This window comes from Bacillus sp. T3, assembly GCF_033449965.1.
In the GTDB taxonomy this organism is placed as follows: domain Bacteria; phylum Bacillota; class Bacilli; order Bacillales; family Cytobacillaceae; genus Bacillus_BU.
Map to the genome: position 1 here is coordinate 173,015 of NZ_CP137761.1, position 57,671 is coordinate 230,685.

Here is a 57,671-nt window from a genome sequence, read left to right on the forward strand (position 1 = left end):
CTTCTACCTTAATCTCTTAACAAGATTTTAAATAAAAGTTCTATTCTCGCTTCCTTTTCATGTTAAAATAGAATACATGATTGCAAGTTTATCCTTGAATTTGGAAACAATTGTTTCTATTTTTCAGTTTATTGTTTGATATTAGAGAGAAATTCCTCGCTAATTGCTAGATTTTTAGGAAATGAAGGTAGGTGATGTCGTGAGCAAAACTATTGCCATCGCGAACCAAAAAGGAGGAGTCGGGAAAACGACCACCTCTGTTAACCTAGGCGCCTGCTTAGCATACATAGGGAAAAAAGTCTTGTTAGTAGACATTGACCCGCAAGGAAATGCTACAAGCGGTATCGGAATTGAAAAAGCAGATGTAGACCAATGCATTTATGATGTTTTAGTCGATGATCTTGAAGCAAGTAAAGTGATTAAACCAACTGCATTAGATAACCTATTTGCCTTGCCGGCGACAATTCAATTAGCTGGTGCAGAAATAGAGCTTGTCCCGACGATTTCAAGGGAAGTTCGGTTAAAACGTGCTTTAGAAGAGGTTAAAGATCAATTTGATTATATTATTATCGATTGTCCTCCTTCACTCGGTTTATTAACATTAAATGCGCTAACTGCTGCAGATTCCGTGCTAATCCCTGTCCAATGTGAGTATTACGCCCTAGAAGGTTTAAGTCAGTTATTAAATACGGTTCGTCTAGTTCAAAAACATCTTAACCATGAATTGACCATTGAAGGTGTACTCTTAACGATGCTGGATGCTAGGACAAATTTGGGATTACAGGTTATTGAAGAAATAAAAAAATACTTTCAAGACAAAGTTTATAAAACGATTATCCCAAGAAATGTACGTCTTAGTGAGGCTCCGAGCCATGGAGAACCAATTATTAAATACGATTCAAAATCCCGTGGAGCTGAGGTTTATTTAGATCTAGCAAAGGAAGTGGTTGTGAATGGCTAAAGGCTTAGGAAAGGGTCTGAATGCATTCTTTCCGAAGATTGAAGCAGATTCCGAAGAAGCAGTACAAGAAGTTAAGATCAAAGAACTTCGCCCTAATCCTTATCAACCGCGGAAAATATTCCAGCAAGAGGCGATTGATGAGCTAAAACAATCGATCCTAGAACACGGAATCCTTCAGCCAATCATTGTTCGTAAGAGTATAAAAGGCTATGAAATTGTTGTTGGAGAGCGACGTTATCGTGCTGCTCAAGCAGCTAAGCTAGAAACAGTTCCAGTTGTGATTCGTGAATTGAATGAACAACAAATGATGGAGTTATCTGTCTTAGAGAACTTACAGCGGGAAGATTTAACGCCAATCGAGGAAGCTTCCGCTTATCAAATGCTGATGCAAAAGCTAGAATTAACGCAAGAGCAATTAGCGAAGCGACTTGGGAAAAGCAGACCCCATATTGCAAATTTAGTTCGTCTTCTCTCATTACCGCCAAAGATTCAAGATTTAATTTCATCTGGTGAAATTTCAATGGGTCATGGTAGAGCGTTGTTGGGATTACGAAAAAAGAAAAAATCCCTGCAGTAGTCGAAAAAATAATGAAAGAAAACTTAAACGTTCGTCAGCTTGAGTTATTTATTCAACAGCTAAATGAATATGTTTCACGTGAAACAAAACCGGATAAGCCTAAAAAGGATGTCTTTTTACTTGAACGGGAATCGTTTTTGCGTGAACGTTTTGGTACAACTGTTAATATTAAGCAAACTAAAAAGAAGGGGAAAATCGAAATCGAATTTCATTCAAAAGAAGATCTAGAACGGATTCTCGAATTGCTCGATTCTACTGATTTCTCCTAGCCAACAAATGTTGGCTATTTTTTTTGCAGTAAACCCTCTACCTTTTAAACTACGGCCACGTTAATTTAGAAAGTTGATTTCCACTCCAGGCACTCGCTTTCCGCGGGGTGGTCCGGGAGCCTCCTCGGCGCATAGCGCCTGTGGGGTCTCCCGTGACACGCTACTCCCGCAGGAGTCTCGCGCCTTCCGTTCCAATCAACTTTGACAACAAGTCAACAATAAACTGCAACATAGCCATAAATAAAAAAAGGATGAAATTTTTTTACAATAGTGGTAGTTTGATTCTATTAACTTTTTTAAAATTCAAAAAGATAGGATTGGAGAGCATTCATGTTTTTATTAGGGACAATCGTCAATAGTGTACTAATTATACTGGGAACATTTATAGGTAAGTTACTTCACCGGATTTCTGAAGATATGAAACATGCCGTTATGAACGTCATTGGGCTTGCTGTAATCGTATTAGGCTTGCAGATGGGGTTTAAAAGTGACAATTTCCTTATTGTTATCTTTAGCCTTGTGATAGGCACTGTAATTGGTGAATACTTTGAACTTGAAAACAAGCTCAATTCCGTTGGACATTGGCTTGAAAATAAAATTGGTTCGAACAGCCAAGGTAGTATTTCGGAAGGTTTTGTCACAGCCTCCCTCATTTTCGTAATAGGGGCTATGGCGGTAATTGGAGCGCTAGACAGTGGAATTCGTGGGGATCATGATGTACTTTATACAAAAGCGATTATTGATGGATTCACGGCAATTATTTTAACTTCAACACTAGGAATTGGTGTATTGTTTTCGGCTATTCCAGTCTTTTTATATCAAGGCATCATAGCGATGTTCGCCACTCAGATTGATCGGTTTGTGCCGCAGGTGTTAATGGACTCCTTTATCGTCGAAATGACGGCAACTGGTGGTGTGATGATTTTTGCGATTGGCTTAAATTTAGTTGGAATTACAAAAATCCGAGTAGCTAATTTATTACCCGGAATCTTAGTAACTGGTGTGATTGTTAGTATAATTTACCTATTCAATATCTAAATGGTAAAAAAAGGGAGGTTTTCCTACCCTTTTTTTACGTTGTACTCTCTTTACTTAACTGTTCCCAATTCCGTTCCGACCAATGCTCGTGGCGATGAAAGGCGATACTTGCCTCATGGATGCCATTTGCGATGGTTTTGGCCATTTTTAAAACTAAGTTTAATCGTGTATTTTGTAACACGAAGAATTCCATAAATCCACTTACATTAACAATTCCAGTGATATGGATATCACCGACTTCTGGAAGTTCCTTGTTGACCCCAGCTCCAGGTTTCACAGGCCCTTCAGCAATTTGAATAACCCCGACACTTTTTAGTCGACCTAAACAAGCATCAATTCCGATAATAAATGGATCCGTATGTTTTTCAAAGATTTCACTAAGCTGTTCCTTTAAATTTACGGCATGGATAGGATTTTCCAATGTTCCATATACAAAAAATGGAGAAATCATTTTTTCTTCAAGAAGAGTTCCAACAAGGGGTCCTAATGAATCTCCTGTAGAGCGGTCAGTTCCAATACATACAAAGACGATTGGTCGGTTCTCCTTCATGTTTGCCATCTTAAGTTTTAATTCTAATGATAGTTTTTGTGCCGCTGCTATTTCATCATGAAGAATTCTTGAGCTCCCGCCTTTCTTTTCGAAGAAATTTGGTATAAAATTCATTAGTTTCCACCTCTTCTCATTGTACTAACAGTATACGGATAATCATGTCAATCTATACGTACGTTATTAATAAAAAGAATGTTTTAGGAAAAATTTATTGTTCTCCGACAGAAGACTCCCACCTCAAGGAATGTGAAGGGCGGAGCCCGATGAGTAGGTGGGAGATGAATGTCGGTTGGCGTTAGCCAAAATGTTCCTCAACACGATATAATGAGAACAAATGTTTCTATATTGTGGGGTGAGATTCATGCTGGTTCACAAAGCCTTTAGATTTCGTCTCTATCCAAATAAAAAACAGATTGAATTAATTAATAAAACCATCGGATGTTCAAGATTTGTATTCAATTTTTTTCTAAGCAAACAAAAAGAAAAAGATGCTTATTGGTATATTGTCGAAGAAATGGTTCAAAACGGTCAACTTCCAATAAATAAATGGAGGGACCAATTCCTAAACAAATATGAAACAGTAAAGTCACTGCCTGAACTTAAGAAGCATTATTCTTTTTTGAAGAATGTCGACAGTATTGCTTTGCAAAAATCGGTTGAGAACTTAGCGGATTCCTATGAACGATTTTACAAAAAGCAGAATAAACAACCCCGTTTTAAATCAAAAAAGAATAGAGTTCAATCTTATACCACTAAACAGACGAATGAGAATATAGCTGTCATGAACAACTATATAAAATTACCAAAGCTAGGCCTTGTCCGTTTTGCTAAAAGTCGTGAAGTAGAAGGAAGAATTTTGAATGCAACCATTAGATGCAATCCTTCTGGTAAATACTTTGTTTCCCTGGGAACAGAAATAGAAGTAGCCGAATTATCTAAATCAAACTCAGTAATTGGAGTGGATCTAGGCATTAAAGACTTTGCCATTCTTTCTGATGGAACGATCTACTCCAATCCAAAGTTTTTCCGTACTCTAGAAGAGAAGTTAGCCAAAGCACAACAAACTATGAGCAGACGAACGATAGGCGGTGCGAACTGGTACAAAGCCAAAAGAAAAGTCGCTTGTATTCATGAGAGAATAGCAAACGCAAGAAAAGACTATTTAGACAAAATCTCCACACAAATTGTCAAAAACCACGACATTATTGGGATGGAAGATTTGTCAGTTTCAAACATGTTAAAGAATCATCATCTTGCCAAAGCCATTAGTGAAGTATCTTGGTCGCAATTCAAAAGTATGATTGAATATAAGGCTAAATGGTATGGAAGACAAGTCATAACCGTATCCAAGAACTTCGCCAGTAGTCAGCTCTGTTCTTGTTACGGCTTTCAAAACAAAGACGTTAAAAATCTTGGATTACGTGAATGGGAATGCCCAAAATGCCAAACCTATCATGAAAACAGAGATATTAACGCAAGTATCAATCTTAAAAAAGAAGCCCTAAGACTTCTAACCGCAGGAACTGCGGGGCTAGCCTATTAAGATAACTGAAGGATACTTCGGTGTTCATAGGAATCCCCTTCTTCAATTAGATAGTAGATTTGATAAGGAGGGGTAGTTCAATAAAGCATTTTAATTTTAGATAAAAGAAAATATCTGTTAAGATAATAAAATAGATAATCTTCATAAGTAGGTGTGAGCAGTTGAATTTATCAGAAAAGGCAATCCTGTCTCTTTCGGAAAAATTGATGGACCAAGATACTTGGATTAATCTTGGAATGGTCGTATTAAAGGCTATTGCCATCTTTATTTTAGCAGGTTTAGTTATTAGGATTGGAAAACTAGCGATTGTAAATATTTTTAAAATGCGTTCCCGTGCTCCTATTCGGACCTCTGATCGTCGAGAAGCAACGCTTGCAAAGCTTCTCCAAAATATATTAACTTATGTTATTTATTTTATTGCTTTAATTATGGTATTGTCCACGATTGGAATTAATGTAGGTCCAATTCTAGCTGGAGCAGGAGTTGTAGGGCTTGCAGTTGGTTTTGGAGCACAAAACTTAGTGCGTGATATCATTACTGGGTTTTTCATTATTTTTGAGGATCAATTTTCTGTAGGTGACCATGTTATTATCGGTCCATTTCAAGGCGATGTAGAGGAAATTGGTTTACGAACAACAAAAATTAAAGGTGCATCCAGGTGAAAGATTTATCATCCCTAACGGCAGTATTACAGATGTAACGAATTTCTCGATTCACAATAGTAAGGCTATTGTCGATATTTCAATCTCGATTGATGAGGATATAGACAGAGCAGAATATGTAATCCGTGAATTATTGGAAACAATGCCTGAAAAATATGAGGATTTAATAACTCCACCACAGCTTTTAGGTGTTCAAAGCTTTGGGCCTTCTGATGTCGTATTACGAATAATCGCAGAAACTTTGCCTATGCAGCATTTTTTTGTTTCGCGTATGATTAGAAAAGAAATAAAGCACGCGTTTGATTTACACGGAATTGAAATACCAGTTCCACGGATGGTGATGTATTCCAAGCCAGAAAATCAAAATAAAGAAAATATTTTAGTGGGAAAAAGGAGGGGGTTTAAACGATGGAAGAAAATCATTATAACTTAAACGATATTGTGGAAATGAAAAAACCTCATCCTTGTGGGACCAACCGTTGGAGAATTATTCGAATGGGGATGGATATCCGGATCAAATGCGAAGGCTGTAGTCATAGCGTCTTAATCCCTCGTCGGGAGTTTTCACGAAAAATGAAAAAGTTACTTGTAGAGCATGAAGAGTAAATATCATGCTTCTTTTTTTTGCCTGCTAAGTTTAATGAAAGGCAAATTCGCTTGTCTTTTTATAAGCTTGTCTCTATAATTGTGAAGGACTATAAGGTTTGACGTGAACTCAAAATATACTATTTTTAAATAGATGAATTAAAGGGAGTGAATCTGGATGGCGTTAACAGCCGGAATTGTTGGTTTGCCGAATGTTGGTAAATCTACATTATTTAATGCAATTACTCAAGCAGGTGCAGAATCTGCCAATTATCCATTTTGTACGATTGACCCAAATGTAGGAATTGTAGAAGTACCAGACCACCGTTTAACAAAATTAACGGAATTAGTACAACCAAAGAAAACTGTTCCAACTGCATTTGAATTTACTGATATCGCAGGGATTGTAAAAGGTGCTAGTAAAGGTGAAGGATTAGGAAACAAATTCTTGTCTCATATTCGTGAAGTTGATGCAATTTGCCAAGTTGTTCGTTGTTTTGCTGATGATAACATCACTCATGTATCAGGGAAAGTTGACCCAATTGATGATATCGAAACCATTAATTTAGAACTTATTTTAGCTGACATGGAGTCTGTTGAAAAACGGATTGGCCGTGTTGAAAAATTGGCTAAGCAAAAAGACAAGGATGCGACAGCTGAATTTGAAGTTCTAGCCATGCTAAGAGATGCATTTGAAGCTGAAAAACCTGCACGTACGGTTGAATTTACGGAAGAACAATTAAAGCTTGTCAAAGGGTTACATCTGTTAACGATTAAACCGATGTTGTATGTTGCCAATGTATCAGAGGATGATATTGTCGATCCATCTGATAATGAATACGTACAAAAGGTACGAGCATTTGCTGAAAAGGATAATGCTCAGGTTATCGTGATCTGTGCAAAAATTGAATCAGAAATTGCTGAACTTGAAGGTGAAGAGAAAACAATGTTCCTTCAAGAGCTAGGCATTGAAGAGTCTGGTCTGGACCAATTAATTCGCGCCGCATACAGCTTATTAGGTTTAGCTACGTATTTCACTGCAGGCGTCCAAGAGGTTCGTGCTTGGACTTTCCGTAAAGGTATGAAAGCACCACAATGTGCTGGTGTCATTCATTCTGATTTTGAAAGAGGCTTCATTCGGGCTGAAACAGTAGCTTATGAGGATTTACTAGCGGCTGGAAATATGACAGCGGCAAAAGAAGCAGGAAAAGTCCGCTTAGAAGGAAAAGAATACGAAGTAAAAGACGGAGACGTCATCCACTTCCGATTTAATGTATAGACTAAATCAATTGATAATTGTACACAGACACTAATGCAAATCGATTTTTTGCACAATGATGGATGAAAAAAATTTTGATTGAGTCGAACGTTAATTTTCTGCACATTGTTGATTGGAGCGTAAGGTGCGAGACTCCTGCGGGAGAAGGTGTCACGGGAGACCCCACAGGCGCAGATGCGCCGAGGAGGCTCCCGGACTCCCCGCGGAAAGGGAGCAACTGGAGCGGAGATCAACAAAACCATTTGACAAGGGAACTTGAGAAACGTTAATTTCGAGTTATCAAATGATTTATTAAACGTAGGTTGATATCAAAGAGAAGGCAATTCTAGTGAATTGTCTTCTTTTCCGTTCTCTAGACATTGCAAGTCAAGAAAAGATATGGTATACTTTTACCTTGTGAGTAATGAATAGTTGCTCCTTGCCCGAATGGGCCGTGTAGACCAAAAGGAGGTGAAAGTGATGAGAAAGTACGAAGTAATGTACATCATCCGTCCAAACATTGAAGATGAGGCGAAAAAGGCTTTAGTTGAACGTTTCAATACGATCCTAGCTGATAACGGCGCGGTAGTAAATGAAGCAAAAGATTGGGGTAAGCGTCGTCTTGCTTATGAAATCAACGATTTCCGTGACGGATACTATCAATTAGTAAATGTTAATGCTACTCCAGCTGCGGTTGAAGAATTCTCCCGTTTAGCTAAAATTAGCGAAGACATCATTCGTCATATCGTGATTAAACAAGAAGAAAAATAATTCGTAGCTAGATATATTCTTCCAATTAGAAATGTTTCACGTGAAACATTGTTAATGAGGGAGAAAGGAGTTGGTTCTGATGATGAATCGTGTAGTACTTGTAGGCCGTTTAACAAAAGATCCTGATCTTCGCTATACACCGAATGGCGTACCAGTGGCAACCTTTACTCTTGCTGTAAATCGGACTTTTTCGAATCAACAAGGTGAAAAGGAAGCAGATTTTATTAACTGTGTTATTTGGAGACGTCCTGCAGAGAATGTAGCCAATTTCTTGAAAAAGGGAAGCCTCGCTGGGGTGGACGGACGAATTCAAACACGTAGTTATGAAGGACAAGATGGGAAACGCGTTTATGTAACAGAAGTAGTAGCAGATAGTGTTCAATTTCTTGAACCAAGAGGCAGTGCTTCTGGTGACAGAGGCGGAAGTGGAACCGGTTATAACGAACCACGGGAGCAAGGCTTTCCGTTTGGAAATAATCAAAATCAGAATCAACGACCTAACAATAACAACAATAAAGGCTATCAACGTGTGGATGAAGATCCATTTGCAGGCGATGGACAAATTGACATCTCTGATGATGATCTTCCATTCTAAACCGTTAATAGACCCACGATAAAAATTACAAATAAAGGAGGTTACTCAAAATGGCAGGAGGACGTAAAGGCGGACGTGCGAAGCGTCGTAAAGTGTGTTACTTCACAGCGAACGGAATTACACACATCGACTACAAAGAAGTGGATTTATTAAAAAAATTCATCTCTGAGCGTGGTAAAATTTTACCTCGTCGTGTAACTGGCACAAGCGCAAAATACCAACGTAAATTGACTGTTGCAATCAAACGTGCACGTCAAATGGCTTTATTACCATACGTATCAGGTGAATAATAATGAGAAAAGACAGTGGGCTCGCTCACTGTCTTTTTTTGTATTTAACTGTGTTAGATTAACGGACAATGTTTTTCTTAAGACTATATACATGTAAAGTTGAATCAACGAATAATACTAGCTACAATAGAGATATGTCGTTTTTTATTATATGGTTGTGTTAAAGCCTTTTTCGATTTTTACGTGGATAGTTGATCTGATCACCTGGAGCGGAAATCAACTAGTAAATAGAACACAGCAAATAATATAAGGCTGGGAATTTGATAATTGCATGCTCAACAATGGGGGCGTGTGTTTTTGGAGGAAAAGAATTGAAAAATGTTAATCAGTTAACAAAAGGGGCAATGTTTTTAGCAATCTTCTCTGTTTTATTGTTCATTACACTCTATATACCGCTACTTGGAGGAATTATTAATTTCTTTCTACCTCTCCCTTTTATTTTGTTTGCAGCCCAAAACAATCTTAAAAGCTCGGCTTTATTATTAGTGGGAGCAATCTTTCTTTCCTTAATACTTGGAACCATGCTCGCCATTCCAATGACAATTGTTTGTGGAATGACAGGGATAAGTATTGGCTACTTAATTCATAAGAATAAAAGTAGATGGATTGTATTTTTTGCGTCCTCAATGGTTTTTTTGTCTAATTTAATTGTATTTTACATAGTTTCGGTTGTTTTCTTTCAGGTTAATATCATAAAGGAATTCAATCAAATGATGAAGGAATCCACCGATATCAGCATTGATATGATGGAAAAGATCGGGCAAGCACCAAACGAGCAAGTGATTCAGCAGTTTCAGAATAACTTGTCAATGTTAGAAACGTTAATGCCGAGCGTATTTGTATTAGGTGCTTTTATGAGTGTATTGCTTATTATGATCGTGTCAATTCCAATCATAAAGCGATTTGGTGTACAGCTTTCACAGTGGACACCTTTAAGGGAGTTAACACTGCCAAAAAGTTTGCTGTGGTATTATCTAATCTGTATGGCATTAAGTATGTTCATCAATCCTGAACAAGGGACATATTTGTATATTGCAGTTTCAAATTTGTTATTTATCTTACAAATGTGCATGATTCTTCAGGGGGTTTCCTTTATCTTTTATTATTGCCATGTAAAAGGATTTGGAAAGTCTGTTCCAGTCACCGTGATTGTTTTTTCAATGTTACTGCCGTTTCTACTTTATATTGTGAGGATATTCGGTATAATTGACCTAGGATTTGATTTAAGAAGACGGTTGGAAAAGAAACAATAAGGAACTCCAGTATTTATTGTTTATCAAGATTACATCAATACAGTCTGGGAGCTGAAAATATGCCTTCTTTTTTGGAGAAAAAGTCCATGCGATATTGGTTTTTTGGGTTAATGGGCTTAACCATTGTGCTTCTTAGTCTGTTAGCGTATTATAATTGGTTGTTTGGGTTGTTAGCCATCATTCTTACAGCAATCCCCTATTATTTTGTCTTTTCATTTTCTAGACAACAGCGGAAAGAAGCTGAGGAATACATCTCCACTCTTTCTTATCGAGTAAAAAAAGTCGGTGAGGAAGCATTAATGGAGATGCCAATTGGGATTATGCTATTTAATGACGATTATCAAATCGAATGGACCAATCCCTTTCTATCATCATTTTTACAAGAGGATAAATTAGTCGGTCGATCTCTTTACGATGTAGCAGACATTTTGATTCCCTTAATCAAACAAGAAGTTGATAAAGAGGTCATTTCGTTACATGATCGAAAGCTCCGTGTCATTCATAAGCGTGAAGAACGACTATTATACTTTTTTGATGTTACAGAGCAAACTGAAATTGAGAAGCTTTATCATGATGAGCGAACAGTAATTGGAATCATCTTTTTAGATAATTACGATGAACTTACTCAAGGAATGGATGATCAGCATCGTAGCAGCATTAATAATTTAGTGACTTCATTATTAAATAATTGGGCTAGAGAAAATGGTGTTTTTCTCAAACGGGTATCATCAGAACGCTTTATTGCTGTGTTTAATGAGCATATTTTACAGTTTTTAGAGAAGGGGAAGTTTAGTGTCCTGGATGAGGTCCGGGAACAAACCTCGAAGCAAAATGTGCCACTAACATTAAGTATTGGTGTAGGCACTGGTGTTTCCTCCCTACCTGGAGCTAGGAACCTTGGCACAATCGAGCCTCGATTTAGCGTTAGGGCGTGGTGGCGATCAGGCCGCCATTAAGAAGGTTAATGGGAAGGTTAAGTTTTTTGGTGGAAAAACCAATCCGGTTGAAAAACGGACCAGAGTCCGCGCTCGCGTTATTTCTCATGCCTTAAAGGAATTAGTTACAGCCAGTGATAAAGTTATTATTATGGGACATAAAAATCCGGATATGGATGCAATTGGGGCCTCAATTGGGATTTTGAAGGTAGCAGAAATGAATGAACGCGAAGGCTTTATTGTTTTGGACAGTAACCAAGTTGAAGCCAGTGTGAGCAGGCTGATGCAGGAAATAAGGCAAAAGGAAACGATGTACTCAAGGATGATCAGTCCGGATTTGGCTTTAGAAATTGCGACAGATCGTACCTTACTCGTCATTGTGGATACACATAAACCATCCCTTGTCATCGAAGAAAAGCTATTAGCTAAAATCGATAATGTAGTCGTCATAGACCATCATCGTCGTGGTGAAGAATTTATCGAAAACCCTTTACTTGTTTATATGGAGCCTTATGCATCTTCAACAGCTGAATTAGTGACCGAATTGCTTGAGTATCAGCCGATGCGTGGTAAAATTGATATGCTAGAAGCCACTGCTCTGCTTGCGGGAATTATCGTCGATACAAAAAGTTTTACATTGCGGACCGGCTTCAGAACATTTGAAGCAGCTTCTTATTTAAGGGCTCAAGGAGCTGATACGATATTAGTACAGAAATTCTTAAAAGAAGATGTGCAAACCTTTATCAAACGATCAAAGTTAATTGAATCGGTTTACTTTTATCAGGATGGGATTGCAATCGCCAAAGGTAGCGAGGATAGCTTATATGACCAGGTTGTAATCGCTCAGGCAGCAGATACTCTGCTCACTATGAACGGTGTAATCGCCTCATTTGTTATATCAAAACGAGCAGAAAATGCCGTTGGGATTAGCGCCCGTTCCTTAGGAGATATAAATGTTCAAGTTATTATGGAGCTATTAAATGGTGGTGGTCATCTGACCAATGCTGCTACACAATTAGTAGATATAACGGTAGCAGAAGCTGAACAGCTACTCCAACATGCCATCAATGAATACTTAGAGGGAGGGAAAAAAGAATGAAAGTCATTTTTTTAAAGGATGTTAAAGGAAAAGGAAAAAAAGGGGAAGTAAAAAATGTAGCAGATGGATATGCTCAAAACTTCTTACTAAAGCAAGGGTTAGCTGTTGAAGCATCAAACACAAATGTAAGCACATTAGAAAATCAAAAGAAAAAAGAACAAAAGCTTGCTGCTGTGGAGCTTGAAGAAGCAAAGAAGCTAGGTGCTGAACTAGAAAAAATTACGGTAGAACTTTCAGCAAAATCTGGTGAAGGTGGCCGTCTTTTCGGTTCCATTACAAGCAAACAGATTGCTGAGGAATTATTAAAAAGGTATAAAATTAAAATTGATAAACGTAAAATTGAATTGGCGGATGCGATTCGCTCGCTAGGATATACAAAGGTGCCAGTAAAGCTGCATACAGAAGTGACTTCGACATTAAATGTTCATGTTAAAGAAGGAAACTAAATTTGGCAGTTCACTTTCGGAAAAAATATTGATAAAATATAAGAGTTGAACAAAATGGTGATCAGGTTTAAGCTGATCACTTTTTTCATTCAAAGCATCGGATTATTCGGAGTCATTCCTCGCAAATAAGGAGGTTTTTATAGATGAATGATGTATTCATAGATCGTCTTCCTCCCCAAAATATTGAAGCGGAGCAGGCAGTATTAGGGGCAATATTTCTTGAACCTGCAGCCTTAATAATGGCTTCTGAGATTCTAATCCCTGAAGATTTTTATCGTTCTTCGCATCAGAAAATCTATGGTGTTATGCTAAAGCTGAATGATCAAGGAAAAGCGGTAGATTTAATAACCGTAACGGAAGAGCTTGCAGCGGCAAAAATTCTTGAGGATACTGGTGGAGTACGTTACTTAAGTGAGCTAGCTGGATCTGTTCCTACTGCAGCTAATATTGAATATTACGCAAAAATCGTTGAGGAAAAATCTATCTTACGTAGATTAATCCGTACTGCAACCGATATTGCCCAAGATGGATACACTCGTGAAGATGAAGTAACTGCCCTTTTAGGTGAAGCTGAAAAAAGTATTCTTGAAGTGGCTCAAAGAAAAAATGCAGGTGCGTTTCATAATATCAAGGATGTATTAGTGCGTACCTATGATAATATTGAACTACTAAATAATCGCAAAGGCGATATTACGGGGATTGCAACTGGATTTTCGGAGCTTGATCGAATGACAGCGGGCTTCCAACGGAACGATCTGATTATCGTTGGAGCACGTCCTTCTGTTGGTAAAACAGCCTTTGCTTTAAATATTGCCCAAAATGTCGCTACCAAAACAGGTGAAAATGTAGCGATATTCAGTCTTGAAATGGGTGCTGAACAGCTTGTTATGCGTATGCTTTGTGCTGAAGGAAACATTAATGCACAAAACCTAAGAACTGGTGCTCTAACTGATGAGGACTGGGGTAAATTAACGATGGCAATGGGTAGCTTGTCGAATGCAGGTATCTTCATTGATGATACCCCTGGTGTTAGAATCGGAGAAATTCGGTCTAAATGTCGTCGTTTGAAGCAAGAACAGGGCTTAGGGATGATTTTAATAGATTATTTACAGCTCATTCAAGGTGATGGACGATCTGGTGAAAATCGTCAGCAAGAGGTATCGGAAATTTCCCGCTCGTTAAAGCAACTAGCTCGTGAATTGCAAGTTCCGGTAATTGCCCTATCACAGCTATCCCGTGGTGTTGAACAACGCCAGGATAAGCGTCCAATGATGTCTGATATCCGTGAATCAGGAAGTATTGAGCAGGATGCTGACATTGTTGCCTTCCTTTATCGTGACGATTATTATGATAAGGAATCCGAAAACAAAAATATTATCGAAATTATTATCGCAAAACAACGTAATGGTCCTGTCGGAACCGTTCAGCTTGCTTTTGTTAAAGAGTATAATAAATTCGTAAACTTAGAGACGCGTTATGGAGATTCAGCAATGCCTCCAGGCGCCTAAATAACATATCCCAAAAGGTGAGCCTATTAACAGGTTGACCTTTTTTTATTGGAAATATACATCTGTATAATATTTTTTTATCAAAATAATATTATATTTCTATTATTCTTTTTTTATCATTACGATTTTGGATTTCCGAACGTACTATAAAAGTTTTATAAAAATGTTCGTGTTTTATTGACTTTTACCGACAATAATTGATAAAATTAGTATGTTTCAATCGTGAATGTATATATTAAGTAAATACATATAACCTAGGAGGTTCTTTAGATGACATCTGTTGTAGTTGTTGGGTCACAATGGGGCGACGAAGGGAAAGGGAAAATTACTGATTTCTTATCAGAAAATGCTGAGGTAATTGCTCGATACCAAGGAGGAAATAACGCAGGTCACACGATTAAATTCAATGATGTGACGTATAAATTGCATTTAATTCCATCTGGTATTTTCTATAAAGAAAAAACAAGCGTAATTGGTAACGGAATGGTAGTAGATCCAAAAGCACTTGTAACAGAACTTGCTTATCTACACGAACGTGGAATCGCAACTGATAATCTTCGAATTAGTAATCGTGCTCATGTCATCCTTCCTTATCATCTAAAATTAGATGAGGTTGAAGAAGATCGAAAAGGCGCTAACAAAATTGGAACAACAAAAAAGGGAATTGGCCCTGCTTATATGGACAAAGCGGCTCGTATTGGTATTCGTATGGCGGATCTGCTTGACCGTGAAGTATTTGAAGAAAAATTAACACGTAATCTTGAAGAAAAAAATCGATTGTTCGAACGTATTTATGAAACAGAAGGCTTTAAGATTGAAGATATTTTAGATGAGTATTATGAGTATGGTCAACAAGTGAAGAAATATGTATGTGACACTTCTGTTGTCCTTAACGATGCATTAGACGAAGGCCGTCGTGTTCTTTTTGAAGGTGCACAAGGCGTTATGCTTGATATCGACCAAGGTACTTATCCATTTGTTACCTCTTCTAACCCAGTGGCTGGTGGCGTAACAATTGGATCTGGTGTAGGTCCTACAAAAATCAATCACGTTGTCGGTGTTTGTAAAGCTTACACAACACGTGTTGGTGATGGTCCATTCCCAACTGAATTAAATAATGAAATTGGTCATCAAATCCGTGAAGTAGGCCGTGAATATGGAACAACAACTGGTAGACCACGTCGTGTTGGCTGGTTTGATAGTGTAGTGGTTCGTCACGCTCGTCGTGTAAGCGGAATTACGGATCTTTCTTTAAACTCAATTGACGTATTAACGGGTCTTGAAACAGTAAAGATTTGTGTTGCGTACAATTATAAAGGCGAAACGATTACAGAATATCCAGCTAACTTAAACATCCTTGCAGATTGTGAACCAGTTTACGAAGAGCTTCCAGGCTGGACAGAAGATATTACTGGATGCAAATCTCTTGATGAGCTTCCAGCTAATGCAAGACATTATTTAGAGCGTGTTTCTCAGCTTACACAGATTCCATTATCTATCTTCTCTGTAGGCCCAGACCGTAACCAAACAAACGTAGTATTTAGCCCTTGGCGATAGAATAGCGAAGCGCCACTAGGCGCTGGAGCTGGACAGAACGAAAAGCGGAGCCGACTGTCCAGCCCCGACAAGCATAAGACGAGCTCAGAAAGAAGGTGTATTTCCTTCTTACTGGGATTGGCTTATGACCTCGAGGGGCTAGGAGGCGCAGCTAGACAGATCAAAAAGCGACTATTATTAGAATGACGTACAGATGGATCACTTGCATTGTACGTCATTCCTTCTTTTATTAAATCTTTTTTTAAAAAAACTATTGCTTATTATTTAAAACCTATGATATTATAAAAAACGTCGTCACAGAAATGTATTTTTAGGACGAGCCATTAGCTCAGTTGGTAGAGCATCTGACTTTTAATCAGAGGGTCGAAGGTTCGAGTCCTTCATGGCTCACCATTTAATTTATTGATTGGCCCCTTGGTCAAGCGGTTAAGACACCGCCCTTTCACGGCGGTAACACGGGTTCGAATCCCGTAGGGGTCATCGGCACATAGTCGGTCAGTGGAGAACTGGCAAGGACGGTTTAAAGTTGATCGACTATTTTATATATGGTCCGGTAGTTCAGTTGGTTAGAATGCCTGCCTGTCACGCAGGAGGTCGCGGGTTCGAGTCCCGTCCGGACCGCCATATTTTACATAAAAAAGAATACGGCTCAGTAGCTCAGTCGGTAGAGCAAAGGACTGAAAATCCTTGTGTCGGCGGTTCGATTCCGTCCTGAGCCATCTTATTACAAAAGAGCATACGATGTATGCTCTTTTGTAATATATCTGTAATTTTACTTTATTTGCAGTGTTAAAGTTACGTTCATACATAACCTTTCTTAGACCCCAAAAAACCTGATAATATCAAGAACTTACTATACATCAAATTACATCCAAAATGAAAACCCTTCCAATCAAATTCCAATAATCGACATAAAATGACAGTTATTATACATTTATGTTACATTCTCTCCTCAACTATCCATTTAAACTACTATTTATGGTAAAGTAAAAAAGTCGAAAATTGTAATAGAATTCATTAGCTTTGTCAAAATATAAGATTGAGAGACTGTTTGTTACCGTTTAATAGGAGGATGTTTTAATGAACAATTGGAAAAAGAGCTTGTCCAACCTTACGGGCAATACAACAGCAAGAATCATTCCACAGGTGAAGAAGGTTGTTTTTACAGCTGTTGCTGTAACTGCCTTATCCTTTGGCATTTACAATACACCTATGGCAAGTAGTGGATCAGAAACAACTACAGTATATTATGTTTATTTCAATGATGAATATATTGGTACTGTATCTGATAAAAAAGTTGTCGATAAAGTAGCAAACGAAAAGCTAGAAGAGATGAAAGAAAATTTCAATGGGATTGAATTATCAACTGGCTCACAGCTTAAATACATACCTGAACAAGTTTTCCGTTCAAGTGCTAATGTAAATAATAAGCAGGTTGTAAATGAGTTAAAACAAAAGCTGACTGTTCAAGCAGACGCAGCAGCCATTAATGTTGGTGGAGAAAATGTTGTATACGTTGATAGCCAAAAAACAGCTGAAGCAGTCATCAAAAATTTAAAGCTGCAATATGTAAACGAAGATCAATTAACTGATATAGAAGCAAGAAAAAAAGATCCATCGATTGCATTACCATCACTACAAGAAAATGAAACTAGAATACTTGATTTAAAGCTTTCAAAGGAAGTATCCTTTACCGAAGCACAGGTTACACCAGATAAGTTAATGTCCCTAGAGAATGCAATTAAATTCTTGCAAACAGGAACACTTGAACAAAAGAAATACCAAGTTCAAGAAGGTGATGTTTTAGGATCGATTGCAAATGGACATGGATTAACATTACAGCAAATGGTGGAAATCAATCCTGGTTTAACAGAAGATTCAGTTCTTCAAATCGGCCAAGAAGTAAACATTACAGTCCAAGTTCCATTTTTGGAAGTGACGGTTGAAAAAGAGGCCCTTCTGAAAGAAGGCCTTCCATACACTACTGAAACAGTAGAAGATGCTAGTTTACCTAAGGGAGAAAATAGAGTAAAACAGCCTGGGACAAAATGGAGAAAGGCTAGTAACCTATAAAATTTCTGAGCAAAATGGACAAACCGTTCTTAAACAAGAGGTAGGCTCTAACATCACAGTCCAACCTGTAAAAGAGATACTCGTTAAAGGAACAAAGGTGATTCCATCCCGTGGTGACGGTTCATTAGCATGGCCGACAGTCGGTGGTTATATTTCTAGTCAAATGGGTTATCGCGACGGAAAAATGCATAAAGGAATTGATATCGCTCGACCAAGTAATCGTACGATTAAGGCGGCTGATAATGGAGTAGTTGTTTCAGCAGGTTATGATGGTGGGTATGGAAACAAAATTGTCATTGATCACCAAAACGGAATTCGTACAGTTTATGGTCACTTAGCATCAATCGGAGTTCGTACAGGACAAACGGTTGCAAAAGGGTCAAGCATTGGAGTAATGGGTTCAACTGGAGACTCTACGGGTGTTCATTTACACTTTGAAGTATACAAAAATGGTGCGCTTCAAAATCCTATTTCTTATTTACGTTAAATTTTTTTCCAATAAGTCCTTAGACTTTCGTTAGTCTATGGGCTTTTTTCTTTTAGTCTAAGGAACTTTGTTTATCTAAGTCCCTTGCTTTATATATACAGGGGAACATGGTAAATTTATATAGAAGATTGATGCATTGATAAATGTACAAAGGATAACGATAGTAAGGAAAAGGTGTTTCCACTTTAATCCATTTATAAAAGAAGAGATATGGTCTGACTATATAAAAAGGAGTAACAAAATATGGATATGAAAAAAATACTTGTTGTTGATGACGAAAAACCAATTGCAGATATTCTCCAATTTAATTTAAAAAAAGAAGGCTATGAAGTGTATTGTGCTTATGATGGAAATCAAGCACTTGAAATGGTAAATGAAATCGTTCCAGATTTAATTCTTCTAGATATTATGCTTCCGTTATTAGACGGTATGGAAGTTTGTCGAGAAGTGAGGAAAAAATATGAAATGCCCATTATTATGTTAACCGCAAAGGATTCGGAAATTGATAAAGTACTAGGTCTCGAATTTGGAGCAGATGATTATGTGACAAAGCCATTTAGCACCCGAGAATTGATTGCAAGGGTGAAAGCCAATTTGCGACGCCATGGACAAGCCAATCAGCAGGCTGAATCAGAAGGAAACACAATTACGGTTGGCGCGCTCATTATTCATCCAGATGCTTATATCGTTTCAAAGCGAGGCGAAATGATTGAATTAACTCACCGTGAATTTGAGTTGCTACATTATCTTGCTAATCATATTGGTCAGGTCATGACGAGAGAGCACTTACTCCAAACCGTGTGGGGGTATGACTATTTTGGAGACGTTCGTACTGTGGATGTAACCGTTCGACGTCTACGTGAAAAAATAGAGGATAACCCGAGTAATCCTACTTGGATCGTTACAAGAAGAGGTGTCGGGTATTATTTAAGGAATCCTGAACAGGACTAGATGCAGATGAGAAAGGTCGGTTTTTTTCGCTCCATTCATTTAAAATTTGTAATGATTTATGTCTTGCTTATCATGGTTGCAATGCAGGTCATCGGAGTTTATTTTGTAAAACAGCTTGAAGAAACGCTATTGACCAATTTTAAAACATCATTAAAAGAGCGTGTTGATCTATTAGCCTATAATGTTGAGGAAGAAATGCTTAAGGAACGTGGCAAAGAAGATCCAAAGCTTGAAGAAGACATCAAGCGTATTCTATTAGATTTTTCTTCTGCCGATGTAATTGAAGTGAGAGTCATTGAAGCTGGCAGCTTAAAGATTCTTGGGACCTCCAAGCTTAACAATCAAGAAGTAGTAGGCCAAAGGACAAATGATTTGATCGTCAAAAGGTCGTTAGTATTAGAATCAGAGCAGAGTTCTGTGCAAATCAATCCGCAATCGGGTAAGCGAATTTGGGTTCTCTCCTCCCAATTAAATCAACCGGCGGGGTTAAAGGTTCTATTTACCTAGTAGCAAAAGTAGAAAACGTGTTTACTCAAATGCAAGAAATCAATGATATTTTTATTTCTGGAACAGTGATTGCCTTAGCCATTACAGCTATTCTCGGTATCTTACTGGCACAAACGGTGGCAAAACCGATTTCCGATATGCGTAAGCATGCCCTGGCAATGGCAAGAGGGAATTTTACACGTAAGGTTAAGGTTTATGGATATGATGAAATTGGGCAGCTGGCCATTACCTTTAACAACTTAACGAAAAAAATTCAAGAAGCTCAATCAACAACAGAAGGAGAACGCAGGAAGCTTTCGTCCGTCCTATCAAATATGACCGACGGCGTTATTGCAACGGACCGGCGTGGACGAGTCATCCTTATTAATGAACCGGCTGTAAAGATGTTGAATGTTTCACGTGAAACAGTTCTCTCTCAGCCGATTGTTCCGTTGTTAGGTCTTGAGGAACAGTATAGCTTTGAAGATTTATTAGAAGAGCAAGATTCAGTTAATCTCGACTATAGTACAGAGAAGAATCATTATATTTTAAGAGCAAACTTTTCGGTAATTCAAAAAGAAACAGGGTTTGTGAATGGTTTAATTACCGTATTACACGATATTACAGAGCAAGAAAAGATTGATAAGGAGCGTCGGGAATTTGTAGCGAATGTTTCGCATGAGCTGAGGACACCATTAACAACGATGAGAAGCTATTTGGAGGCATTAGCCGAAGGTGCTTGGCAGGATGAAGAAATTGCTCCTAATTTCCTCGAAGTGACAAGAAATGAAACGGAACGAATGATCCGACTCGTAAATGATCTCCTCCAATTGTCAAAAATGGATAGTCGTGATTATCAAATTAAAAAAGAGTGGATCGATTTTGTCGTGTACTTTAATCGAATCATTGACCGTTTTGAATTATCAAAGGAACGAAATGTAAAGTTTCAACGAACACTTCCAAATCACGATATTTTTATCGAAATGGATGAAGATAAATTAACTCAAGTATTGGATAATATCATTTCAAATGCTTTAAAATACTCCCCTGAGGGTGGAGTTGTGAAATTTTCCATTGAGGAATCAGAGGATAAGATTACGGTCAGCATTTCCGACCAAGGAGTAGGAATTCCTAAAGCAGACCTTGAAAAAATATTTGATCGGTTTTATCGTGTGGATAAAGCAAGGTCAAGAAAACTTGGTGGAACTGGTTTAGGACTCGCGATTGCGAAGGAAGTGGTAAATGCACATGGTGGAGATATATGGGCCTCAAGCGTGGAAGGAAAGGGAACAACGATTGCCTTTACTCTTCCCTACAACCATTCTTATGAGGATGACTGGTCATGACATATGAAAATATAAAATCGGTAATTTTAACAATACTAGTAGTGACAAGTGCAGTGTTGACATGGAATTTATGGACTTACCAGCCAAATTATGCGACGATGGAAAATTCCAATACGGTCCAAGAGGTTGTTTTGAGTGATCAGCGGGAATTAGATGAATTGATTCAACCGGATAAGATTATTTATCATGTTAAAGACTCTCATTTTGGGACAACCAATAACGACGAAATTAATGAGGCTTTAAAGGAAGTAACAAGCTGGAATTTCTTTGATTTAGAAAATATTACTGAAGATATCAATCTATTACCAAATTTTGTTCATAGCAAAGGAAATGTCGAAATTATTTTCCCTGATGCTGTACCAATTGAACTTTATAAAAATGTGATTCACATCGAAGATAATAAAGTGCCAAAATTTGAGTTCAACCGGATCGTCATTGATGTCGATAATAACACAAAAGATGTCGGCAACATCTATTTTGTATATTACGGAAATGCAAAAGAGCAAAAGGTGTACTCAGCCCATATCAAGGCCGAAGAATTAAACAAGTTTGAGCACCAGTTCTATCGGGTTGCCAATCAGTTAGACCCTTATTTTGCTTATGAAGTAACTGAAAACCGGACGATTTTTTTACCTGAAAACAAAACAAAAATGATCCATGCACAATATTTTTTAGATCAATTAGATCCTGAACAATTCAAGGATGCACTCTTTAATGACCCTAGCTATGTACAAAGAAATGATGAAGATAATATTGTTGAGTACATCGATGATTCAAGCATGCTGACTGTGAATAATGAATCATTGCTGCTCTCCTATGTTAATCCTGCTGAGGCGCGAGATCAAATGGATAGCGAGAGCAATTTACTGAAAAACAGTATTGATTTCGTCAATGAACATGGTGGATGGACAGGTCTTTTTCGGTATTCATCTATGAATGAAGATAATCAGGAAGTGACATTTCGCCTTTATGATCGCTCTGGCTTTCCTATTTTTAATGATAAAGGCTTATCGCAAATTGTCCAGGTTTGGGGGAGAATGATATTTATAAATATAACTCTCCAACCTTTTCATTAGATATTCCATTAACGACTGAAACAATGGAAATGGATCTACCTTCGGGTACAGAGGTCCTTGAATTTTTGAAGAAAAAACGAGGTTTTAAGCCTGAATTACTAAAGGATATTGTAATCGGCTATAAAATGATTCGGAATTCAGATGAACCTCAGCTGATCGAGCTTGAGCCATCCTGGTATTATCATTATGGAAACTCATGGGTTCAAATTGAACCGGAGGAGCTAGGAGGTAAAACGCATGGATTGGAGTAAAATCAAAACCATCTTTATCATTACCTTCCTTGCCTTGGATATTTATTTATTGTATGAGTTTTTCAAATTACGAGATGCCAATAAGTATGAATTTATTACTGAGACCTCATTTGAGGAGAATTTAGCAGCTGATGATATTGAATACGTAACATTGCCAAAAGCTGAAGGGAAAGAAACGTATGTAAGTGCAAAGCCGAAACTATTTAAAAATGAGGCATTGTCCAAAATTAAGGGAGTTCATTTCACGATTATTGATGAAACGGTTTTACAGGGAGTGCTAGAAGACTCTGTTAAATTAGGGAAGGATTTCCAAATATCGGAGCTAAATGCCTTTGTTAATGGGAAGGTTTTGAATGGCGATCAATATCAATATTTTAGTCAGGATAGTCAGGAGAAGAGTGTGACCTTCTATCAACAATTCAAAAATAAAACCATTTATAATAATATAAATGGTAGGCTAATACTTCATCTTAATGATGAGAATGAGATTATGTCATATACACAGACTTATTTGGAAGAGATTGAATCGTTGCAGGAGAGCCAGGACGTATTACCACCAATAAAAGCAATTGAAACGCTATATGATAACGGCCTGCTACAACCAAAGAGTAAAATTACAAAGGTTGAACTCGGGTTGCATACACTTGTGCAGTTAACCGCTTCTCAATTGTTAACACCAACGTGGCGATTTGTAGTGGATGACAAAGAAGACCTATATGTAAATGCATTTGAAGGACAAATCATCCAAATGGATGAAACAAAAGAAAAAAATGTTGTGGAGTGAGGTTAATGTCTTTGCATTTTAGTGTACTTGCTAGTGGAAGTACAGGAAATGCGACCTATGTGGAGACGGAGGAACATTCATTTTTAATAGATGCAGGCTTTAGTGGCAAGCAAATGGAAGGTTTATTTTCGCAAATTGACCGAAAAATGGAGAATTTATCCGGGATACTAGTAACGCATGAACATAGTGATCATATTAAAGGAATTGGTGTATTAGCCAGAAAGTATAAATTGCCAGTTTATGCGAATGAAAAAACATGGAAGGCAATGGATGGCTTGGTTGGAGAGATTCCCGTCGAACAAAAATTTGTTTTCGGAATGGAAACGGTAAAAAGCTTTGGAGCACTTCAAATTGAATCGTTTGGTGTTTCTCATGATGCCGCGGAGCCAATGTTTTATGTTTTTCATCATACAGATAAAAAACTGGTCTTAATAACCGATACAGGCTATGTTAGTGATCGAGTTAAAGGAATCATCTCGAATGCAGATACGTATGTTTTTGAGAGCAACCATGATGTGCAAATGCTCAGAATGGGACGCTACCCGTGGAATATAAAACGACGAATCTTAAGTGATGTAGGGCATGTTTCCAATGAAGATGCTGCCCTGGCCATGAGTGAGGTAGCTGGTGATAAGACAAAAGGCTTTTATTTAGCCCATTTAAGCTTAGATAATAATATGAAGGATTTAGCTAGAATGTCTGTTACCCAAACGTTGGAATCAAGAGGGATCATTGTCGGAGAACAATTCCATATATATGACACCGATCCTAAAATACCAACAGCTCTAACCTCGGTATAAGGGTGATGAATGGGAACAAAATATTACTAATTTTTTACAAAGTGGCCAATTAGTCCAAAAGATTGCTTTATAAAGACTCTGTTTTATAGATATATTAATTCAATTTAGTATAATGATGAGTAGAAAATCTAGACTTCTTCAATCTCTTGTAAGAAAGGATGGGTGTCTATTAATGGGATACTATGATCAAGATAACGAAAGCCGATATAGTCCGCAAAAGAGAAGTAAAAGTGGCGTTATAATTGCTAGTATTGTTGGTGGAATTCTTGGAGCGATGCTTGTCATTATTTCACTTCCTCAATTAACGGACCTTGGCGTACTTCCTTATGAAAGAACAACTCAGGACAACACTCAAGGGAATGAAAACACAAATAAGCAAGCTACATCTGGGGATGAAAAAAATGTATCAGTGGATGTGACGTCACAAATTACGGCGGCTGTCCAAAAAGCTGGTGATGCAGTTGTGGCTATCTCAAATCTGCAGGAAAGTGGATTTTGGTCGGATGGTGCTAGTCAGGAAGCAGGGACAGGTTCTGGTGTCATTTATAAAATTGATGGCGATAAAGCATTTGTCGTTACCAATCACCATGTCGTTGAAGGTGCAAAAGAGCTTGAGGTAACGCTCTCTGATGGGACAAAGGTTACGGCAAAGCTTCGTGGTTCCGATATTTGGACAGACTTAGCAGTGCTTGAAATTGAATCAAAAAATGTAAAAACAGTAGCAGAGTTTGGGGATTCGGATAATCTTCAAGTTGGAGAACCGGCGATTGCGATTGGAAATCCGTTAGGTGCCACTTTCTCTGGCTCGGTTACCCAAGGAATTATTTCCGGACTCGAACGGACAATTCCAATTGATATTAATCAGGATGGAATTGAGGATTGGCAGGCAGAAGTCGTACAAACTGATGCGGCGATTAACCCAGGAAACAGTGGTGGTGCATTGGTGAATATCGATGGACAGCTGATTGGCATAAATTCAATGAAAATTGCTGAAAACGCGGTAGAAGGAATTGGCCTTGCGATTCCAATCAATTATGCGGCTCCTATTATTGAAGATTTAGAGCAGGATGGAGAAGTGAAACGCCCGTATATGGGAGTTGAGCTTCAATCTGTAACAGAGGTTGCCAAATACTATCAAGAAGAAGCGTTAAAGCTACCGAAGGATATTACCTATGGAGTAGCGCTTCGTCAGGTAGTACCTAATTCTCCAGCAGATCAAGCTGGCTTGAAAGAGCTTGATGTCATTGTTGAAATGGATGGAGAAAAAATTGAAGATGTAATCGACCTTCGTAAACATCTATACAATAAAAAGAAGATTGGCGAACAAATGAAGATTAAGTTCTATCGTAATGGAGAGCTTAAAGAAACAAAGCTCAAGCTTGGCAGTGAGTCATAGTAAACTTTGATGGTTAAGGGAAAAGCAGAAGGCTCTTGTATTATTGAGCTTTCTGCTTTTTTATTTTGGCCTTGTTAAGGAACATTGTTGATTTTTGAGCACTAGTGGTGGACAATTAAATTGTTGTGGATAATTGAAGGGACAAAAAATACATATTTAAGATGTGGATAACAAGGAAATAGTAATGAATAAATAGGATGTGGATAAACATGGAGGGATTAAAAAATATGATCTATTGCTGCGAGGAGCACGTTGAATTGGCACTAGATGTGATCGTTGATGACTATGTCACAGCGCCAAAATTAGAGAAAATAACCGATCCAGAAAAGATATCAACAGGGTGTGAATATTGTCGAAACCTGGCTGCATATGTTGTGGCGAACAGCTGATCCCATACAACATGTGGATAGAAAATGTGGGTATGTGGATAACTCCTGTGGATATCTTGTTTGTAAACTGTTTGTAAAGCGGGGATAAGTGTGAATATCTTAATTATTACGGTTGGAAAATTGAAAGAAAAATATTTAAAACAGGGTATTGATGAATTCGTAAAGCGAATGTCTGGCGATGCGAAGCTTGAAATCATTGAGGTAGCGGATGAAAAGGCTCCAGAAGAACTAAGTGCAGCTGAAATGGAGCAGGTAAAGCAAAAAGAGGGCGAACGAATCCTTAGTAAAATTAGTCAGGATACTCATGTGATCGCCTTAGCGATTAACGGTAAGATGAAATCATCAGAGGAGCTTGCTGATGATTTAGATAAACTAGCAACCTACGGGAAGAGTAAAATTGCATTCGTCATCGGTGGTTCTCTAGGCTTAAGTGGTGAGGTATTAAAACGCGCGAACGATAAACTATCGTTTTCGAAAATGACCTTCCCCCATCAGATGATGAGACTGATCTTAGTCGAGCAAGTTTATCGAGCGTTTCGGATTAATCGGGGTGAACCGTACCACAAGTGATAGTAAAGCGGAAAGTTCAGTTAGTTATTAAAGGCTAAGATAATTTATTCAGGTTAAGACAATAATAAGGACAAATTGATTGAGAATTTTAAAATTAGGCTAAACGAATGAAAAAATATGACAAAAAAATGTCAATATATTCCTCGCTAAGTGACATTTAAAAATATTATGTGTAAAATAAGAATATATTATAATGACTTTGAAAAGGAGGGATGGCTATGCTACAATATAAGATTTTTTTAGTTTTTGAAATGGAAAAAACTATGAAATTGTTAGAGGATATTTTTGGTGAAGAAATTCTTATATTTGAAAATAATATTGTAGCCATCCCTTATGATTATGGAAAAAGAGGTTATAGATATGTCTTAGAAAAGGTAAAGGATTTGGACGTTAAACAATTTATTGTGACTCCTTTTAATTTTCTTAAGTTTTTGGAACTATCAATATCAAATAATTATCACATTAATGATATTTCATTTATCGAATCTCTTCCACATGAAGAACAGGAATTTATAAACGAATATAAACAAAAATTAAATAAAACAATAAATTACCTGGATAAAAGTTTAATTATGGATAATTTATTTAAAGAGCTTGAATGGCTTTCATCTGATGAAAGCGTTGATATAAAATCTATTAGTGTTAGGTGTAAAAACCAAGATTCACAATTACTATTTGAAATTGAACTATATAATAATGGGGTACTACTTGTTGGAGATATATCTATTATCGAAAAAGCAAAAGAATTAATAAATTATATAAATGATTAATGGAGTATTGAAATGGATATATTATTCAAATTTCGAAAAAGAATTGTAAAGTGGGTTACTATTAGTAGTCCACTTTTAGCTTTATTTGCTATTTATTTTTTAAATTTCCATCCTTTAAATTATTTCAAAGACATATTAAATCCCAAGTTTTTTGAAAATATTACGACAGAAAAAACGGAAGTAATTATTAATCAAGCAATAATTACCTTATTGATAAATGTATTAATGGAACTATTCAGGTATTTCGGGACATTTAGTATTAAAGCTTTAAATAATGATAGAAGAAACACAACTTACTTACCAATTGGTACTACTCAAAAGCTAAAAAAAGTATTTTTTGAAGTAAAGTTCGATTATAGGAATAGATTATTTAAATATATTTTTACAAAATTAGGTGGATTGAATCTGTTCATTTGGATTCCACATTGGATTACAATAAAATTAGAGAATGAGGGGAATTTTCCAGACAGTACTATTGATAAATCCAATATAAAATTTATTTCCGTATCTTTAGAGAAGGCAATTGGTGATAAAGAAGTAGAGGGGAATATTTATATAAATGCAGTGGTTTTATCCGGTGCAGTATCTCTAATAGAGGGTAATATTATTACAGAAATCCGTCCAGCAACGACAAATGCTTTTTTTAAAGCCTTGTGTTTTTTATTAATATTCTTATGTTTTGAGTTAGAGGATAATAAACATAAGGTAATTTCTTCTAGAGGATAATAAAAAATTTATAGAGGTGTGAATATTGAATACATTTTCGATGTGGGAATTTAGGGATTTACACAATTTAGATACAACTCAAGCACTATTGAATAATAACCGTTTTATTGAAAATATTGTTGATTGGAATGATAATCCACTTTCCTCTTCAATTCAGGAAATTGATGGGTTTAATCTATTAAACCCTGAAACCATAGAATTTAATGGTAGAGAAATTAGGTACATATATTTTAATTGTATAACTGAAAGAGCTAGGAAAGAAGAATATTGGTATGATCTTGATGGACATCTTAAACCCAGGGATGAAAGAGTAAAACCATACTCTGCTTCAGTAATATTATTGGAATACAATAATTCTGTTAAAGGTATTGTATTTAAAGGGGTAGGCTTAGCAAGAACAATACTAAATGACTGTTTACCAGCAAATATATATGGTGATCGAAGTATTACTAATCTTCCTATAACTGAGGATTTATTATATTGGATTTTTAAGAGATACATTGATTTACGTCAAACACCACTTTCAAATAGACACAATATGTATGTAACTGCATTAAAAAGTTTTGCGGGAAAAACAAGAGATAACGTTAATGCTATGAGAGGAATGGGCAACCGTATTTCAACAATTTTGGGTACTCTTGCCTTTTTATTTAATAATGAAAATTTAAAGGCGGTTCGTCCTCAATTACAGTATAATGGCGAACTATTACTAATTGAAATTACCTTAACAGGGACTTGTAGAATATGGGAGGAAGAATACCAAGGCAGATGGTTATTTGAGGATAGGAATCTAGTAAATATACTATCTATGTATACTTATTTAGTCTTAATTCCTACACTAATTTCTTGCTATCAAGAGAATTTAAATAGAGGATTATGGTCTCCTCAATTGAAATTGGAGTTCCTTCAAAGCTTAGGTAATGAAATTAAGGATCAAGTAGATGAAGAATTGGGAAGGCTACAAATTGAAATTGTTGAGGAAAATGATGATATACAGGAAGAAGAGTATTTAGACATGTTCGATGTCGAAGAAGATGAAGATATGGAAAACTAATATAAAAAGAGAAAAGCATATACTTTGTAGGTGCTTTTCTTTTTTTTTTTTAATAAATATACAGAGTTCCCTCCGATTATAAAAAATACGAGAAGTTTTTAAAAAGGTAAAATAGAATTATTTGTAGAATCTTGTAATTATATGGATGTTTGGGGGGTATCAATGAAATTATTAAGGTTAATATTAGTGTTTACGATATTATTAGTAGGTTGTGAGAATACTAGTTTGAGTTCTGAAGATCAAACACTTCATTCCAAAGCTATTCCTAAAGATGAAACTAGTAATAAAGATATTCGCTTAGGTGTGTCAGGTGTGGAAATAAGTAGTTTTATTAAGGATTGTGAATTCTTTGGGTTAAAAAAGCTTAAACCAGATAAGGGTTTTTTCGTTAATTTGGCTGCCCCAGGATTTTCTATCCAACTTGGAGGAGAAAGTCCAGATAATGTCACGGGTGCTATATCTGATATTTCAAATTTAAACGAAAATTTTTATATGGGTAAAGGAACAATAGTTAGTTTTATTGGTTTGCTATTCAATGAGGAAGATAAATTTGAAGCAACGAAATGGCTTGATAAGCAATTTGTAGACGCTGAACTAAGTGTAAGAAAAGGATTAAAGCCCTCAGAAAGTGAATTTAGGGCTGAAAATATTGTTATAACTTTCTTTCCCCCAACTTCCTTAGATGATCTTAACGCTACTGTTGCAATCTATGCTGATGATAAGATTTCCAAGAGTAATAATAACACTATTATTGAGAAGAATAACTCGACATCCAAAAAGGAAGGTTATGGATTCGGATATAATAAGGAAAATGTTACAGGAAACCCTGATGATATTAATTATTTAGATGAATATGGAGTTTCTAAACTGGCTAGAGCTTCTGGCAATGGAGATGTTGAACTCGTAAAGGAATTATTAAGTAAGGGTGCTGACCCTAATTTACGAAAAGATACTGGAGAACCTCCCTTATTATGGGCCGTTCGTTCAAGCAAAGATTCTGTAGTAAAATTATTGTTAAAAGCAGGAGCAGACCCTAACTTTGTGAATGATGAAGGCATTACTCCGTTAACTATAGCAAAAGAAGATGGAGCTAATGTTATTATAAAATATTTATTAGAGTATGGAGCAAAAGAAGAGGCGGTGAAAAAATGAAGGAAAATCATAAGCCTTTGGGAAGGAGATATTGGGAGAGATATGTAAAATTGGACTGTTACCAGAAAAGTGAAAAGGTACTAGTGATAAATATCGGAGCTGATGACCCAATATCATTGGATCGTTTAGAAGGCTTAGAATTTGCCAGTAAAATTGCTAAAAGAAAAAAATTTAATGCTTTATTAGAAATAGAGGATGACATTAGGCTATACGGCCAAAATAATTTAGCTGAAAGAAGATTCCTATTTACCAAAGTGGATTATAAAGAGGCGAGAATATGAAGCTCACACCTGAAGAACGGGAGAAGTTGATAAAAGGAGTTCCTGTTGAACATTTGGAGGATAAAGATACTAGTTGGGAAGCTGGACTTGATAAGGATGATTGCCTGGAACGTATTTATCCTGATGTAAGTAAGAAATGAATCAAATCGAAAGATAATGTGTAAAGATTAATACAGTTTTTTTCTGAATAGTAATCCAGAAGGATTGATAAAAATACTGGAAGAGCATACATTATTAATCAACAGAAGCGAATTATTATTTAATTTATTTAATACCGTTTAATTAGAACGAAAAAATCCTAAAAATGACGAAGCGAAGCGGAGTCCTCCGAGCAAAGCGAGGAGAAATAATAATATGGCATCTGAGAAATTTTAGAAGGCTCTGTAATATTTAAAAGGATTTCTAAAAGTCAATTATTCTAGTTAGTTAATAGTTATCTTCAGGGGGTCACTGGTGGCCTTAAAACTAATAATAAATATTTATTTATATAAAATACTAAACCTCCTCTTATGATGATATAAAAGAAGAGGTTCTTTAATTCTATTTTTATCCTTTTAGTGAGTGAAATTTCGTATAATTTACTTGTGTATTGTGGTATTTGTCGATGTAGGAGTTGGCATATACCACATTTTCCTTTTCTAGACCTTCTATAGCCTTTTCTGCTTCCTCTTCGTATAGAACTACTGGTTTTTTTAGTCCTTGACTCGGAGAATATGCCTTTACTCCCTGTAGCCTTTGGTCATCTAAATTCTTTGTCATATACGCCGCAACATATTGCCCTATGTTGGATGTACTAATAGAAGTGCTAGTCTCCTTATACTTTTTTGCCTCCTTAATAGCCTTTATAGTGACGGAACCATTTCCCCACCATTCGTAATGGTTATTTTTAATATTATAATCATTTGATAATTTCCCTTCATTAATCCACTCTATAGCTTTCTCTCGTGAAACTGGAACAACAGGAAACTTGGCAATTAAGTGAAAATGAATAGCTCCTCTATTATTTTCGTCTTGAAATTCAATTACTGAAATGTATTTTAATTTGTTGTAATGATTTCGAAGCTTACGAAGATACTTCTTTAACTCTTTATTTGCTCGTTTGGTATCAGTTAAATCTGGTATTGAACCATCTCGAAAGGTTAAAGTAATAAATTTTATTGGATCGTAATTCTGTCCAGAAAAATTGATGTTAATTAATCGAATTAAATCGTTCCTAGCTTCCTTATTCCTTCTATCTCGATATTCCTTTGAACGGGGAGTAATCCCCGATTTTCCTAATTTCCTACCTCCTTTGACCTTACATGTATGTCCATATGAAATAGGTTTTTCATGGTTGTAAAACTCTATATGACTTCCCGTTATAATCGCTTTTTTATTATAAAATTTGGACGCCATGCCCATCCCCCTCTTTTTCATTTATCTAAAATGTCATAGAAGGGGTCTTGTCATTTTATATGGAAAAAATTTTTTATAAATCTTTTTTGAAACTAGATGTCGAAAAGTGTCGAATGAAAAGTTAATAATTTTGAGAGTGAAAAATATAGGTTCTTCCTTTTATTAGTATAAAGGGGGTATCAAATGAGAAGAGGAAAAAGTAGAGCTTTAATGACATAAATAAAAAATTGGAAGGATGGAACTAAATTGATATTAAAATTATCAAATGAAAAAGGGCAACAAGCAAATTTTGCTATAACTAGGTTTCCGAAAATGGATTAACGGTTTTAGTATTTTCTAAGGATATAGAAATCCTTGAGGATAGAAAAGTTTTAAATATGACTTTTGCAGTAGCAGATTACAAGATGAATACTAGAAAACTTAATACTCGAAAACGGAATAAAGGGATAGGCGGAATCTATTTTCATGAATATTTAAAGTGTTTTGCAAGGGAATTCCATTTTGTCTCTAATGATTACTATGGACCTAATTTATTGCCTACAGGATATGATGAAACTCAAGTGAATTGGGCGAAAGGGTACTTAACAACGGAATCATTTGAAATTCCACATATATGGTGTATCTAAATTGGTTTTAAAAAATATTACATTTAAAACTTTAAACTTTTAAAAAAAGAAATTTTCTTGCTATAGCCCTTATAATTAATAGCCTTTTCTCAATTAAAAGTTTTAAAAGACTGTTAATTAGTTATTTTAAAAGTTTCTATCCAAAACGGTGTTTGAACTCAGATAGAAAAGAATTATGATTAACTTGTAAAATAAATCACAAATTTTACCAACCGTTTTTAATCTGTTACGAAAATTAGAATTACCGTTACGGGAGGGAAAAAAGGTGAACGTGATAGGGTATATAAGGGTTTCTACGCTAGGACAAGTAAAGGATGGTTATAGCCTTTCTTATCAAAAAGATGAAATTAAATTGTATTGCAAGAAACAAGGATGGAATTTACTAGAGATTTTTATTGACGCTGGAATAAGCGGTGCAAAAGTTGATGAAGAAGCCTTGGAAGTGGAAAGAGAAGGTTTTCAGGATATGCTAACGGAAATTTCCACTACTAAGGTGGATTATGTAGTGGTATTAAATACTAACCGCTTATGGCGGTCAGATATCGTTAAAGTGCTTGTTCATCGGGAGCTAAAAAAGTACGGAGTAGATGTGAAAAGTATAGAGCAACCGAATTATAGCATTAATAAAAAGGATCCAAACGACTTTTTAGTAAATGGCTTAATGGAATTGCTAGACGAGTATCAGCGTATGGAAATAGCTATGAAATTAGGTCGTGGAAGAAATATGAAAGCTAAGCAAGGAAAATACGCAGGTGGAAGAGCTGCCTTTGGTTATAAGGCTAAAAAAGGGCAAAAGTTCCTTGAGGTAAACCATGAGGAATCGCTTGTGATTAAACGGTTATTTGAACTAAAAAGTAATTTCCCTAAATGGTCTTTATCTCAACTAGCTTCTCAATTAAATTCTGAGGGATATTTTACCCAACAAAATAAACGGTTTACTAAAGTCCAAGTAAAAAGGATATTAGACCGTAAAGATTTTTACGAAGGTATTTATAGTTACGGTGAAATAAAGGCTAAAGGGGTACATGAGCCAATTCTAAAAAAAATTAACATCTAAGGAGAGAGTTACATGAGTGCGGAGGTAAATAAAAATAGCGATGAACGAAATCTATTAATTCCTTCTGTTAAAGAAACGAAAAAGAAAGAACTAATTAGCTTGTTGGCTAGTTTAATAAGGAACTATGTAAATAATGAAATAGGAAAGGAAGGCAAGGAATATGAGCCAACTACCGCTTAAAGTGGCTATATATACAAGGGTTTCTACTGAAGAGCAAGCTAAAGAAGGCTTTTCCTTAAAGGCTCAAGAGGATATCTTGAGAAAGTACGCTGAAAGTAAAAACTTTGAGGTTTACGATATTTATTGTGATGACGGATATTCAGGTAAAAACTATGAACGACCAGAAATTCAGAGGTTATTTAAACACCTATATGAGGGGAAGTTTCAAGCGATTCTAGTAAAAAGGGTTGATAGGATTTCGAGAAGGCTAAGTGATATTTCTAAACTACAAGATGAGGTCTTATTGCCGAATAACTGCCGATTATTGATAAGTGATAATAATTTAGATAGCTCTACCCTTGACGGGAAAATGTTTATAAATCTCATTGGAACTTTTGCTGAATATGAGCGTGGAATGATAATTAATCGGGTAAAGACTGGCATGGAGAAAAGAGCAGAACAAGGCTATTGGAACGGTGGTATCGTATTAGGATACGATAACATTAATAAGCAATTAGTGATTAATAAAGAGGAAGCATTTCTAATCAAAAGAATTTTTGAGCTGAGAGCGGATGGAAACGGATATAAATTTATTGCTAAAACTATAAATGAAGAAGGATATAGGTCAAAGAAGGGAAAGCTATTCAGCATTTGCACGATTAAAACGATATTAGAAAACGAAGTCTATATAGGGAAATGTAGATGGGGCAAGAGGAGGGATTGGAATACTAAGAGAAGAAAAGGGGTTACTAAGGAATATTTATTAGTCGAGGGAAAGCATGAAGCAATAATTCCTCTCGATTTATGGGCTAAAGCCCAAGCCGTTAATAATACAAATAAGGAAAGTGTATCAAAGAATCGTAATTTTCATGGTAGTTTTATTCTATCGGGAATCCTGCGTTGCCCCGCTTGCGGGGCAGGAACCGTAATGAGTAAGACGAAGAAAAGGGATGGTAGTGGATATCACTTATACTATATGTGCCAAGCATTCGCAAGTAAAGGGTTAAAGGCATGTAGGTCAAACCTAATTAATAAAGAGAATATAGAAAAAAAGGTGCTTCAAAAAATCAAGGAACTACTAAGCGATATGACGATTGTAGATGAGGTACTAAATAAGATTGAACGGCAAAATAAACTGGAAGAAAGCTCTATTAAAAAATCAATGCTTTTGAATAATAAAAGCCTTGATAAGAAAAAGGCCCATTTAGAGAAGCTAACCAATGATTACTTTTCCGAAAAGCTTAGTGCGGAAACTTATAGTATGCTTGCCGAATCACTCCAAAAGGATTTAGCTGACTTAGAGGAGAAAAGGAAAGGCATAGAAAGGGATTTTGAGGATTTGCAATTCGAAACGATTATTACCAAAGAAGTCGTTTACCAAGCTCTAGAAAACTTTGATAGTCTATATAAAACCGCAACAAATGAGGAAAAGAAACTATTAGTAAGAGCAATTATTAAAAAAATAGAAGTCGAGCAGAACCGAAAGGAAATCAAGCATATTACCTTTTGGTTTGATTATGATGACGCTTTACTACTTAGTAAAACAGGGGGAACCGTACCATAAATAGATAGACGTTAATCCAATAACAGTTCTCTTTTGAAGTGCAAAAAGTGAAAAAACAGGTTACATAACTTTTGAAAAAGCATGGCAATTCATAAAGGAATTCGCCATGCTTTTTTAGTTGTTTTTTGCTTACGATGTAGAACACCCGCCTTGCTCTCTTGACTTATTTTATATCCATTTCCATTTGAACATCTATCAGTGTAATTTCATTGGTCTGATTTAAAGCATTTTTTAATACTTGTTCAAACTCATTCAATTGTTTTGGTCTAACTCCTTTTATTCCAAAGCTTTCAGCAAGCTGCACAAAGTCAGGGTTTCCAAAAGCCGTACCAAAGCTATTACCGAATTTCTCTTGCATCATTTGTTCCTCTAATTTTAAGGTTGAATTATTTAATACAATGATAATAAATGACAATCCAATTCGTTTGGCTGTCTCTAACTCGGAAATATTCATTAAAGCTCCTCCATCCCCAGTAATACAGATAACTGAAGCGTCCTGGCATGCTAATTTGGCTCCAATAGAACCAGGCAAAGCAATACCCATTGAGGCTAATCCATTTGAGATGATAAGACGTCCAGCCTGTTTTGGTTGATAGGTACGGGCAATAGAGAACTTGTGAGCACCTACATCAGAAATCACAATAGTCTTTTCCGTAGAAAGTTTTTCAGTAATGGTTAAGATATTCTCGATCGTAAGTGAAAGATTTACATTCACATCTATATCAATTTGATAAGCAGTCCTAATCCGTTCCTTTAGATTCCCAATCGGAACCCATGGTTTAGATGGAATACCCAGTTCATTAAGTGTCTGAAGAGTCTCATATAAATCACCAACTAATTCTCTCTTCACGGGATAGTGTTCATCCATTTCGGCTGGCAGTGGATTGATATGTAAAATGGGGTTCATTTTTTTATTCCAATCCTTAGGAGGACTTTCAACAAAATCAAATCCAATAACAATTAATAAATCAGATTGCTCTATCATTGGTAATACTTCATCCTTCTTCTTAAAACCAAATGTAAAATAATTTAGTGGATGGTTTTTGGGTAAAACTCCTTTTGCCATAAAACTATGGATAACAGGTGCTTTTAGGTTCTCTACAAAAGTGAGGAGCACAGACATAGCTTCCTGCCTGATCGCCCCGTTCCCCACTATGACAAGTGGCCTTTGGCTTTGACCTATTAATGTTCGAGCATTCTCTATAGCTTGTGAAATAGGAGTACTTTTTGGAATAGGTAATACTGGTAATGGTTGGGTTGGAATCATTTGCGGTGCAAGGTTTTCTGGTAATTCAATTAAAACAGCACCTGGCTTTTCCATTTGTGCTACTCTAAATGCCTTACGAATGATTTTTGATATGGTTTGGGAATCCTTAATTTGAACGCTCCACTTGGTAGCAGGTTCAAATATTTTAACTATATCTAAATATTGATGAGATTCCTGATGCTGTCTATCAACAGCTGCTTGACCTGTAATAGCTATAACCGGAGAATGATCCAAATTTGCGCTTGCTATTCCTGTCAAAAGGTTAGTGGCCCCAGGCCCTAATGTCGCTAGGCAAATTCCAACCTTTTTTGTTAATCTACCATAAACATCTGCCATAAATGCTGCACCTTGTTCATGACGTACATTTATGAATTGAATTTGTTTAGATTTTGACAATGAATCAACTAGGTCAAGAGTTTCCTTCCCCATGATACCAAAAACATACTCAACTCCCTCATTTTCTAAGCACTGAACAAGTAAATCTGTTGCTTTCATAGTATGCCCCTTTACAAATTGTATTTTCTCTAGTTTCCCCCTTAAATTAATAAAAAAACCACAATTTTCCTATGTATTTAGAGGATTAGCCCTTAAGTAGCTTGCTAGAATTAGAAAAAAGGGAAATGGCAAAAGAATTCATTTATGATAAGGCCAATCGTATAGAACGGCTTTTTTGATGGCGTTGTTCTAATTTATAAAGGGTGAATATTGATTGATAAATTTCTTTTGGGATATTTGGTAAAACTGCTGGTATAGTTGGTGGGTGACCCGTACTATAAGCAAATGAGTTTTTTTGTTTTTTAAACAATTGAAGCCGAAAATGGACAAGTTACGAATAGAAACTTGTCCATTTTTGGCTTGTATAAAATTCTTGCTGATGACGAATAGAACGATAAGTTTTTAGTCGTTAACGTAAAGATTATTTTACGTCCATTAGCAATAAAGGATTAGTTATGCAAAGTAAGAATGGCTGCAACTCCGGCATGGTCAGAAGGCCAAAGTGCCGTTGATGTACGATCCTCTTGCTCTTCTCCAATAACTTTTACTTTTTTAACACTGAAATTACCTCGAAAGAGAATTAAGTCTATTCTAACAAATAGCTGTGAGATCAAATTTAATAAATCAGCATCCTGGCAACATGTTAATCCGTCGCCTTTTCCTGCAATCCTCCATGCGTCATTAAATCCAGCATGAATAAAATTGTTGTAAGCAATGCCAGTGCCGTCAGAAGGAGAGTTGAAATCACCAATGAATACTAAAGGAAGTTCAGTAGCAGCTGGGCCCGTTAGAAGTTCTTCTGCTTGAGCGAGATGTACTTGAAGTGAAGCGGGGTCTGAAAAAGGTTGTAAATGAGTATTAACAAGTCTAAATTTCATTCCGAATAAATTTACATCAACAGACGCCCATCCACTGATGATCGGTACAGACTGACCTCCAACTGGAACGGGTAACCTAGCTTGAAAATTCTTTGATTGAATATTTGAGAACCTTAAACCTGGTTTTTTTTGTACCAAAATCACATCCCGATCTAGAAATCGAACATTGAACCTGGTGCTACTTGGTACCGTCACATCAGTATTTCTAGTTTCTGCTAATACTTGATAATGCAATCCTCTTTTTTCTAACTCCTTAAGAAGGATGGAAATAAAATCATATTCTACTACTACTTTAGAATTATGAGGTAACAGAAGTTCCCATATAGCTGCTTCTTGAAGACCTATTATGTCTGGTTTTTTTCTAGCAATTTGATCAGCAATAGCCTTAGCCCGTACCGGAAAATTTGTTGCTTGGAACTGTCTAAAAATTTCTGTGACACGTTGTGGAAGTTCCGTTGAAGTGGTTCCTAATCCAGGCGTTAAGTCTGCTCCAAAATAGATATTCCATGTCATGATTGTTATATTTTTATGTGAAGACAATACAATTCACCTCCTTTTTTCATGTTTATATATATGTAGATTTCGGCTTTGTGCTTGTATGATCGTCCATTACTAATAGTCATAATAATTCAGTTATCATAAATAGAGAAAGTTTTTGAAAGAAGAAGGTATTGATTTAGTACCTTCTTCTTCCTATAAATGAACTACAAAATGAGTTTTTTGTTTTGAAGTAAATTATAAGAAGAATGTAGGTTGTTGGTGGAGAAGGCAACTCTGATATGTGGTGACATACAATCTTAGATCATTATTTGTATGAATAATGGTGGAAAGTCCCCCAACTTTCTTGTTTAGCAAATTGAGGATAGGTGGATATAAAGTTAATGATTATTAAAGATTGATCTAGATAAGGATATGCATCGAATAAAAACCGATCACCGTATCGAATAGCTGTTAATGCAAGTGGTAATTCACGTCTAAATATTTTATTGCGTTGTGCTGATACATTTACGTTATATTCCCCTTGATCTATATATATATAAACATAATAGTATAAGCAACTCCCATTTTGTTTCCATTCGCCTAATACTTCATCTCTCTTAGGATTGATATTTCCCCAGGCATAATAAGTTCCAATGGTTAAAAAAAGTTCTCCAGTAAAATCAGAGTGAGTGAGTGTGTAACGTCTTGGAATAACAGGTTCCGTAGCAGTAACACCACTGGTATATGTTACAAATAGTTTTTCCGGATTGAAATTGCTCAAACAATCAACTCCAATGGGCTGTTTTTTTATAAATATGCAATTGTAAATTTATTCATTCGTAAAAGCCTTATGTTTCGGTTATAGCCAACTGTATCTATTGCTTCACTTTTTATAGTTTAATATTTTATATTAAAAACTGCTGCTTAAGTAGGTGCGGTGAACCGTACCATAAGTATTTGGGTTTTTTATAAAGGAAGGCATAATAGCCCCTAAATACTAATTTTCAATAAAAATGTGATATTTTTGGCTTAACTGTTCGTTGTTCCGTTTTTTGGAGAAATAGAGTGTACAGTCTTAATTTTTCTTAATGTCTTTGCCTTTTCCAATCAAAATAGTTACTTGTGCCATTGTGATGGGCAATGAGGTCCTTTTCCTATAGGCAAGGTATTTGGGTACCCATGTAGTAACATTATATTTTTCCTTAAATTTCCTTAAGCCTTGAAAGTGATAGAAAACTTGTCCATGTAAATAAATTTGGGCAGCTACCTTTTCACTAAAAAATGAATATTTAGACAGCCCAACATTGGAAAGTGGGGCCATTCCTAAATTAAATTGGTTATATCCTTTTTCTTTAGCCCATTCAAATAACGAAAGAAATATAAAGTCCATTGTTCCTGAAGGCGAACTAGGTATGAAGCGCATTAAGTCCACGGAAATGGTTTGATTATTATCATAAACAGGCATTAGACTGGCAAAGCCAATAACATCCTCATTTATGTTTTTCAAAATGGCTATTTCAGATCTATTAAGATACGCCTCATCGAAAAAGCCGAGTGAAAATCCCTTTTCCCTCCTACCTGCAAGCCACTCATTTGATACTGTTTTAAGTTTTTGAAGTAAATCATCACTTAATGGAGGTTTAATGATTTCAAAAATAAAATTTTCCCGCTCAAATTTATTTTTGTTGGCCCTCATTACCTTCATCTTTTTACCAGATAGGGAGAAATTCTCCAAATTGACAAATGCCTCCTCTCCAAGTTTAAAAAAGTCGAAACCATTTTCGTGAAGAATTGGAAGCATGTCATTACTACTCTCATAAAAAATAGGCGTATACCCATATAAATCGGAAATGGTTAGGAATTCCTCAATAGCATGTGGAAACTCTGATTTCTCCCCAGTAAGGTCGCCAAGCACCACAATTTTGTCCGCATATTTTTGGAATGGAAATAAAACATTGTCTTTACTATTCCAGAAAACATACTTATCATGCAAAAAGATTAAATGTGTTAATACATTTCCCTTATATTTATTGATGTGTTCGTAAATTTTTTCCTCCTGATTTCTTGATGTCTCCATTGGCCATTTTTGGGATTTTCCCACAAAATTACCAATACAATAAATAAAGATGGCTATTATCAGCCCGATGAAAGCACTATAAAACAAGTCATGGTAATCAGTAATGATATATGGCAAAAACTTTGTTGGAATACTGAATTTTGATGTAGGCAAATTAAAATACCCAATCAATAGATACATAAGTGTAATGATGAGAATGATGAAAATATCAAAGATCATCTTCCCCCAAGTCAATACATAGCCTTCCCGATAGAATCGAGCTTTGGATAATCGAAGCAACAAAGCGACTACGAGTAAAAAGATGGCTTCTTCATAGTCGAATCCTTTGGAAAGAGAAAATAAAGCAGCAAAGGATAGGACTATAATTGTGAGATAATAAGCGCGTTTTACTTTGTATTGAATTCCCCTTGATAATCCAAGAAGAATAAAGCCTGTTGCAACTGAAAGTTGATGAGATAAACTCATTATAGTGAGAGAAAAAATGTCTTCAGCAACTTTTAACCTTTCAATAATACCTGGCAAAGCGGCAGAAAGAAGCAAAATTAACCCGGAAATAAATATCAAAATGGTTAACATCCAATGGCTGATATGTTGTACAAATACATTTGGCAAATTACCCCAAGTGTTATTCCACTTTTCCCAATAGGCTTTAATAAAAAGGAAAGCTCCTACAAGAAATGGAATAATGAAATAGCCTATGCGATATAGCAAAAGCAGCACAACAACTTTCTCATCCTGAATGCCTAAATAATCTACCCCCCATATAAAAACGAGGTCAAAGGAACCTAGACCTCCTGGGATTAAGCTTACAATTCCAGCACATGCAGCAACGGTAAAAATAGCAAATAAATCTCCAAAAGGAATGGAGATACTCAAAACAGATTTTAAAAGCCAAAAAACTAATAAGACAGCTGACCATTCCAGGACAGAAACGAAAATAAGCAAACATTTCACTTTTATTGTGATAGATGGATCAGGATTCTTTTTCTCTCTCCATAAAGTAATGATCATCAAAGTAGGGAGGTACAATGCAACGCCAATAACAGCCAAATAAAGCCATTTAGTATGTACTAACAGGGGAATATTTCTATATCCCACAATGGTAATCCAGGAAAGTAAGGAAATACCCGTAAGGAGAAATAAAGAAACAATAGCAATGGTTCTTAATAAATTCCCTTTCCCAAACTCATCTTTTTGATAGAAATACGTTCTAAGCATTACTCCGATAATACCACCGAAACCAATCAAATTTGAAAAGGAATTGACGATGAGTGCTTGCTTAATAAGGTGCTTTTTTGGTATCTTAATTCCCAATATTTTTATGATAACTGCATCATAAAAAAACATAGGGAAAATGGATCCAATGGTAATTAGTAGGACAAAGACTAATGTTGCTATCGGTACTTGACCTATTTCATGTTGGAGCAATTGAATGTTAAGGTCCATTGCAAATTTTTTTATTTCAATTGTTGCAAGGACTAATAATATTAGAGGAAAAATAATTTTCAAAAATTGAACTGTTTTTTCTTTTAAATAATGTTTACTCAATTTGAATATTCCTCCCCTAATGCTGTTTTGACTATTTGACAATTTTAACCAATAACCCTAAATCATGATAAGTGAATCGTACTTTTCACTTTTGTATTTGTCAAGAAAACACGGGGGCGGTTCTACCGTTTTCCTGAGACATAGAGTGAAATGGCGGAACCGTCCCCGTGTTTTGTGAAATATGGATTTAAAGTTTAAAAAACTAAAGACTGCCAGAGTGATTCCTCAGCAGTCTTTTTGATTGGTTGGCGTTGCTTAACTGGTTAACCGAAAGCTAGTGTATTATAATATAGCGACTAATTGTTAACTATCACCATTGTTCAAATCTTGTTCAATGAGTGAAAGAAACCAGAATAAAATCCTCTTAGCAACTAAGATAATGTAATGACTTCATATTTTGAGGCTAACTCAATAAAATGGTCCATCCCGCTGATTTTTCCAGCTACAAGCTGATCATTTAGCTCATAATAATCGACACATGTTTTGCAAGCAAGAACGTCCATACCCTTTTCTTCCAGTTCTTTTAATTGAAGAGAAACAAGTGAGTTTTCCGTTAAGGTAAACACACCGCGGTTCATACAAAAAATAGCCGCTGGCAGATCTTCTTTTTGCTTAAGAATAGTGAAGAAGGTTTCTAATATTCCTTCGCCAAGTGCTGTTTCTCCTTTGCCAAGTTGATCTGAAGCAAGTAAAATTACTTTGTTTTTCAATTTCTTCACCTCACTAGTTTAATCATGCAAAAAGCCTTTTTTGTCTTCCTTATAGGGTACTATTTACTACTTTAATATAAAAATAAATATCCTGCCCAACCTTTTTCGGTTTAGTCAAGAGCTGGTAGCCATGTTTTACGGCTTCTTCCGGGACACTTCGAAAGGATTGTGGACAGTCAGCGATAACTAGTAAGACTTCCCCGATTTTCATCGTTTTAAGCGCATCCAGCGCATAAATGACAGGGTATGGTCATGGCTCGCCGCGAATGTCTAACGTGTAGTTGACATCGATTATTTGGGACATGAATTATACCTCCTTTGTAACGGGAGAAATCCGTTCGTTTTTTTGATGTTTGATTCCTGTTCCATAACGGAACCGTTTTTCCCACCAATTTGATAGTAAGAACCAAGCAGCCAGCATGGCAATCGTTCCGAACAAAGCTCCCATAGATCCCCATTGCTCGATCAAGTTCACTTTCGGCCAATTTTCTGCAAGGGCATGATAGATGCCGAGGTGATCCCAGCCATAGGCAAGAGCAGTAGCACCGACAATATTTCCTGCGCCAACTACCCAGAATAACAATTGGCCTTCCATTGCCCGATACATCATGCCCGTTTCACAACCGCCGGCAAGAACAATCCCAAAGCCAAAGAGAAGACCGCCAATCGCTGTGCTCGGAGCAGCCATTTTGATAAGGGCGACAGAACCGTTTTGAATATAAATAAATGTGACCACTACACTGATCATCATCCCAATAGCAAGCGCTTTGGACATTAGAGCCCGGCCGCTGATCCATAGATCGCGGAAAGCGGAAGTGAAACAAATTTGCCCCCGTTCAATAAGAATCCCAAACAGGGCTCCTGCTATACAAGCAACCGCGAGAAGTGATTTATCTGTTGCGAAAAAGTAAACTACAAGAGCGAGATACAGGAAGACAAAAATCAGCCCTAAGATCGGCTGGATATTCTTTTTTTGGACATGCTGGGTGATAGCTGGATTCATCGAGCCTTTCATCAGTGCCAGGTTTTCCCCGCCACCATTTCGTATTTACGACTTTGACACCAAAGTAGGTTCCAATGGCAGTGGTCAACATAAAAATCCAGGAATGGAACGAGAATTGAGGTACACCTGTGAAAAAGGCAGCCAAATTGCACCCTAGGGCAAGCCGAGCCCCAAAACCTGCAATGATTCCGCCAATAAATCCTTGGATTAATCGTCGCTTTTGTTTCGGTATGCGGATTTTAAAACTGTTGCTTAGTAAAATCGTGATCAACGCACCAACAAGCATTCCAATGACAATCCAGCCATCGGTCCTGCTGATAGGAGAGCCCTCGAGGCCTACAAGCTGAAAATACGCCCATTGCGATACATCGACACCGAACCATTGTAAGATATGCCCGCCTAATCTGGTGAATTCCCCCGTAACGGCCCAAACTGTACCTGTAATCCCGAAATACAATGCACTGACCAGACCTGCAATACTGATGGCTATATAGGGATTCCAATATTCCTTGAAAATTTTTTGATAAAGATTCATTAAATATAGCTCCTCCTTCTTTGGAATTATCCAAAAGTAAAAAAGCCCGGAGATATCCAGGCATCCTAAGAGTTTCATTTACAAATATAAAGGTTATTTGGTTGCAACTCAATTCAATTTATCGATAAGATAGATTAAAAAGTATTTAAATATTAGATATTTAGAACCGAGTTGGTTCTCTTGTGCCAGATGTGAATCCGGGTTATTTCTTTTAATACAAATGGATAACGGTCTTTCTTAATAATTATTGAGGGAGTAAGGGATTACCCAAATGGCGAAGCCCATTTATAATGACAATGGAAAAGGTTAAGAGGGTACCAAGCAGATCTTCCTGACAGATAGGGATGCCATTTTCTTTTTCATTCCATCTGCCGGTCTTTTGAACCAAATGCCGAATAGATGAATGCATTAAACGGACTTTTTGAATGGCTTTGATTCCTTGTCCCTCGGGTTCAAGTCCCCCTGGTGCCATGACATGAAGAACAAATTGACCTGTTTCTGCTATCCTGCGGTATGCATTTTGACCTAAACGATAACTGAATGTAAGGACCTTCACACCTGTACGTGCTGCGTAACAATTCACTAGTGAGGATGTTGATAATAAGAAGGTAATGGCAATACCATGTTCCTGAAATAAATCGGTTGCGTTTCTTATTCTGGCCAAGTCCACGTTTTCTGGGCAATTAGCTGTATCCTTAAGCCAAAATTCGATCGTATCAGGTAATTCTTCCAGGATATTCTTGGTCATTGTACATTAATTGTTTTAATAAATGATTTACGGAGCCAACCTGACTTTTCTTGAACAATTCTTCAATTATTTTGTCCGGTACTGGATCGCCTTCCATCCGTAACTTCTCTAAAAACTTGTCTGTATATAACATCTTTTCCCCCTTTGACAATTATCTGGTAGATAAAAAGAAATGAAGCATTTTATATTTATATTCCTACTAATATAAAAACATGTTGGATGCGATACCTTTTCATTCATAGTCGGAAAATTTAAGAATTTAGTTCATTTTTAGATTCGATAGAGTAATATTTTTGCGGTATATTTTTATGGTTTTGCTTAGTTATCGTATGTAGATAGATCAATAATACGTCTCAAATGATAAATAAAAAAATAGCCTTTCTGTAAATACAGAAGAGCTATTTTTTCTCCAACCTTGTAATTAATAAAAGCAAACAATTAAGGCTTCCTTCATTTTCCCTTATTATTGTTTATTAGGTGCAGCCAAAAATCCAGATCAGTTTGAAGATGCTGTTGCATTAGACGTTCTGCCTTTTGGCCATCACGCTCCCTAATTGCATGGTATATCTCTTCATGTTCATCAATTAGGAAAGGGCGATTGTAGTAAACGACTGTTCGTCGAAAAAGATAGATAATGGATGACATTTTGTCAATAATATCAATCATGACACGGTTATTACTGGCATTAACAATGATTTCATGGAACAGTTCGTTCGCTTTCATAATCTCGTCGATATTTTCCTTCCGTCCATTCTCTACGCATTCCCATAAAGAGCTCAGTTCGTTTTCTGGTAGATAGGTTGCAGCACATTTTGCTGAGTAACCTTCCAGCAGTATTCGGACCTGAAACATATTTCGTAAATCAGCCTCGGTTGGACTTACAACTTTCTTTTTTACGATTAGTCCCTCATTCTCCAGCTTTTTAATCGATTCTCGAGCCGGAGTTCGACTCATCCCTAATTCTTCGGCGACTTTTTCCTCAACAATTTTTGTGCCACTAGGAAGCTCTCCATTCAAAATTTTGTCACGCAGGATTTCATAAGATTGAAGATAGGCCGGACTGTGTTTTTTATTATTATTTGGCAAGTTGTTCACCTCTTCAGAACCCATATATCTAAGTTCCATCATAACAAACTTTTTTTTGAAAAAAAATATACTAGACATTTCGAAAAAAAGGAAATATCATAAAATGTATACAAAAACATAAGAATTGTATACATTGTAATTAATGCCGTATACCTTTTTGGTGTTGTATGAGGCTACCTTTAAAGATTTCTTTATTTTTTTTATTAAAATATGTAAGCGTATACAAAATAATTTTTTAAAAACAGTTGTATTTACAACTAAAGTAAGATACCGCTAAGAGGATCCAATTTTTATAAAAACATATGAATTTTTTAGTGAATGATTCGTTGATAAGGGGGAGTTGTGTGAAACTTTTAGATGAAATTTTAACTTATAATGAGAAGTTTGTAGAAGATAGAGAATATGAAAATTTCAAAACGGATAAGTTTCCACATAAAAGGCTCGTTATTCTTACTTGCATGGATACTCGTTTAGTGGAATTGTTACCAAGGGCGATGAATGTGGGGAATGGTGATTTCAAAATCATTAAAACTGCCGGTGCACTGGTGTCGCATCAGTTTGGAAGCATTATGAGAAGTATTCTTGTTGCAATTTATGAGCTTGGAGCAAACGAGGTATGTGTTGTAGGTCACTACGATTGCGGTATGTCCAACTTAAAAGCAGAGAATACCATAACAAAAATGAAAGAACGCGGTATAAGTCAGGAAAAATTAGAGCTCCTGCATGATTCTGGGATAAATATTGAAAAGTTTTTACGGGGCTTTGATTGTGTTAAAGACAGTGTGAAGCATAGTGTAGCAACTATTCGTAAGCATCCTTTAATACCAAAGGATGTAACTGTTCACGGATTAGTAATTGATCCAAAAACAGGACAGCTTGATACCATAGTGAACGGGTACCAAGTCTAGTATATCAAAAAATTTAGACATGCTAATTGATAAATTTCCTGAGTTTTGTGCAATTTTTTTAATCCACCATTTTTTAATATTTCTAAAGTTTATATAAACAAACTTTATTTCAAAAAAACATCTAGACATTTATGTAAAGAAGCAATATTATAAAATGTATACAAAACAATAAAAAATGTATACAAATTATACACAAAATGTATACATGAGGTTTTGGGTTTCAATTTTATGTAAGCGGATGCAACGCGGAGGTTATCGAGGTTGAATTTTCATAACGATTTTTGTAAGCGGATGCATTCTTTTGTTTTAAAAAAATACATTCCGGGGGAAGAACAATGACAAAGAAAATTGGTTTTATTGGCTTAGGGATCATGGGGAAACCGATGGCATTACATTTGATCAAGTCGGGATATAGTTTAGTAGTTTTTGATATTAATAAAGATGCAGTGGAGTCTTTAGTACAAGCAGGGGCAATGGCTGCTAATTCGCCACTTGAAGTCGGTGACAGAAGTGACATTATCATTACGATGTTACCTGCTAATAAGCACGTAAGAGAAGTGGTCTTGGGGGAAAATGGAATTATTAAGACGGCAAAAGAAGGTACAGTCGTGATTGATATGAGTTCGATTACTCCTGTTGTATCTAGAGAAATTGCAAGCGAACTAGAGAAAAAAGGGATTGAAATGCTTGATGCACCAGTAAGTGGAGGCGAACCAAAAGCGATTGATGGTACATTAGCCATTATGGTCGGCGGTAAAGAAGAGGTTTTTGAAGATGTGAAGGACGTTCTTTACGGAATGGGTTCTGCAGTTACATTAGTTGGTGGCAATGGATGTGGCACAACAGCAAAGTTAGCAAACCAAGTAATTGTTAACTTAAATATTGCTGCTATGTCAGAAGCGCTTGTATTAGCTGCAAAGGCTGGAATTGACATCAATAAAATGTACCAGGCCATTAGAGGGGGCCTTGCAGGAAGTACGGTGCTAGATGCTAAGGTTCCTTTGATACTCGAAAGAAATTTTGTTGCGGGTGGTCGAATTGATATCAATCTAAAAGATATTACGAATGTAATGGAAACTGCCCATGGTATTGGCGTACCATTACCACTTTCAAGCCAGCTGCTCGAAATCTTCCATGCTTTAAAGGTTGATGGAAAAGCAAGTGATGACCATTGTGGAATCGTTCAATATTATGAAAAGCTTGCAAATGTTGAAGTAAGGGGAAATTAACATGGGGTATGAGAAACGTCTTGTAAGTGAAGCCTTTGCTAAGATTCCGACTGTGGATTTAAGAACGGTCGATGAAATGCTGGAAAAGGAATTAGCCAAGCTTAACAAAAAAATCATCGTTCTTGATGATGATCCGACTGGCGTACAAACCGTTCACGATATTTCTGTTTATACAGATTGGTCTTTAGAGAGTATTGAGCAGGGATTTCTCGAAGACAACTCCATGTTTTTCTTGCTGACCAATTCCAGAGGATTTACGTCGGCAGAAACGAAAGAAACTCATATCGAAATTGCTTCAAACGTTTACGAAGTCGCTAAAAAGTTAAACAAGGAATTTATTATTATTAGCCGGGGTGATTCAACTTTAAGAGGACATTATCCGCTTGAAACAAAGGTGCTGAAGGAAACGATTGAATCAAAATCGGACATGACCTTTGATGGAGAGGTAATCGTTCCATTTTTTAAAGAAGGTGGACGCTTTACCATTGATAATATCCACTATGTACAATATGAAGATTATTTAGTGCCAGCAGGTGAAACTGAATTTGCTAAAGATAGAACATTTGGTTATACCAAATCCCATTTAGGGGAATGGGTAGAGGAAAAATCAAAAGGTGAATTTAAAGCAGAAAATACTGTCTATATTACACTTGAAAGTTTACGGGCATTGGATATTGACACGATTACAAATCAATTACTTGGTGTAAAGGATTTTAATAAAGTGGTCGTCAATGCTGTTGACTATGTAGATATAAAAATCTTTACGATCGCTCTTATCAATGCGATGAATGCTGGGAAAAACTTCATGTTCAGAAGTGCAGCTGCCCTTACTAAGGTGATTGGCGGGGTAAGCGATAAAGGGTTACTTACAAGGGATGAGCTAATTAAAGAGGAATCAGATCACGGCGGATTAATCATCGTTGGTTCTCACGTGAAAAAAACGACTGAGCAGTTAGAAGAGCTAAAAAAATGTGATTCAATCCAATTTTTGGAGTTTGACGCACATCTAGTTTTACAACCTGAACAATTTAAAGCAGAAGTTGACCGAATTGTTGAAACTAGTGAATCACTGATTCGTTCTGGTAAAAATGTAGCCGTTTACACTAGAAGAGAAAGACTGGATCTTGGTGAAGGAAAGCAGGAAGAAGAGTTAATGCTCTCAGTGAAAATTTCCGATGCTGTTACAAGCATTGTGAAACGATTAGAGGTAAGACCTAGCTATGTTATTGCCAAGGGGGGCATAACATCAAGTGATATCGGAACGAAGGGGCTTGCGGTAAAAAGAGCAAATGTAGCGGGGCAAATAAAGCCAGGTATTCCAGTGTGGATGACAGGCAACGAAAGTAAATTCCTGGAATATCCTATGTTGTGTTCCCTGGAAACGTTGGATCAAAGGATACATTAAGAGAAGTCGCTGAATTACTAAATAAATAAGACATTGAACTTTTGAACATTTCATTAAAAAAATAATCTTACATCTGGGGGCAGAGAACATGGATTCATTGTTTGGATTGTCACATGAAACGAGTCTACTAATCTATGCAATCATTGCTATTGTGGGTTTAATAGTTTTAATTGCAAAGTTTAATACGAATCCTTTTGTTGCATTAATCGTAGCTGCACTGTTTATGGGTTTAATTTCTGGGATGAAATTACCTGATATAGTGACTTCGTTTCAAGAAGGAGTTGCAGGGGTTTTAGGATTTATCTCAATTGTCCTCGGCCTTGGTACGATGCTTGGGAAAATGATGGCAGAATCAGGCGGAGCAGAGCGGGTTGCCCGAACATTAGTAAAAGTATTTGGGGAAAAGAATGTTCACTGGGCTATGATGGTTGTCGCTTTGATCTGTGGTATACCTGTCTTTTTCCAGGTTGGAGTTGTACTATTAATACCACTCGTTTTCGTTATCGCAAAACATACAGGAACACCTTTACTTAAAATTGGTCTTTCTCTTGTTGCCGGTTTAGCAGTAGTTCATAGTCTTGTCCCTCCACACCCTGCAGCAATGCTAGCGGTTGGTATATTCGAAGCAGACTTAGGTAAAACCATTTTCTTAGCGATGTTTGTTGCATTACCTGCGGCAGCAGTAGCAGGTCCACTTTATGGTTCATTTATTGCAAAAAGAATAAAAGTCGAGCCATCAGGTGACCTCGTCGCTCAATTTACAAAGACGCAGCGAAAAGAAGAAGATTTACCAGGATTCGGGATTACTATTTTTACAATCTTGCTTCCAGTTTTGTTAATGTTGACAGCAACCATTGTAGATTTAAATTATCCGGCAGAAAATTCATTCCGCCAAGTAGTTGATTTTATAGGTAGTCCAGTAGTTGCACTTTTATTATCTCTTATCTTCTCATTTTATTCCTTTGGGTTTGCCCGAGGTTTTAATGGAAAAGATATTTTGAAATACACGAATGAATGTCTAGGACCAGTAGCATCAATCGTGCTTTTAATTGGTGCAGGCGGCGGTTTCAATAAAGTGTTAACAGCGAGCGGGGTTGGCGAAGCGATTGCCCAGTTTGCTTCGGATGCAAATCTTTCTCCTATCGTATTAGCATTTCTTATTGCTGGGTTGATTAGAGCGGCGGTTGGATCCGCAACAGTTGCAATGACAACTGCTGCTGGAATCGCAGCCCCAATTGCAGCAACAATGCCTGGAGTAAGCCCTGAATTACTAGTGCTTTCAGTAGGTGCAGGCTCCATCATGCTATCTCACGTGAACGATTCAGGATTTTGGCTAATAAAAGAATTCTTTAACATGTCCGTGCAGGATACGTTAAAAACATGGACCGTTATGGAAACAATCCTTTCATTTGTTGCATTTGGAATGGTATTATTGCTCGACATATTTATTTAATGAAAAGGCTATGTTAAAAAACGTTTTTGATTTTGAGCAATCTGTTGATTGAAGCGGAAGGTGCGAGACTCCCCCGCGGAAAGGGAGCACCTGGAGCGGAAAGCAACAGACCATTTTAACATGGCAAATGAAGTAGCCCTGAGCTTATCTTAAAAAGCTCAGGGCTTTGTTATTTCTTCTATAAAACTAAGGCCTTTAACTCTTGCAAGGAGTAAGGGTAAAACCTTAGTTTTCTTTATGGAAAGAGTTCTCACTTCTTCTCGCTTTTAAATAATTTAAAATTATCATATAATAATAAATAAATATTTTAATTTTCTAAAAAATGGTGTTACACTATTAATGAATAGTGTTATACTATTAAATAATAGTGTTACTAATTAATCAGGTTATTATTGATCCAGAAATAATGTGTGACTAGGTAGCGCCCTGGCTTGGAATGGCGCCTACCAAGAGCGTCTACATTCTTTCTGCAAACTTAGGGGATAAGGAAGGTTAAAATGAGCGACAGACAAACTAAAACAGACGTTATCTTAATTGGTGCCGGAATCATGAGTGCAACTTTGGGATCACTGCTGAAAGAGTTAGTGCCTGACTGGGAAATTACAGTGTTTGAGAAGCTCGCAAATGCGGGAGAGGAAAGCTCTAACGAATGGAATAATGCCGGAACTGGACATGCGGCACTGTGTGAGCTTAACTACACCAACGAAAAACCGGACGGATCTATAGATATTACGAAAGCTATTAATATTAATGAACAGTTTCAGGTTTCAATGCAGTTTTGGTCTTATCTAGTAAAAAGTAATCTGATTCGTAATCCGCAGGAATTTATCATGCCATTACCACATATGAGTATGGTCCAAGGGGAAAAGAATGTTGAGTTTTTAAAGAAGCGTTATGAAGCGCTTTCAAATAATCCGTTATTTCAAGGGATGGAATTTTCCGATAACCCAGAAAAACTAATGGAATGGATACCGCTTATTATGGAAGGTCGTCCATCTAATGAAGCGATAGCGGCAACCAAAATCGACTCTGGAACGGATGTCAATTTTGGTGCTTTAACACGCATGTTGTTTGACCATTTAAAAACTAAAAACGTCGATATCAAGTACGAACATAGTGTTGAGAATATGAAACGTACTAGCGATGGCTCATGGGAATTGAAAGTGAAGAATCTCGAAAGCGGTGGCGTAGAGCACCATACTGCAAAGTTCGTCTTTATTGGAGGCGGAGGTGGAAGCCTGCATTTACTGCAAAAATCAGGTATTCCTGAAAGTAAACATATTGGTGGATTCCCAGTAAGCGGAATCTTTATGGTGTGTAATAATCCAGAGGTTGTCGAGCAGCATCATGCAAAAGTTTATGGCAAAGCAAAGGTTGGTGCTCCACCAATGTCTGTGCCTCATCTTGACACAAGATTTATCGATAATAAAAAATCGTTGCTATTTGGACCATTTGCCGGATTCTCACCAAAATTCCTAAAAACTGGCTCAATGCTGGATTTAGTAACTTCCATTAAACCGAATAATCTCTTAACGATGTTGGCGGCGGGCGCCAAGGAGATGACTTTAACAAAATACTTGATTCAACAAGTTATGTTATCGAAAGAACAGCGCATGGAAGAGCTACGCGAGTTCATACCGAACGCGAAATCTGAGGATTGGGGCTTAGTGGTAGCAGGCCAACGTGTGCAAGTTATTAAAGATACAGAGGCAGGCGGTAAAGGGACGCTTCAATTTGGTACGGAAGTGATTAGTGCGGCGGATGGATCAATCGCGGCATTACTAGGAGCTTCACCGGGTGCTTCTACTGCTGTTCACGTAATGCTTCAGGTAATCAAGAAATGTTTCCCGCAATATATGAATGAATGGGAAGCCAAAATCAAAGAAATGATTCCTTCTTATGGAATGTCCCTTATGGAGAACCCAGATCTCCTAAAGGAAATTCATACTTCAACTGCGGAGACACTTGGCTTAGCAAGCAAAGAACTGGCTACGGTTTCTTAAGTTATTATCCGAAAGTCGTATTATATTAATATATATTAATGAAGCAGTGAATGGAAAATGTCACTGCTTTTTTTTATGAAAAGAGTTCGTTTCGAGAGATAATAAAAAATGAAAGACGCTTTACTATTTAAAAGCAAAGCGTCTTTAAAAATTAGAACCGTTAAAATACATTATCACGGGTTCTATTAGTTAAATTTAATTACGAATCAGGTAATCGAATGCACCTAAAGCTGCTGTGGCACCTGATCCCATTGAGATAATGATTTGCTTGTATGGACTATCGGTACAATCCCCTGCAGCGTATACTCCAGGAATACTTGTAAGGCCACGTTTATCAACAACGATTTCGCCGATGCGTGTACGTTCAATTGTGTCTCCTAACCAATCTGTATTAGGAACAAGACCGATTTGAACAAATACACCCTGCAGTTCAGTGTGATGTTCTTCTCCTGTCTCACGATCAACATAAGAAATACCGTTTACTTTGTCAGTTCCAGTGATTTCTTTCGTTTGAACGTTTTTATGGACGGTTACGTTAGGAAGACTGTAAAGACGCTCTTGAAGGACGGCATCAGCTTTCAATTCTGGCATGAACTCAAGCACTGTTACATGTTTCACAATACCAGCAAGATCAATGGCTGCCTCAATTCCGGAATTTCCGCCGCCAATCACCGCAACGTCCTTGCCTTCAAACAAAGGCCCATCACAATGAGGGCAATAGGCAACGCCTTTGTTTTTGAATTCAGCTTCACCTGGAACGCCTACATTACGCCAGCGTGCCCCGGTTGATAGGATAACGGTTTTGCTCTTGAGAACAGCGCCGTTTTCCAGTTCCACTTCGATAAGGTCTTTCTTCTCTAAACGCTTGGCACGCTGTAAGTTCATGACATCGATGTCATACTCTTTGACATGCTCTTCTAGACTTGCAGCAAGCTTAGGACCTTCAGTATAGGTCATACTGATGAAATTCTCAATCGCCATGGTATCCATTATCTGACCGCCGAATCGTTCAGCGACAATACCTGTGCGGATGCCTTTACGTGCTGCATAGATGGCTGCACTTGCACCAGCTGGTCCACCACCAACAACAAGCACATCAAATGGCTCTTTATCAGAAAGCTCTGAGGCATCCTGGCCGCTTCCCATCTTGGCGAGGATTTCTTCAAGTGTCATTCGGCCGCTGCCAAAGGCTTCACCATTTAGGTAAACAGTTGGTACAGCTAGGATATCTTTACTTTCTACTTCTTTTTTAAATGCTGCACCATCAATCATCGTATGTGTAATATTAGGGTTGAGAATAGTCATTAAATTCAGCGCTTGCACAACATCAGGACAATTGTGGCAGGTTAAGCTAATGTAGGATTCAAAGTGATAATCACCTTTTATGCTTTTCACTTGATCGATTGTCTGCTGATCAACCTTTGGTGCTCTTCCACTAACCTGTAAAAGAGCCAATACTAAAGATGTAAATTCATGCCCAAGAGGGATACCAGCGAAGGTAACTCCTGTATCTTCGCCGATCCGATTGACATTAAAGCTCGGAGTTCTTGGCAATGTCGTGTTCTCCACTTTTATGTGGGAGGACATTGTAGCTAATTCATCGATTAGAGCCAGCATGTCACGAGAAACCTCATCAGACCCAGCACTAACCTTTATAAGCACATCGCCCTCCATTAATTGAAGATATTGGGCTAGTTGTGCTTTTATATCAGCATCTAATATCATGTTGGATTGTCCCCTTAAATCTTTCCTACAAGATCAAGGCTAGGCTTAAGAGTTGCAGATCCTTCTTCCCATTTTGCTGGGCAAACTTCACCTGGATTGTTGCGAACATATTGTGCAGCCTTAATCTTGTTTACGACTGTGCTAGCATCACGGCCGATGCCGCCAGCGTTGATTTCAACCGTTTGAATAACACCATCTGGATCGATGATGAAAGTACCACGATCAGCAAGACCCTCATCTTCGTTTAGTACATCAAAGATGCGAGAGATTTTTTGAGATGGGTCACCGACCATAATATATTCAATTTTGCTAATAGCTTCTGAATGATCATGCCATGCTTTATGTGTAAAATGAGTATCTGTAGAAACAGAATATACTTCAACCCCAAGTTCCTTTAAGGTTGCGTATTGGTTTTGCAAATCTTCAAGCTCAGTTGGACATACGAAGGTAAAATCTGCAGGGTAGAAGCAAACTACACTCCATTTACCTTTAAAGTTTTGTTCAGAAACATCGATAAACTCACCGTTATGAAATGCTTTTGCTGAGAATGATTGTACTTCTTTTCCAATTAGTGACATAGTGTATTTTCCTCCTTAGATTGTGTATAAATTGAGTTATAGCTTGCCATGGTAAGTGACCCGCTATTAAATAAATTATAATAATTATAATTCGATATTAATTATTATATAGTACTATGTATTTTGTCAAGGGGTTTTACCTATAATTAGCTTGTTTTGTTTTTAAAGGGTTTATACATTTCTTCAAAAATAATAAATGAATAAGTAGAATCTATGAATAAAAAGCCGGTAGATTACCGACTTTTTCCAACTGAAACTTCACTATTTTATTATTAGGGGAAAGGCATCCGTGAATGCCTATTTTATAACAATCCACTATTTGACTGAATGAAGAATTGGGATTGTTGATAGTTATAAGTGATTTTTGAGAAATTGAATGGTTGTCCATTGGTTAAATGGAAAATGCTCTCTACATAAAACTTTGGATCTCCTTTTTCCAACCCCAAATACTCTGCTTCTTCCGCATTTAGTTTATTTACATGAAGAAATAAATCGGAAAAACCAACCTTTAAGCCTAATCCATCCCGAATATAATGAAAGATTGATTCTGAAACAATTTCTTTATTTAAATAAGTAATGATCGATTTATTATAATAGGATTCTTCAAAGCACAACGTTTGCCCGTTAATATAGCGAACTCGTTTTACATAATAGACTTCGTCATTTGAACCAATGTTTAAATTTTCCGCGGCATCAAGTGTTGGTTGTCTAACATCAAGTTCAATTACTTTTGATGTTAATTGAAAATCCTCAAGATCCTTTTTAAACCCCTGATTTGAAAGGAGGCTAATATAACCTTTGCGTTTATGTCTTCTTACAAAAATTCCACTGCCTCTAACCTGGAATACGACTCCTTTTTCTCCAACAATTCTAATGCTTTCGTAATCGTGCTCTTGCTCACTTCAAATTGTGTCATTAATGCCTCTAAAACGGGTAGCTTAACACCTTGCTGAAGGTCATTCTCTTCTATATACTTTTCAATTTCTGATGCGATTTGTTGGTATTTTAACATTTTCATTCCTCATTAATTATTGACTTTTATATCAAAATTATAGCATAAACCGATTTTTGTTTTTATTGCTAAATAATTATTTTATCCACGTATTGATAAATTATACCGGTACAATTATAATATAACCATAATCTGATGAAAGCGTATTATCATCAGAAAGGGATTTAAAGTTTAGATATTGTAAAACTTATTAAGGGTATTACCTTAAATCAAAAATAGTAACAGTCGTGAAATAAGGAGGAAATGAAAATGGCAAAATTACCAAAGGATTTTTTATGGGGCGGTGCCTTAGCTGCTCACCAATTTGAAGGTGGTTGGAATCAAGGGGGTAAAGGACCAAGTGTCGTTGATGTCTTAACCGCTGGTGCCCACGGTGTACCTAGAAGACTAACAGAAACAGTCGAAGCAAATGAATTTTATCCGAACCACGAAGCAATTGATTTCTATCATAAATATAAAGAGGATATCGCATTATTTGCGGAAATGGGACTGAAATGTTTACGGACATCGATCGGTTGGAGCAGAATTTTCCCAAATGGAGACGAAGCAGAGCCATGCGAAGAAGGCTTACAATTTTATGATGATGTATTTGATGAATTACTAAAGTATGGAATTGAACCTGTTATTACATTATCTCACTTCGAAATGCCGTTACATTTGGCAAGAGAATATGGCGGTTTTAAAAATAGAAAAGTGGTAGACTTTTTCGCGAAATTTGCTGAAGCTTGCTTCAACAGATATAAAGATAAAGTGAAATACTGGATGACATTTAACGAAATCAATAACCAAATGGATGTTAATAATCCATTATTCTTGTGGACAAATTCTGGTGTTACGATAGAAGAGGGCGAAAATGCGAAAGAAGTTATGTACCAAGCAGGTCATCACGAATTAGTCGCAAGTGCATTAGCTGTAGCAAAAGGAAAAGAAATTAACCCTGAATTCCAAATTGGGGCGATGGTTTCACATGTGCCAATTTATCCGTTTTCATGTAATCCTGAGGACGTAATGCTTGCTGAAGAAGAAATGAGACAGCGCTACTTCTTTGCTGATGTCCATGTTCGCGGTTATTATCCAAGCTACGCGTTAAAGGAATTTGAACGTGAAGGGTACAATATCAAGTTCGAAGAAGGCGATGATGAAATCTTAAGAAACGGTACTGTTGATTATTTAGGCTTCAGCTATTACATGTCTACAACTGTTAAAAGTGATGTTGTAAAGGATAATAGAGGAGATATCGT

At 36.7% G+C, this 57,671-nt stretch carries 51 protein-coding genes, 4 tRNA genes and 7 pseudogenes (1 of these 62 cut by a window edge); 46 read left to right on the forward strand and 16 right to left on the reverse strand.

The genetic code is table 11. The features are described 5' to 3' along the window. Positions 1–199 precede the first annotated feature (199 nt). From RGF10_RS00970 to RGF10_RS00980, 4 genes and pseudogenes are all read left to right on the forward strand, one after another. Positions 200–961 carry a ParA family protein gene (locus RGF10_RS00970; protein WP_318506474.1) on the forward strand — a complete coding sequence of 254 codons (762 nt, stop codon included), beginning with the start codon at positions 200–202 and terminating at the stop codon, positions 959–961. Next, positions 954–1,466, forward strand: a pseudogene (locus RGF10_RS23675) (ParB/RepB/Spo0J family partition protein); the annotation flags it as partial. The gene RGF10_RS00970 and the pseudogene RGF10_RS23675, both read left to right, overlap by 8 nt. A gap of 83 nt (positions 1,467–1,549) precedes the next feature. After that, positions 1,550–1,807 (forward strand): hypothetical protein, encoded by a 258-nt coding sequence (locus RGF10_RS23680; RefSeq protein ID WP_412176663.1) that lies wholly within the window; start codon positions 1,550–1,552, stop codon positions 1,805–1,807. 330 nt (positions 1,808–2,137) lie between these two features. Beyond that, complete coding sequence (locus RGF10_RS00980; protein ID WP_318506476.1) at positions 2,138–2,845, forward strand: DUF554 domain-containing protein; 708 nt, start codon at positions 2,138–2,140, stop codon at positions 2,843–2,845. A gap of 34 nt (positions 2,846–2,879) precedes the next feature. On the opposite strand, the gene yyaC is transcribed toward RGF10_RS00980, so the two are convergent. Next, positions 2,880–3,509: a spore protease YyaC gene (gene yyaC, locus RGF10_RS00985; protein WP_318506478.1), complete on the reverse strand. Its 630-nt coding sequence runs from the start codon at positions 3,507–3,509 to the stop codon at positions 2,880–2,882. Between the two features lie 247 nt (positions 3,510–3,756). On the opposite strand from yyaC, the gene tnpB reads away from it, so the two are divergent. From tnpB to RGF10_RS01145, 32 genes and pseudogenes are all read left to right on the forward strand, one after another. Continuing rightward, entirely contained in the window at positions 3,757–4,938 is a 1,182-nt protein-coding gene (gene tnpB / locus RGF10_RS00990) for an IS200/IS605 family element RNA-guided endonuclease TnpB (protein WP_318506481.1), read from the forward strand. Positions 4,939–5,144: 206 nt separating this feature from the next. Then, positions 5,145–6,033, forward strand: a pseudogene (locus RGF10_RS00995) (mechanosensitive ion channel family protein). Then, the gene (locus tag RGF10_RS01000; RefSeq protein WP_318506483.1) at positions 6,009–6,206 is read left to right on the forward strand and encodes a DUF951 domain-containing protein; all 198 of its coding nucleotides are present in this window, start codon (positions 6,009–6,011) and stop codon (positions 6,204–6,206) included. Before RGF10_RS00995 ends, RGF10_RS01000 begins: the two are co-directional and overlap by 25 nt. 157 nt (positions 6,207–6,363) lie before the next feature. Continuing rightward, on the forward strand, positions 6,364–7,464 hold the full coding sequence (gene ychF / locus RGF10_RS01005; protein WP_318506485.1) for a redox-regulated ATPase YchF: 1,101 nt from the start codon (positions 6,364–6,366) through the stop codon (positions 7,462–7,464). A 459-nt stretch (positions 7,465–7,923) separates the two neighbouring features. Continuing rightward, positions 7,924–8,214, forward strand: a complete 291-nt coding sequence (gene rpsF, locus RGF10_RS01010) for a 30S ribosomal protein S6 (protein ID WP_318506488.1) — start codon at positions 7,924–7,926, stop codon at positions 8,212–8,214. Positions 8,215–8,293: 79 nt separating this feature from the next. Next, positions 8,294–8,809 carry a single-stranded DNA-binding protein gene (gene ssb, locus RGF10_RS01015; protein WP_318506490.1) on the forward strand — a complete coding sequence of 172 codons (516 nt, stop codon included), beginning with the start codon at positions 8,294–8,296 and terminating at the stop codon, positions 8,807–8,809. A gap of 50 nt (positions 8,810–8,859) precedes the next feature. Then, positions 8,860–9,099: a 30S ribosomal protein S18 gene (gene rpsR, locus RGF10_RS01020; RefSeq protein ID WP_147536005.1), complete on the forward strand. Its 240-nt coding sequence runs from the start codon at positions 8,860–8,862 to the stop codon at positions 9,097–9,099. Positions 9,100–9,410: 311 nt separating this feature from the next. Then, positions 9,411–10,352, forward strand: coding sequence for a YybS family protein (locus RGF10_RS01025; protein WP_318506494.1), 942 nt, complete (start codon positions 9,411–9,413; stop codon positions 10,350–10,352). A 59-nt stretch (positions 10,353–10,411) separates the two neighbouring features. Continuing rightward, positions 10,412–12,386, forward strand: a pseudogene (locus RGF10_RS01030) (DHH family phosphoesterase). Beyond that, the gene (gene rplI / locus RGF10_RS01035) at positions 12,383–12,832 is read left to right on the forward strand and encodes a 50S ribosomal protein L9 (RefSeq protein ID WP_318506496.1); all 450 of its coding nucleotides are present in this window, start codon (positions 12,383–12,385) and stop codon (positions 12,830–12,832) included. Before RGF10_RS01030 ends, rplI begins: the two are co-directional and overlap by 4 nt. A gap of 143 nt (positions 12,833–12,975) precedes the next feature. Then, on the forward strand, positions 12,976–14,340 hold the full coding sequence (gene dnaB, locus RGF10_RS01040; RefSeq protein ID WP_318506498.1) for a replicative DNA helicase: 1,365 nt from the start codon (positions 12,976–12,978) through the stop codon (positions 14,338–14,340). A gap of 270 nt (positions 14,341–14,610) precedes the next feature. After that, positions 14,611–15,897: an adenylosuccinate synthase gene (locus tag RGF10_RS01045; RefSeq protein ID WP_318506499.1), complete on the forward strand. Its 1,287-nt coding sequence runs from the start codon at positions 14,611–14,613 to the stop codon at positions 15,895–15,897. A gap of 317 nt (positions 15,898–16,214) precedes the next feature. Next, positions 16,215–16,290 (forward strand) — tRNA-Lys (locus RGF10_RS01050). A 15-nt stretch (positions 16,291–16,305) separates the two neighbouring features. Continuing rightward, positions 16,306–16,377, forward strand: a tRNA-Glu gene (locus RGF10_RS01055). 67 nt (positions 16,378–16,444) lie between these two features. Continuing rightward, a tRNA-Asp gene (locus tag RGF10_RS01060) sits at positions 16,445–16,521 on the forward strand. Between the two features lie 22 nt (positions 16,522–16,543). Continuing rightward, positions 16,544–16,616 (forward strand) — tRNA-Phe (locus RGF10_RS01065). A gap of 361 nt (positions 16,617–16,977) precedes the next feature. Next, positions 16,978–17,970 carry a LysM peptidoglycan-binding domain-containing protein gene (locus tag RGF10_RS01070; RefSeq protein WP_318506500.1) on the forward strand — a complete coding sequence of 331 codons (993 nt, stop codon included), beginning with the start codon at positions 16,978–16,980 and terminating at the stop codon, positions 17,968–17,970. Between the two features lie 97 nt (positions 17,971–18,067). Beyond that, positions 18,068–18,457, forward strand: coding sequence for a M23 family metallopeptidase (locus RGF10_RS01075; RefSeq protein WP_318506501.1), 390 nt, complete (start codon positions 18,068–18,070; stop codon positions 18,455–18,457). 249 nt (positions 18,458–18,706) lie between these two features. Beyond that, positions 18,707–19,408 (forward strand): response regulator YycF, encoded by a 702-nt coding sequence (gene yycF, locus RGF10_RS01080; RefSeq protein ID WP_412176708.1) that lies wholly within the window; start codon positions 18,707–18,709, stop codon positions 19,406–19,408. Positions 19,409–19,414: 6 nt separating this feature from the next. Next, a pseudogene (gene walK, locus RGF10_RS01085) lies at positions 19,415–21,240 on the forward strand (cell wall metabolism sensor histidine kinase WalK). After that, a pseudogene (locus RGF10_RS01090) lies at positions 21,237–22,567 on the forward strand (YycH family regulatory protein). Before walK ends, RGF10_RS01090 begins: the two co-directional pseudogenes overlap by 4 nt. Then, on the forward strand, positions 22,554–23,351 hold the full coding sequence (locus tag RGF10_RS01095) for a two-component system regulatory protein YycI (protein ID WP_318506505.1): 798 nt from the start codon (positions 22,554–22,556) through the stop codon (positions 23,349–23,351). The pseudogene RGF10_RS01090 and the gene RGF10_RS01095 overlap by 14 nt, the downstream one beginning before the upstream one ends. A 5-nt stretch (positions 23,352–23,356) precedes the next feature. Beyond that, positions 23,357–24,151 carry an MBL fold metallo-hydrolase gene (locus RGF10_RS01100; RefSeq protein ID WP_318506507.1) on the forward strand — a complete coding sequence of 265 codons (795 nt, stop codon included), beginning with the start codon at positions 23,357–23,359 and terminating at the stop codon, positions 24,149–24,151. A gap of 172 nt (positions 24,152–24,323) precedes the next feature. Beyond that, positions 24,324–25,547, forward strand: coding sequence for a S1C family serine protease (locus RGF10_RS01105; protein ID WP_318506509.1), 1,224 nt, complete (start codon positions 24,324–24,326; stop codon positions 25,545–25,547). 227 nt (positions 25,548–25,774) lie between these two features. Beyond that, on the forward strand, positions 25,775–25,936 hold the full coding sequence (locus RGF10_RS01110) for a CxxH/CxxC protein (protein WP_318509284.1): 162 nt from the start codon (positions 25,775–25,777) through the stop codon (positions 25,934–25,936). 90 nt (positions 25,937–26,026) lie between these two features. Beyond that, positions 26,027–26,506: a 23S rRNA (pseudouridine(1915)-N(3))-methyltransferase RlmH gene (gene rlmH / locus RGF10_RS01115; RefSeq protein ID WP_318506511.1), complete on the forward strand. Its 480-nt coding sequence runs from the start codon at positions 26,027–26,029 to the stop codon at positions 26,504–26,506. 218 nt (positions 26,507–26,724) lie between these two features. Continuing rightward, positions 26,725–27,276: a hypothetical protein gene (locus RGF10_RS01120; protein WP_318506513.1), complete on the forward strand. Its 552-nt coding sequence runs from the start codon at positions 26,725–26,727 to the stop codon at positions 27,274–27,276. Positions 27,277–27,288: 12 nt separating this feature from the next. Beyond that, complete coding sequence (locus RGF10_RS01125; protein WP_318506515.1) at positions 27,289–28,002, forward strand: hypothetical protein; 714 nt, start codon at positions 27,289–27,291, stop codon at positions 28,000–28,002. A gap of 25 nt (positions 28,003–28,027) precedes the next feature. Beyond that, the gene (locus tag RGF10_RS01130) at positions 28,028–29,056 is read left to right on the forward strand and encodes a hypothetical protein (protein ID WP_318506517.1); all 1,029 of its coding nucleotides are present in this window, start codon (positions 28,028–28,030) and stop codon (positions 29,054–29,056) included. 162 nt (positions 29,057–29,218) lie between these two features. Beyond that, positions 29,219–30,208, forward strand: coding sequence for an ankyrin repeat domain-containing protein (locus RGF10_RS01135; protein ID WP_318506518.1), 990 nt, complete (start codon positions 29,219–29,221; stop codon positions 30,206–30,208). Beyond that, positions 30,205–30,489 (forward strand): hypothetical protein, encoded by a 285-nt coding sequence (locus tag RGF10_RS01140; protein WP_318506520.1) that lies wholly within the window; start codon positions 30,205–30,207, stop codon positions 30,487–30,489. The genes RGF10_RS01135 and RGF10_RS01140 overlap by 4 nt, the downstream gene beginning before the upstream one ends. Further along, a complete protein-coding gene (locus tag RGF10_RS01145; RefSeq protein WP_318506523.1) occupies positions 30,486–30,629 on the forward strand; it encodes a hypothetical protein in 144 nt (47 codons plus the stop codon). The genes RGF10_RS01140 and RGF10_RS01145 overlap by 4 nt, the downstream gene beginning before the upstream one ends. Positions 30,630–31,035: 406 nt before the next feature. Here the strand turns inward: RGF10_RS01145 and RGF10_RS01150 are convergent, their stop codons facing one another. Continuing rightward, on the reverse strand, positions 31,036–31,884 hold the full coding sequence (locus tag RGF10_RS01150; protein ID WP_318506525.1) for a rolling circle replication-associated protein: 849 nt from the start codon (positions 31,882–31,884) through the stop codon (positions 31,036–31,038). A gap of 404 nt (positions 31,885–32,288) precedes the next feature. On the opposite strand from RGF10_RS01150, the gene RGF10_RS01155 reads away from it, so the two are divergent. The 4 genes from RGF10_RS01155 to RGF10_RS01170 all read left to right on the forward strand — a co-directional run bounded on the left by RGF10_RS01155 (position 32,289) and on the right by RGF10_RS01170 (position 35,290). After that, on the forward strand, positions 32,289–32,510 hold the full coding sequence (locus tag RGF10_RS01155; RefSeq protein WP_318506527.1) for a hypothetical protein: 222 nt from the start codon (positions 32,289–32,291) through the stop codon (positions 32,508–32,510). 265 nt (positions 32,511–32,775) lie between these two features. After that, positions 32,776–33,567, forward strand: coding sequence for a recombinase family protein (locus RGF10_RS01160; RefSeq protein WP_318506529.1), 792 nt, complete (start codon positions 32,776–32,778; stop codon positions 33,565–33,567). A gap of 12 nt (positions 33,568–33,579) precedes the next feature. Further along, positions 33,580–33,747, forward strand: coding sequence for a hypothetical protein (locus RGF10_RS01165; RefSeq protein WP_318506531.1), 168 nt, complete (start codon positions 33,580–33,582; stop codon positions 33,745–33,747). Continuing rightward, entirely contained in the window at positions 33,728–35,290 is a 1,563-nt protein-coding gene (locus RGF10_RS01170; protein ID WP_318506533.1) for a recombinase family protein, read from the forward strand. Before RGF10_RS01165 ends, RGF10_RS01170 begins: the two co-directional genes overlap by 20 nt. A 163-nt stretch (positions 35,291–35,453) precedes the next feature. Here the strand turns inward: RGF10_RS01170 and RGF10_RS01175 are convergent, their stop codons facing one another. The 11 genes from RGF10_RS01175 to RGF10_RS01225 form a co-directional block, all read right to left on the reverse strand. Then, a complete protein-coding gene (locus RGF10_RS01175) occupies positions 35,454–37,052 on the reverse strand; it encodes an acetolactate synthase large subunit (RefSeq protein WP_318506535.1) in 1,599 nt (532 codons plus the stop codon). A 449-nt stretch (positions 37,053–37,501) separates the two neighbouring features. Next, positions 37,502–38,470 (reverse strand): endonuclease/exonuclease/phosphatase family protein, encoded by a 969-nt coding sequence (locus RGF10_RS01180; RefSeq protein WP_318506537.1) that lies wholly within the window; start codon positions 38,468–38,470, stop codon positions 37,502–37,504. A 265-nt stretch (positions 38,471–38,735) separates the two neighbouring features. Further along, complete coding sequence (locus RGF10_RS01185; protein WP_318506539.1) at positions 38,736–39,191, reverse strand: staygreen family protein; 456 nt, start codon at positions 39,189–39,191, stop codon at positions 38,736–38,738. Between the two features lie 294 nt (positions 39,192–39,485). After that, positions 39,486–42,035, reverse strand: a complete 2,550-nt coding sequence (gene mprF, locus RGF10_RS01190) for a bifunctional lysylphosphatidylglycerol flippase/synthetase MprF (protein WP_318506542.1) — start codon at positions 42,033–42,035, stop codon at positions 39,486–39,488. Positions 42,036–42,406: 371 nt separating this feature from the next. Continuing rightward, positions 42,407–42,745 carry a DsrE family protein gene (locus RGF10_RS01195; RefSeq protein WP_318506544.1) on the reverse strand — a complete coding sequence of 113 codons (339 nt, stop codon included), beginning with the start codon at positions 42,743–42,745 and terminating at the stop codon, positions 42,407–42,409. Between the two features lie 49 nt (positions 42,746–42,794). Then, positions 42,795–42,983 carry a sulfurtransferase TusA family protein gene (locus RGF10_RS01200; RefSeq protein ID WP_318509286.1) on the reverse strand — a complete coding sequence of 63 codons (189 nt, stop codon included), beginning with the start codon at positions 42,981–42,983 and terminating at the stop codon, positions 42,795–42,797. A 69-nt stretch (positions 42,984–43,052) separates the two neighbouring features. After that, on the reverse strand, positions 43,053–43,520 hold the full coding sequence (locus RGF10_RS01205; RefSeq protein WP_318506546.1) for a YeeE/YedE thiosulfate transporter family protein: 468 nt from the start codon (positions 43,518–43,520) through the stop codon (positions 43,053–43,055). A 115-nt stretch (positions 43,521–43,635) separates the two neighbouring features. Then, complete coding sequence (locus tag RGF10_RS01210; protein WP_318506548.1) at positions 43,636–44,283, reverse strand: YeeE/YedE thiosulfate transporter family protein; 648 nt, start codon at positions 44,281–44,283, stop codon at positions 43,636–43,638. A 244-nt stretch (positions 44,284–44,527) separates the two neighbouring features. Then, the gene (locus RGF10_RS01215; protein WP_318506550.1) at positions 44,528–45,031 is read right to left on the reverse strand and encodes an oxygenase MpaB family protein; all 504 of its coding nucleotides are present in this window, start codon (positions 45,029–45,031) and stop codon (positions 44,528–44,530) included. Continuing rightward, on the reverse strand, positions 45,000–45,164 hold the full coding sequence (locus tag RGF10_RS01220; protein ID WP_318506553.1) for a hypothetical protein: 165 nt from the start codon (positions 45,162–45,164) through the stop codon (positions 45,000–45,002). The genes RGF10_RS01215 and RGF10_RS01220 overlap by 32 nt, the downstream gene beginning before the upstream one ends. Before the next feature lie 317 nt (positions 45,165–45,481). Then, positions 45,482–46,117 (reverse strand): GntR family transcriptional regulator, encoded by a 636-nt coding sequence (locus tag RGF10_RS01225; protein ID WP_318506555.1) that lies wholly within the window; start codon positions 46,115–46,117, stop codon positions 45,482–45,484. A 344-nt stretch (positions 46,118–46,461) separates the two neighbouring features. Here RGF10_RS01225 and RGF10_RS01230 point away from each other — a divergent pair, with 344 nt between their 5' ends. The 5 genes and pseudogenes from RGF10_RS01230 to RGF10_RS01250 all read left to right on the forward strand — a co-directional run bounded on the left by RGF10_RS01230 (position 46,462) and on the right by RGF10_RS01250 (position 53,115). Beyond that, entirely contained in the window at positions 46,462–47,025 is a 564-nt protein-coding gene (locus RGF10_RS01230) for a beta-class carbonic anhydrase (protein ID WP_318506556.1), read from the forward strand. 335 nt (positions 47,026–47,360) lie between these two features. Then, positions 47,361–48,254, forward strand: coding sequence for a 2-hydroxy-3-oxopropionate reductase (garR, locus tag RGF10_RS01235; protein ID WP_318506558.1), 894 nt, complete (start codon positions 47,361–47,363; stop codon positions 48,252–48,254). 1 nt (position 48,255) lies between these two features. Then, positions 48,256–49,688 (forward strand): annotated as a pseudogene (locus tag RGF10_RS01240) (four-carbon acid sugar kinase family protein). Between the two features lie 59 nt (positions 49,689–49,747). Continuing rightward, a complete protein-coding gene (locus RGF10_RS01245) occupies positions 49,748–51,112 on the forward strand; it encodes a GntP family permease (RefSeq protein WP_318506560.1) in 1,365 nt (454 codons plus the stop codon). 497 nt (positions 51,113–51,609) lie between these two features. Beyond that, positions 51,610–53,115 carry a malate:quinone oxidoreductase gene (locus RGF10_RS01250; RefSeq protein WP_318506563.1) on the forward strand — a complete coding sequence of 502 codons (1,506 nt, stop codon included), beginning with the start codon at positions 51,610–51,612 and terminating at the stop codon, positions 53,113–53,115. 195 nt (positions 53,116–53,310) lie between these two features. Here the strand turns inward: RGF10_RS01250 and ahpF are convergent, their stop codons facing one another. The 3 genes and pseudogenes from ahpF to RGF10_RS01265 all read right to left on the reverse strand — a co-directional run bounded on the left by ahpF (position 53,311) and on the right by RGF10_RS01265 (position 56,430). Beyond that, positions 53,311–54,840 (reverse strand): alkyl hydroperoxide reductase subunit F, encoded by a 1,530-nt coding sequence (gene ahpF / locus RGF10_RS01255; RefSeq protein ID WP_318506565.1) that lies wholly within the window; start codon positions 54,838–54,840, stop codon positions 53,311–53,313. A gap of 14 nt (positions 54,841–54,854) precedes the next feature. Next, on the reverse strand, positions 54,855–55,418 hold the full coding sequence (ahpC, locus tag RGF10_RS01260; protein WP_318506568.1) for an alkyl hydroperoxide reductase subunit C: 564 nt from the start codon (positions 55,416–55,418) through the stop codon (positions 54,855–54,857). A 302-nt stretch (positions 55,419–55,720) separates the two neighbouring features. Continuing rightward, a pseudogene (locus RGF10_RS01265) lies at positions 55,721–56,430 on the reverse strand (GntR family transcriptional regulator). Between the two features lie 249 nt (positions 56,431–56,679). Here RGF10_RS01265 and bglA point away from each other — a divergent pair. Next, positions 56,680–57,671, forward strand: partial view of a 6-phospho-beta-glucosidase BglA gene (gene bglA / locus RGF10_RS01270; RefSeq protein ID WP_318506570.1) — the 5' portion only. 448 nt of this gene lie beyond the right edge of the window; only the first 992 of its 1,440 coding nucleotides appear in the window; it begins with the start codon at positions 56,680–56,682; the stop codon falls past the right edge of the window.

Excerpts from the sequence above, each read along its gene's own strand:
- rplI (WP_318506496.1), top strand. The coding sequence starts at position 12,383 with ATGAAAGTCATTTTTTTAAAGGATGTTAAAGGAAAAGGAAAAAAAGGG.
- RGF10_RS01045 (WP_318506499.1), top strand. The coding sequence starts at position 14,611 with ATGACATCTGTTGTAGTTGTTGGGTCACAATGGGGCGACGAAGGGAAA.
- RGF10_RS01250 (WP_318506563.1), top strand. The coding sequence starts at position 51,610 with ATGAGCGACAGACAAACTAAAACAGACGTTATCTTAATTGGTGCCGGA.
- RGF10_RS01000 (WP_318506483.1), top strand. The coding sequence starts at position 6,009 with ATGGAAGAAAATCATTATAACTTAAACGATATTGTGGAAATGAAAAAA.
- RGF10_RS01120 (WP_318506513.1), top strand. The coding sequence starts at position 26,725 with ATGCTACAATATAAGATTTTTTTAGTTTTTGAAATGGAAAAAACTATG.
- ahpF (WP_318506565.1), bottom strand. The coding sequence starts at position 54,840 with ATGATATTAGATGCTGATATAAAAGCACAACTAGCCCAATATCTTCAA.
- RGF10_RS01110 (WP_318509284.1), top strand. The coding sequence starts at position 25,775 with ATGATCTATTGCTGCGAGGAGCACGTTGAATTGGCACTAGATGTGATC.
- RGF10_RS01140 (WP_318506520.1), top strand. The coding sequence starts at position 30,205 with ATGAAGGAAAATCATAAGCCTTTGGGAAGGAGATATTGGGAGAGATAT.
- RGF10_RS01125 (WP_318506515.1), top strand. The coding sequence starts at position 27,289 with ATGGATATATTATTCAAATTTCGAAAAAGAATTGTAAAGTGGGTTACT.
- RGF10_RS01155 (WP_318506527.1), top strand. The coding sequence starts at position 32,289 with ATGAATACTAGAAAACTTAATACTCGAAAACGGAATAAAGGGATAGGC.
- RGF10_RS01220 (WP_318506553.1), bottom strand. The coding sequence starts at position 45,164 with ATGTTATATACAGACAAGTTTTTAGAGAAGTTACGGATGGAAGGCGAT.
- RGF10_RS01095 (WP_318506505.1), top strand. The coding sequence starts at position 22,554 with ATGGATTGGAGTAAAATCAAAACCATCTTTATCATTACCTTCCTTGCC.
- RGF10_RS01170 (WP_318506533.1), top strand. The coding sequence starts at position 33,728 with ATGAGCCAACTACCGCTTAAAGTGGCTATATATACAAGGGTTTCTACT.
- RGF10_RS01070 (WP_318506500.1), top strand. The coding sequence starts at position 16,978 with ATGAACAATTGGAAAAAGAGCTTGTCCAACCTTACGGGCAATACAACA.
- RGF10_RS01205 (WP_318506546.1), bottom strand. The coding sequence starts at position 43,520 with ATGTCCAAAGCGCTTGCTATTGGGATGATGATCAGTGTAGTGGTCACA.
- garR (WP_318506558.1), top strand. The coding sequence starts at position 47,361 with ATGACAAAGAAAATTGGTTTTATTGGCTTAGGGATCATGGGGAAACCG.
- RGF10_RS01210 (WP_318506548.1), bottom strand. The coding sequence starts at position 44,283 with ATGAATCTTTATCAAAAAATTTTCAAGGAATATTGGAATCCCTATATA.
- RGF10_RS01165 (WP_318506531.1), top strand. The coding sequence starts at position 33,580 with ATGAGTGCGGAGGTAAATAAAAATAGCGATGAACGAAATCTATTAATT.
- RGF10_RS01100 (WP_318506507.1), top strand. The coding sequence starts at position 23,357 with ATGTCTTTGCATTTTAGTGTACTTGCTAGTGGAAGTACAGGAAATGCG.
- RGF10_RS01105 (WP_318506509.1), top strand. The coding sequence starts at position 24,324 with ATGGGATACTATGATCAAGATAACGAAAGCCGATATAGTCCGCAAAAG.
- dnaB (WP_318506498.1), top strand. The coding sequence starts at position 12,976 with ATGAATGATGTATTCATAGATCGTCTTCCTCCCCAAAATATTGAAGCG.
- RGF10_RS00980 (WP_318506476.1), top strand. The coding sequence starts at position 2,138 with ATGTTTTTATTAGGGACAATCGTCAATAGTGTACTAATTATACTGGGA.
- RGF10_RS23680 (WP_412176663.1), top strand. The coding sequence starts at position 1,550 with ATGAAAGAAAACTTAAACGTTCGTCAGCTTGAGTTATTTATTCAACAG.
- rpsR (WP_147536005.1), top strand. The coding sequence starts at position 8,860 with ATGGCAGGAGGACGTAAAGGCGGACGTGCGAAGCGTCGTAAAGTGTGT.
- RGF10_RS01245 (WP_318506560.1), top strand. The coding sequence starts at position 49,748 with ATGGATTCATTGTTTGGATTGTCACATGAAACGAGTCTACTAATCTAT.
- RGF10_RS01145 (WP_318506523.1), top strand. The coding sequence starts at position 30,486 with ATGAAGCTCACACCTGAAGAACGGGAGAAGTTGATAAAAGGAGTTCCT.
- RGF10_RS01175 (WP_318506535.1), bottom strand. The coding sequence starts at position 37,052 with ATGAAAGCAACAGATTTACTTGTTCAGTGCTTAGAAAATGAGGGAGTT.
- RGF10_RS01135 (WP_318506518.1), top strand. The coding sequence starts at position 29,219 with ATGAAATTATTAAGGTTAATATTAGTGTTTACGATATTATTAGTAGGT.
- ychF (WP_318506485.1), top strand. The coding sequence starts at position 6,364 with ATGGCGTTAACAGCCGGAATTGTTGGTTTGCCGAATGTTGGTAAATCT.
- yycF (WP_412176708.1), top strand. The coding sequence starts at position 18,707 with ATGAAAAAAATACTTGTTGTTGATGACGAAAAACCAATTGCAGATATT.
- RGF10_RS01150 (WP_318506525.1), bottom strand. The coding sequence starts at position 31,884 with ATGGCGTCCAAATTTTATAATAAAAAAGCGATTATAACGGGAAGTCAT.
- RGF10_RS01215 (WP_318506550.1), bottom strand. The coding sequence starts at position 45,031 with ATGACCAAGAATATCCTGGAAGAATTACCTGATACGATCGAATTTTGG.
- tnpB (WP_318506481.1), top strand. The coding sequence starts at position 3,757 with ATGCTGGTTCACAAAGCCTTTAGATTTCGTCTCTATCCAAATAAAAAA.
- yyaC (WP_318506478.1), bottom strand. The coding sequence starts at position 3,509 with ATGAATTTTATACCAAATTTCTTCGAAAAGAAAGGCGGGAGCTCAAGA.
- ahpC (WP_318506568.1), bottom strand. The coding sequence starts at position 55,418 with ATGTCACTAATTGGAAAAGAAGTACAATCATTCTCAGCAAAAGCATTT.
- rpsF (WP_318506488.1), top strand. The coding sequence starts at position 7,924 with ATGAGAAAGTACGAAGTAATGTACATCATCCGTCCAAACATTGAAGAT.
- ssb (WP_318506490.1), top strand. The coding sequence starts at position 8,294 with ATGATGAATCGTGTAGTACTTGTAGGCCGTTTAACAAAAGATCCTGAT.